The organism is Mycolicibacter acidiphilus (assembly GCF_018455725.1).
Taxonomy (GTDB): Bacteria; Actinomycetota; Actinomycetes; order Mycobacteriales; family Mycobacteriaceae; genus Mycobacterium; species Mycobacterium acidiphilum.
Genome location: NZ_JAHCLR010000015.1, coordinates 57,672 through 114,315 on the forward strand (window position 1 = coordinate 57,672; position 56,644 = coordinate 114,315).

Sequence of the window (56,644 nt, forward strand, 5' to 3'; positions counted from 1 at the left end):
CGTACTCCTGGCGGCTCAACTCCGGGTGGCGGTGCAGGTGCCGGCGCCAGGTGACCAGCTGATCGGCGTTGGCGGCCAGCCAGGACTCGGCACGCTCCGACGCAGAGGGCACGGCGGCTGAAGGCATTAACGCAGTATCCCACCAGCGGTCACGACTAAGCTCAACGGCTGTGACGGTACCGCTGACGACGCAGGCCGCACGGATGATCGCCGAACGCACCGGGATCGACGCGCATGACGTGGCGATCGTGCTCGGCTCCGGTTGGGCGCCGGCGGTCGAGGCGCTGGGCACCGTGGCCGCGACCCTGCCGATGGCCGACCTGCCCGGCTTCGCCGCCCCCACCGCAGCGGGCCACACGGGTGAGATGGTGTCGATTCCGATCGGCGAGCACCGGGTGCTGGTGCTGGTCGGACGGATCCACGCCTACGAGGGCCACGACCTGGCTGACGTCGTCCGCCCGGTGCGCACCGCGGTCGCCGCGGGCGCGAACACCGTGGTGCTGACCAATGCCGCCGGCGGCCTGCGTGACTCCTACGAGGTCGGGCAGCCGGTACTGATCAGCGACCACCTGAACCTGACCGGCCGCTCCCCGCTGGTGGGGGCGCATTTCGTCGACATGGTCGACGCCTACACGCCGGCGCTGCGGGCGCTGGCCAACCAGGTCGATCCGACGCTGGTGGAGGGCGTCTACGCCGGGATGCCGGGGCCGCAGTACGAGACGCCAGCCGAGATCCGGATGCTACGCACGCTCGGCGCCGACCTGGTGGGCATGTCCACCGTGCACGAGGCGATCGTAGCACGCGCGGCAGGCGCAGCGGTGCTGGGGGTGTCACTGGTGACGAACCTGGCCGCCGGCATCACCGGCGAACCGCTCAGCCACGCCGAGGTGCTGGCGACCGGCCGGGAGTCGGCGGCCCGGATGGGCGCCCTGCTGGCCGAGGTGGTGACCCGACTGTGACGGCCGCACTGTGACGGTGCAGCCGCTGCGGTTCGGCACGGCTGGGCTGCGCGGACCGGTGCGCGACGGGGTCGACGCGATGAACACCGCGACGGTGCTGCGCGCGACTTGGGCGGTGGCCGCGGTGCTGACCGCCCGCGGGCACGCCGGGGCGACGGTGGTGGTCGGCCGCGACGCTCGGCACGGCTCCGGGGAATTCGCCAGAGTGACCGCGGAAGTGTTTGCCGCCCAGGGCTTTCCGGTGTTGATGCTGCCGGAGCCGCTGCCCACCCCGATTGTGGCGTTCGCGGTGCGCGACGTGGGTGCTGCGGCCGGTGTGCAGATCACCGCGTCGCACAATCCGGCCGGTGACAACGGCTACAAGGTGTACTTCGACGGCGGGGTGCAGATCATCGCGCCGGTGGACGCCGAGATCGAAGCCGCGATGGCCGCCGCCCCGGACGTCGAGGCGATCCCCCGGCGCTCCGTAGACGCGGCCGGCGACGAGTTGGTGCGCCGCTACCTGGACCGGGTGACGACGGTGCGCCGACACCACGGCGGGCTGCGGGTGGCGCTGACCCCGCTGCACGGGGTGGGCGGGGCGACCGCCGTCGCCGCGCTGGGCGCCGCCGGTTTCACCGACGTCCACACCGTGGCAAGCCAATTCGAACCCGACCCGGACTTCCCCACCGTCACGTTCCCCAACCCGGAGGAGCCGGGCGCCACCGATGCGCTGCTGGCGCTGGCCGCCGACGTGCAGGCCGACATCGCGATCGCGCTGGACCCCGACGCCGACCGATGCGCGGTCGGGATTCCGACGCCCGACGGATGGCGGATGCTGACCGGCAACGAAACCGGTTGGCTGCTGGGCGATTACCTGCTGTCCCGGCTGCCGGCGGGGACCGCGGCGACCAGTGTGGTGGCCAGCACGGTGGTGTCGTCGCGGATGCTGGCGAGCATCGCCGCGCAGTACGGCGCCCACCATGTGGAGACGCTGACCGGGTTCAAGTGGCTGGCCCGCGCCGACATCGATATCCCGGGCGCGACCCTGGTCTACGCATACGAGGAGGCGATCGGCTACTGCGTGGACCCGGCGGCCGTGCGCGACAAGGACGGCATCAGCGCCGCGGTGTTGGCCTGCGACCTGGTGACGGCGCTGCGCGACGCCGGTGAGACGGTCCCGGGTGCGCTCGACTCGCTGGCCCGCCGGCACGGGGTGCACACCGGCGCAGCGGTGACCCGCCGGGTCGCCGATCCGGCCGAGGCCGCCGCGGTGCTGGCCCGGCTGCGAGCCGCGCCGCCGAACGAACTTGCCGGATTCGCCGTCACCGCAACCGATCTCGCACCGGCCACCGATGCGCTGGTCTTCACCGGAGAGCGGGACGGGGTCACGGTGCGCGTGGTGGTCCGGCCGTCGGGCACCGAGGCCAAGCTCAAGTGCTACCTCGAGGTCGTGCAGACCGGTGATCTCGACAGCGCCCGGATGGCGGGCGCGCACCTGTGCCGGCGGCTCGCCGACGCGGTGCAGGCCTGGTAGTCCTCGCTCAATGGCTGTGCGGGGCCATCGGTCCCGGGTCGATCGGCGTGTGGTCACCGGCGGCATAACTCGCGTGCAGCGCCCGCACCCAGTCGGCGAGCCGGCCGACCGACTCCGGCGCAGTGCGGGAGACCCCGAGCACCGGGCCGCCGTCGCGGGCCGCCGTCGCGTCAGCGAGCATCTGATCGACGTCGACCTCGACGTAGGGCGCCAGGTCGGTTTTGTTGACGACCAGCAGATCCGCCCGCCTGATACCCGGGCCGCCCTTGCGGGCGACGTCGCCGCCGCCGGCCACGTCGAGGACGAAGATCTGCGCGTCGACCAGTCCCGGGGAGAAGGTGGCCGTGAGGTTGTCGCCACCGCTTTCAACCAGCACCAGATCAAGCGGCGCGAATTCCTCCTCCAGGTCTTCGACGGCGTTGAGGTTCATCGAGATGTCGTCGCGGATCGCGGTGTGCGGACACGCGCCGGTCTCCACCGCACGGATCCGCTCGACCGGCAGCACACCCATCGAGCGCAACATCCGGGCATCCTCATCGGTGTAGATGTCGTTGGTGACCACGGCCAGCGCGAACTCGTCTCGCAGGCTGCGGCAGAGCAGCGCGATCAGCGAACTCTTCCCGGTGCCCACCGGTCCGGCCACCCCGAGCCGCAGCGCCCGGTGGGACCGCGGGTGGTGGTGGTCGTGCCTATGGTCGTGGTGGTGGTCATGGTGGTGCCCGTGACCGTGCTGGTGCTCATGATCGTGCTGGCTCATCGATCTCTCCTATCGAATCAATCCCAGGTCTACCAGCCCGGCGCCCAGATCGCGGCGCAGTGCCAGACTGTCGGCGGCCACGGCGCTGACCAGTGCGGCCGGGCCGGCCAGCGGGAGCAGCGCGGCACCCGACGAGAGCACCCTGGCGTCGGGCGGTCGCACCTGCCACGCCGGGTCGACGACCAGCACTGACCCCACCGCGCCCGCACCGGCCAGCACCGCAGCACCGTCATACCCCGGTGCGTCCGGGCCGACTGCCAGCTCCTGGCAATACAGCGTGTCGCCGTCACGACGAATCCTGCTGTGCAGGAACACATTCCCGCTCGTCTCGCCGCACCGGCCGAGCACCAGTTCCTCACGCATCAGCAACCGCGCCGACGGGTGCAGGTCGACGGCGATGTCCTGGCGGTGCCGGCAGCCGTGCGCGGCGATCAGCGGTTCGGCCAACCAGATCAGGGTGGCGCCGGCGGCCACCCGCACCTGGACCGTGTGACGCGACGTCGCACCGTCAGGGCCCGGCAGCAGCAGTGTCGGCGAAACGTCCTGCAGGACCAGGGTGCTGCCGACACCGACCTCGACGTCCAACCGGTACTCGTCGCCACCGATCGGCCCGGCGGCGCCGGCGGTCAGTGAGACCCGGGCCGCGCCGGGAACCGGCCAGGGGTCGGGTTCCTTCGGCCGGGTCAGCCGCAGCAGCACCGGCGCCTCGGCATGCAAGGTGCTGACGCAGCTGATCCTCGACCGCAACTCCGTTGCGACATGCGAGCGCGCTCGCATCCGGGTCGAGGAGTCAGGAGGCAAAGAGCCGCCCCTCCGTTCGGCGGTGCGCTTCCGCGGCGATGTCGAGCAACGGCGCGGCCGCAGCCGGCAGGTCCACCGGTTCGACGTCGGTGAGCGCCGCCGCCCGGTCGGCGAGTTCGTCGAGCAGGCCGGCGAGTCCGCCGAGCACCGCGTGCACGTCGAACGGGTCCACCGGCAGCAACCGCACCGCCGCGGTCGCCGGCCCGGTCACCGACTCGTGCAGCGCGGCCAGCGCCGCATCATGCGGCCCGACTCCGAACACGGTTGCCGCGGCGCCGAAGGCCAGCGCCTGGTGCGGTGCCCGGCCGAGGTGGTGCAGCCTCGGGTCGGGCCGCATCCGCGTCACCGTGCGCTGCAGTTGCCGTCCCAGCGTCCGGGACACCTCCCGGGTCGCCGGCGACGGTGTCCGTGCGTCGAATTCAGCGTCCAGCACGTCGATTCGCGCCCAGTCCTCTCTCGCGAGCGCGCTGCAGGTCGCCGCCGCGAACGCTCCCGCCACCAGACCCGTCGTCGTCGCCCGGCCCCGCAGGAAGCCATCCAGGTCGGCGACGCCGCACACCCGGCCGGCCGCGATACTCGCCTCCAGCCCGCCGGAGTGCGCGTAACCGCCGGCCGGGAACCGTCCATCGGCCAACAGCAGCAGTGCGGCGCGGCTCATGGTCAGTACAGGAAGTAACGCTGCGTCATGGGCAGTTCGCGGGCTGGTGCGTGATTCGCCATCTCACCGTCGATGCGGACCTCGAAGGTGTCGGGGTTGACTTCAATCTTCGGCAGCGCGTCGTTGAGCGGCATATCGGCCTTACCCAGGCCGCGAACGTCCTTGACCGGGACCAGTTTCCGGCTGACGTCAAGCCGGTCGGCCAGCCCGTCGTCGATCGCCGCCGGTGACACGAACGCGACGCTGGTCGCCGCGGCCGCCCGGGTTCCCACGTTGTAGCCCAGCCTCGGCAGCATCGGCTGCGGCGTCGGCACCGACGCGCTCGGGTCGCCCATCATCGCCACCGCGCACATCCCGCCCTTGAACACGAAATCCGGCTTCACCCCGAACAGCGGTGTCACCCACAGCGCGAAGTCGGCCATCTTCCCCGGCTCGATGGAGCCGACCTCGGCGTCGAGTCCGTGGATGATCGCCGGGCAGATCGTGTATTTCGCGATGTAGCGGCGGGCCCGGTCGTTGTCGGCACGCTCGTCGGCCGACAGCTTTCCGCGCAGGTTCTTCATGACGTGCGCGGTCTGCCAGGTCCGCAGGATGGTCTCACCGATCCGGCCCATCGCCTGCGCATCCGACGACATCGCCGAGATCGCCCCGATGTCGTGCAGGATGTCTTCGGCGGCAATGGTTCCCGGCCGCACCCGGCTCTCCGCGAACGCCAGCTCCTCGGGCACGTGCGGGTTGAGGTGGTGCGCGATCAGGATCATGTCGAGCTGCTCGTCGACGGTGTTGATCGTGTAGGGCCGGGTCGGATTGGTCGACGAGGGAAGCACATTCGGCTCACCTGCGATCCGGATGATGTCCGGTGCGTGCCCGCCGCCGGCGCCCTCGGTGTGGTAGGCGTGGAAAGTGCGGCCCGCCACGGTGCGGATCAACTGCTCGACGAAACCCGCCTCGTTGAGGGAGTCGCTGTGGATCGCCACCTGCACCCCGGCCCGGTCGGCCACCCGCAGTGCGGTGTCGATCACCGCCGGGCTGGCACCCCAGTCCTCGTGAACCTTGAAACCCGCTGCGCCACCGCGTAACTGCTCCCACAGCGCGTCCTCGGAGACAGTGCTGCCCCGGCCGAGGAAGGCGACGTTGACCGGCCACGGGTCGAACCCCTCGAACATCCGCTGCATCCACCAACTGCCCGGCGTCGCCAGGGTGGCCTTGGAGCCGTCGGTCGGGCCGCTGCCACCGCCGAGCAGCGTGGTGACACCGGCCTGCAGCGCCACCTCGCACATGGCCGGCGACAGCATGTGCACATGCGGGTCGATCGCGCCGGGGGTCATGATCAGCCCGGTGCCGTTGACCAGTTCGGTGGACGGGCCGACGATCAGGTCCGGGTGCACACCGTCCATCGTGTCGGGGTTGCCGCACTTGCCGATCCCGACGAAGCGGCCGTCGCGAATACCGACGTCCGCCTTGATGATCTGGGTGTGGTCGAAGACGACGACATTGGTGACGACGAGGTCGGGTGTGCCCTGCGCGCGGGTCCGGTGCGACTGGCCCTGCGACTCGCGCCCGGACTTCCCGCCGCCGAACACCACCTCGTCGCCGCCGACGCAGAGGTCGTCCTCGATCTCGATGAACAGATCGGTGTCGGCGAGCCGGACCTGGTCGCGCTTGGTCGGCCCGAGCAGCGCGTCGTAGCGTGCGCGGTCGATCTCAGCCACCGGCGGCATCCAACGGTCCGGCACACAGCCCCCGGAAGCCCGCAGCGATCCGGTCGCCGGCGTAGGGAACCAGTTCGACTTCGCGCACCACGCCCGGGTCGAATCGGACCATCCCGCCGGCGATGATGTCGAGGCGTTTGCCCCAGGCCGCGTCCCGGTCGAAGTCCAGCGCCGCATTGGCCTCCGCGAAGTGGAAATGCGATCCGACGGTGATCGGGCGGTCGCCGGTGTTGGCGACCCGCAGTGTGGTGACCGGCCGGCCCTCGTTGATGCGCACCGCGCCGGCGCCGTAGCGGACCTCCCCCGGCACCCCCGGGCGGGTGCTGCTGTCCGCGCCGGGATGGGTGACCGCGATCGTGCTGCCCTTACCGGAGCCGACCGGTTCGCTGACCCCGGTGCCCGGGCTGACCCGGCGGACGGTGCTCATGAGATCGGCTCGGGCACGCTGATCAGCTTGGTGCCGTCTGGGAAGGTCGCCTCGACGTGCACCTCGCCGAGCATCTCGGGCACGCCCTCCATCACGTCGTCGCGGGTCAGTACCTGCCGCCCGGCGTTCACGAGGTCGGCCTTCAGCCGGCCGTCCCGGGCACCCTCCAGCAGGAAATCGGCGATGATCGCCGTCGCCTCGGGAAGATTCAGTTTCAGACCACGACTGCGGCGACTGCGGGCCAGGTCCGCGGCGACGTGGATCATCAGTCGCTCCTGCTCCTTGAAGGTGAGCAGCATCGATACCACCTCTCCTACCGCGGACCCCCGTCTCCGAACACCCCATTACACACCGGAGGCGGCCCCGCAGAGGTCGCAACGCCCACTCGACGAGTCAGCGCGGCCCGAACTGCCGGTCCCCGGCGTCGCCGAGGCCCGGCACGATGTAGGCGTCCGCGTTCAGTCCCTCGTCGATCGCCGCGACGCACAGCCGCACCCCCGGATGCGCTTCCGCCAGTGCGGCCACTCCCTGCGGTGCCGCCACCACGCAGAGCACGGTGACGTCGGCCGCGCCGCGCTCGGTGAGCACCCCGATCGCGTGCACCATCGAGCCGCCGGTGGCCAGCATCGGGTCCAGCACCAGCACCGGCCGTCCGGACAGGTCCGCGGGCAGCGCCGCCAGGTAGGGCACCGGCCGGAAGCTCTGCTCGTCGCGCACCACCCCGACGAAGCCGACCGCCGCCTCCGGCAGCAGCGCCTGCGCCGCCTCGACCATGCCCAGCCCGGCCCGCAGCACCGGCACCAGCAGCGGCGGTGACGCCAGCCGCGCCCCGACCGTCTCGGCGAGCGGGGTGCGCACCGACACCGGTTCGCGGGCGGCATCGCGGGTGGCCTCGTACACCAGCATCCAGGTCAGTTCCCGCAGTGCCGTCCGGAAACCGCCGCCGTCGGTGCGCTCGTCGCGCAGCGCGGTCAGCCGGGCGGCGGCCAGCGGGTGGTCGAGCACGCGCACATCCACGCCCCCGACCCTACGGCCCCGCGGAGCCGGGCCCGGAGAACTCAGGCCCCGAAGAAGTTGAACGCGTCGAAGCCGGCGCCGACCAGGCCGAGCAGGCCCTCCCCGGGGATCGCCGCGCCGGTCAGGATCGCGTCCGGCCCCAGGATGTCGCTGACGTTCAGCGAGGTGGCCAGATCGTTCCACCCGGTGAGCAGCAGGTGGTCGACCTGGTTGATCAGGTCGTAGCCGGTGATCACCTGCAGCGTGTCGATGATGCCGGTGATCGTGCTGATGTCACCGGCGCTCAGCGTGCCGCCGCTGGCGGCGGCCGCCACATCCGCCCAGGGGGCGACCAGGCTCTGGATCAGCGCGTTCTGCACGCCGGCCAGCATCTGCAGCGGATCCATCTTCTCGAACAGCCCGGTGACGCTCGACGCGTCGGACAGCTCACCGAGCGGCGTCATCGCCCACGGCCCGCCGGCCACCCCGAACTCCTGCTGGAACGGACTGCCCGCGATGTTGGCGCCGGCGGCGATCTTGAACATCCCGTTCACCTCGGGGTCGCCGGCGTTGCCGTAGCCCCAGTCGATGAACAGCCGCGCCCACGGCGAGAAGAAATCGCCGAAGAACTGCCCGGCGGTGCCGCCGTTGAACATGAACTGCAGGATCGGCAGGTTCTCCGGGATCATGTAGAAGTTGGCGTCGCCGATCGTGCCGATGTTGACCGCGCTGGCGAGTTCGTCGGGGGTGTAGCTGGGGTAGAACCCGTGCACGGTCTCGATGCCGATCAGTGCGTTGATGACGGCCAGGATGTTGGTCGGATCCTGCGGGAAGTTCGCCCAGCCGTCGTATTCGCCGGTGTAGATGTCGGTCGGGATGTGGTCGGTGGGGGTCGGCGCGAGGCCCACCGGGATGTTGACGAACGGGACGTGCTGCGGGGTGGGCGTCAGGCTGAAGTGCCCGACGCCGTCGGGGAACTGGAAGCGATCCAGAATCCCGCCGATCGGGTTGTTCGGGTCGCCGATCAGCACCAGGTGCAGGTTGCCCAGCTGGTCCATGGTCGGATACCCGGCCTTGCCGGCGTTGTCGATCAGGTTGTTCGCCTCGATGGTGGCGATCGTGGCGCTCTGCGAGTAGCCGAACACCGTGACGTTGTCGCCGGCGGTGAGCTGCGGCAGGATCGCGCCGTTGAGGTTGGCGACGCCCTGGTCCAGCGACTGGCCGAAGTTCAGTGGCGGCTGCCCGGGGATGCAGACGAACGGGCAGAACTGCTCGGGGGTGGTCAGCCCCTGGAAGTGGTACCCGTCGAACGTCGGCTGGCCGGCGAACAGCGGCGACGACGGCTGCAGGTAGCGGTCGAGCACCGCACCCAGGTAACCGCCGACGGTCGGGTCGGGCTGGCCGGTGCCGCTCATCACCCAGCCCTCGTCGGCGAGCAGCCGGATCTGCGCCATCAGCTGCTCGGCGAACCGTTCCGCGCCGACCATGACGGCCGACGTCAGCGCCGACGTCACCCCGAGCACGACCGCGCAGAGCAGTGATAGGGCCGCAACCCCCAGGGGACGAAGCCGCACAGCGATCATCGGGACCTCCCACCCGCGACGTTGTGCATCCTCTCACACAACATTCAGCACTGTGACCTTAAACACATTTCAGTGGTTCAGCCAATACCCGCCACGCGGAATTCTCCGATTCCGCTCGGTAAAACAGGTGCGGGTTGGCCGAATCCGGGTCCGGGGGCCGTCGGACGCATCGTTATTCTGTGCGCCATGGCTGCTGACCTCGTCCCGATCCGCCTCTCGGTGACCGCCGGTGACCGCTACACCCTGTGGGCGCCCCGGTGGCGCGACTCCGGGGACGAGTGGGAGGCGTTCCTCGGCAAGGGGGACGACCTCTACGGCTTCGACACCGCGGCCGAACTGGCCGGGTTCGTGCGGACCAACAGCGACAACGACCTGGCCGACCACCCCGGCTGGGAGCGGCTGACCCAGGCCAACGCCCACAAGCTGAACCCCACGAAGGATCACCGGTTCGACCTGATCGCGGTCGAGGAACTGCTGACCGGCAAGCCCACCAAGAAGTCGGTGCAGGCGCTGGCGTCGGCGATGGAGATCGTGTCGTCGATCGGCACGGTCTGCGATCTGACCCCGGTGACGAAGTTCTTCAACGGCAACCCCAACCTGGGCACCCTGGCCGGCGGGGTGGAGAACTTCAGCGGTCGCGCCGGCCGCAAGCGGTGGACGGCGATCGCCGACGTCATCGGGCACAACTGGGACGGCGTGCTGGCCGCGATCGAGGGCGTGCTGGCCACCCCCGACGTCGACGCCGCCGCGGCGGCCCGGGCCGCCGACGAACTCGTCGAGCCCGCGCCGGAGGAGACGGAACCGGAGACCGCCGAGGACTCGGAGGCCTCAGAGAACACAGCGACCGCGTCGGCCGAGGCCGGCGACGACCACACCGCCGGCGACCGGCTGGTGCTCGGCGGCGACGCCGACTTCTGGAGCAAGGTCGGCATCGACCCGATCCGGATCATGACCGACAGCGGGACGTTCTTCACACTGCGCTGCTACCTGGGCGACCAGCCGGTCTTCCTGGGCCGCAACGGCCGGATCAGCGTGTTCGGCTCCGAGCGCGCCCTGGCCCGGTACCTGGCCGACGAGCACGACCACGACCTGTCCGACCTGAGCACCTACGACGACATCCGCACCGCCGCCACCGACGGGTCGCTGGCCATCGACATCACCGACGACAACGTCTACGTGCTGTCCGGGCTCGACGACGACCTGACCGACGGCCCCGACGCGGTGGATCGCGAACAGCTGGAGCTGGCGGTCGAGTTCTTGCAGGACGTCGGCACCTACGCCGAGGACGGCATCGTCGAGAAGACCCTGCAGTCCGACCAGCCGCTGGGCAAGCTGGTGGCCTACGTGCTCGACCCGGAGTCCAACTCCGAACCGCAGCGGCCGTTCGCGCCCGCCGTCAAGGGCTGGGAACAGCTTGAGCAGTTCGTGCAGTCGAGGTTGCGACGCGAATAATCCGCTCCGGACCGCGCTTCAACAATTCACTGCGATTACCGGACATTTGCGTGATTTCATTGCCGGGCAGACGTAACCCAGATAACATCTGGCCGGATAACATCTGGCCGGGCCGTGTGGGTTGCGCGCCCTCCACCTCGAAAGGACTACATATGCGTAAGGCAACGCAGCGAGCCGCAGCGGTCTCCGCGGCAGTAGTGGGGATCGCCCTCATCGGCACAGGATGCAGCGCTACCAAGGAGAAGGCCGACGAGGCGCTGAGCTCGGCCAGTTCGGTGGCATCGTCCGCCAGTTCGGTGATCTCCTCCGCGGTCAGCAAGCCGGAGGAGGGCGAAGCTGCCAGCTCCACCGAGATGACCGGTGCGGACGGCAAGGAGTACACCGTCGCCGGCCCGATCCTGGCCAAGCTCGACTCCCTGGACGCCACCGCCAAGCAGGACCTGGGTGAGCCGACCGGCAACGAGCAGAAGAACCCTGACGGCGGCGTCTACCAGCAGTTCGACGGCGGCGTGATCGTGCACACCACCCGGTCCTACGTGGTGTGGGGCAAGATCCGCGACAAGTGGAACGAGCTGGGCGGCTCGCAGGGCAAGCTCGGATACCCGACCAGCGACGAGACCACCGCTGCTGACGGCGTCAAGCAGACCACCTTCGAGCACGGCATCGTCACCTGGAAGCCGGGCGACGCCGAGGCCACGGTCGTCGAGCACTGATCTAAGGCCGAAAGCCGGGTAACCGCGGTGCGGTTGCCCGGCTTTCGACGTTTTCGCCACAACCCTTTCCCACGGCCGGGCACAGTTGTCCGGCCTTTCCTGGGCGAATGCCGACCAACTGTGCACGCTCGCGTTATGCCGGACGCTCCAGTTCCGCGTAACGCGGTTTGATCACCTCTTCAATGATCTCCACTCGCTGATCGAATCCGATGAACGCCGACTTCATCGCATTGACCGTGAACCGCCGCAGATCATTCCAGCCATAGCCGAACGTCTCGGCCAGCACCAGCATCTCCTTGCTCATCGAGGTGTTGCTCATCAGCCGATTGTCGGTGTTCACCGTCACCCGGAACCGGGCCCGGGACAGCAGATCGAACGGGTGCTCGGCGATGCTGCGCACAGCGCCGGTCTGCACGTTCGAACTGGGGCAGAGTTCCAGCGGAATCCGCTTGTCCCGCAGGATCGCCGCCAGCCGGCCCAACCGCAGGCTGCCGCCGTCCGGGTCCACTGCGATGTCGTCGGCGATGCGCACCCCGTGCCCGAGTCGGTCGGCGCCGCAGAACGCGACCGCCTCATGAATCGACGGCAGCCCGAACGCCTCACCGGCGTGAATGGTGAACCGGGCGTTGTTGTCACGCATGTACTCGAAGGCGTCCAGGTGCCGGCTGGGCGGGAACCCGGCCTCGGCGCCGGCGATGTCGAACCCCACCACCCCGAGGTCCCGGAACCGGATCGCCAGTTCGGCGATCTCCCGGGACAGCGCGGCGTGCCGCATCGCGGTGACCAGGCAGCGCACCACGATGGGCCGCCCGGCGGCGGCGGCCGCCCGCTCCCCGTCGGCGAACCCCGCCAGCACCGCCTCGACCACCTCGTCGAACGACAGTCCGCGTTCGATGTGCAGTTCCGGGGCGAACCGGACCTCGGCGTAGACCACCGAGTCGGCGGCCAGGTCTTCCACGCATTCGACGGCGACCCGGTGCAGCGCCTCGGGGGTCTGCATCACCGCGACGGTGTGGCTGAACGGCTCCAGGTAGCGCTCCAGCGACCCGCTGTGCGTCTGGGTGTGGAACCAGCGCGCCAGGGTGTCGGCGTCGGTGGCCGGCAGCCCGTCGTAGCCGATCTGCCCGGCGATGTCCAAGACGGTGGCCGGCCGCAGCCCGCCGTCCAGGTGATCGTGCAGCAGCGCCTTGGGTGCGCGGCGGATCTGCTCCAGGGTGATCGGGGTGCTCATCGGCCGATCCGCTCGATCACCAGCGGCCGGGTGGCCGGTGCCTCGGTGACGACGGCGTAGCCGCCGTCGAGTTCGGCCAGCGCCGGACCGAAGCGTGCCGGTGTGTCGGTGTAGAGGGTGAACAGCGGCTCCCCGGCGGTCACCGGTTCACCGGGTCGCCGGTGGATCCGCACCCCGGCCCCGGCCTGCACCGGTTCCCCGGGCCGGGACCTGCCCGCGCCCAACCGCCACGCCGTCATTGCCACCGCCATCGCGTCGATGTCCCCCATTGTGCCGCCCCGGGACGCGGTCACGGTCTCCGAACACGCGGCCACCGGCAGGCCGGCGGTCAGGTCACCGTCCTGCGCGGCGATCAGCGCGGCGAACCGGTCCATCGCGGTGCCGTCGCGCAGCGTGGCCGCCGGGTCGACGCCGTCGAGGCCGGCCAGCGCCAGCATCTCCGCCGCCAGGGTCAGGGTCAGCTCGACCACGTCGGCCGGCCCGCCGCCGGCTAGCACGGCCAGGGACTCCTCCACCTCCAGTGCGTTGCCGACGGTGCCGCCCAGCGGGCCGTTCATGTCGGTGAGCAGGGCGCGGGTCGGCACGCCGTGTGCCGCCCCGAGTTCGATCATGATCCGGGCCAGCTCACCGGCCTGCGCGGCGGACTTCATGAACGCCCCGGCGCCCACCTTCACATCGAGCATCAGGGCCCCGGCGCCCTCCGCCAGCTTCTTACTCATCACCGAGCTGGCGATCAGTGGCAGCGAGTCGACGGTGGCGGTGATGTCTCGCAGCGCATACAGCCGGGCGTCGGCCGGGGCCAGCGCGCCGGCCGCGAAGATCGCGGCGCCGACGTCGTCGAGCTGGGCCCGGATCCGCTCCCTGGACAGCGTCGCGGTGAACCCGGCGATCGACTCCAGCTTGTCCAGGGTGCCGCCGGTGTGGCCGAGTCCGCGCCCGGAGGCCTGCGGCACGGCAGCGCCGCACGCGGCGACGACCGCGACCAGCGGCAGCGTGATCTTGTCACCGACCCCGCCGGTGGAGTGCTTGTCCACGGTGGGGCGACCCAGATCCGCGAAGTCGTAGCACTCCCCGGAGGCGACCATCGCCGCCGTCCAGCGGGCCGTCTCCGCCGGGTCCATGCCGCGCAGGAAGATCGCCATCAGCAGCGCCGCCATCTGCTCCTCGGCGACGATCCCGGCGGTGTAGGCGTCGATCAGCCAGTCGATCGCGGCGTCGTCGAGCCGGCCCCCGTCGCGCTTGAGCCGGATCAGGGTCGGGGCGTCGAAGGCGGGCGTCACGGCAGCGCCTCCGGGCCGAAGGCGTCCGGCAGCAGCTCGCCCAGCGGGCGCGGACTCACCGGGTGGTCGATCAGCAGCTCCGGCCCGCCGTGTTCGAGCAGCACCTGCCGGCATCGGCCGCACGGCATCAGTGGGTTCCCAGTGCTGTCACAGCAACTCAGCGCGACCAGCCGGCCGCCCCCTGCGGCGTGCAGCGCGGACACCACCCCGCACTCCGCGCACAGGCCGAGCCCATATGAGACATTTTCCACATTGCAGCCGGTGAGCACCGCGCCGTCGGCGGTCAGCGCGGCCGCCCCCACCAGCAGCCGGGAATACGGCGCGTAACCGTGCTGAGCGACATCAATTGCCTTGCGCCGCAGCAGATTCCAATCAACATCGACGGGCACGTCAATCGCGCCCAGGTTGCTTCGAGCGCATCGCGCCACCCCGTCCGTCCGTCGTCAATCGTCGGAATCCACCCTAACTTCGCCGACCGCTACTCATCGGTAACCGCAATGTGGTCATTACGGACCTGTGGATGGGTTTAGAGTCCATTCGAGGGTTTTTTGTTCGACGGTAATCACAGCGATGGCGTTGGAGGCGCTGATGACGGCGACATCCGCCGATGCGACCGGATCGCCCGGGAAGCAGGCCGCACGGCCGCGACCCCGGCGACAGAGTCTGTACAAGGGCGATCCCGGGATGTGGGCGTTCGCCCTGCACCGGATCACCGGCGCGACGATTTTCTTCTTCCTGTTCGTGCATGTGCTCGACACCGCCCTGGTGCGGGTCAGCCCGGAGGCCTACACCGAGGTCATCGCGACCTACAAGACCCCGATCGTCGGGCTGATGGAACTCGGCCTGGTGGCCGCGGTGCTCTTCCACGGCCTCAACGGCGTCCGGGTCATCCTGATCGACTTCTGGTGGCTGGGCTGCAAGTACCAGCGGCAGATGTTCTGGGCGGTCGGCGCGATCTGGCTGGTCGTGATGGTCCCGGTCGTGGTTCGGATCGGCATGCACATGGCGGAACGTTTCGGGTGGATTGGACACGGTCTATGAGCACACCTGACCTGCAACTCGGCCGGGGCGACCGCGCGCCGATCATGGCCCCCGACCGCGACCGGCCGGCCAACCTGGGCAACCCGCGCTCGCCGCACCGGCACTCCGGGATGCCCAACTTCGAGAAGTACACCTGGCTGTTCATGCGGTTCTCCGGAGCCGTGCTGATCTTCCTGGTGCTCGGTCACCTGTTCATCATGCTGATGTGGCAGAACGGTGTGTACCGGATCGACTTCAACTACGTCGCGGAGCGCTGGCGCTCGCCGTTCTGGCAGATCTGGGATCTGACCCTGCTCTGGCTCGCGGAGCTGCACGGCGGCAACGGCCTGCGCACGATCATCGGGGACTACACCCGCAGCGACCGCAGCCGGTTCTGGCTGCTGAGCCTGCTGCTGATCTCGATGATCTTCACGCTCGGCATCGGCACGTACGTGCTGCTGAGCTTCGACGCAAACATCTCTTGACAGTCCAAATCTCGGTAGCGAACAGGTGATATCGCGGTGATTCAGGAACATCGATACGACGTGGTGATCGTCGGCGCCGGCGGTGCCGGGATGCGTGCCGCCGTCGAGGCTGCGCCGCGGGCACGCACCGCGGTGCTGACCAAGCTCTACCCCACCCGCAGCCACACCGGCGCGGCCCAGGGCGGCATGTGCGCCGCGCTGGCCAACGTCGAGGACGACAACTGGGAGTGGCACGCCTTCGACACCGTCAAGGGCGGCGACTACCTCGCCGACCAGGACGCGGTGGAGATCATGGCCAAGGAGGCCATCGACGCGGTGCTGGACCTGGAGAACATGGGCATGCCGTTCTCCCGGACGCCGGAGGGCCGCATCGACCAGCGGCGGTTCGGCGGCCACACCCGCGACCACGGCAAGGCCCCGGTGCGCCGGTCCTGCTACGCCGCGGACCGCACCGGCCACATGATCCTGCAGACGCTGTACCAAAACTGCGTCAAGCACGACGTCGAGTTCTTCAACGAGTTCTACGTCCTGGACCTCTGCCTCACCGACACGCCGACCGGCCCGGTCGCGACCGGCGTCGTCGCCTACGAGCTGGCCACCGGTGCGATCCACGTCTTCCACGCCAAGGCCATCGTGCTGGCCACCGGCGGGTCAGGCCGGATGTACAAGACCACCTCCAACGCCCACACCCTCACCGGTGACGGCATGGGCGTGGTGTTCCGCAAGGGCCTGCCGCTGGAGGACATGGAGTTCCACCAGTTCCACCCGACCGGCCTGGCCGGCCTGGGCATCCTGATCTCGGAGGCCGTGCGCGGCGAGGGCGGCCGGTTGCTCAACGCCGACGGCGAGCGGTTCATGGAGCGCTACGCCCCGACGATCGTCGACCTGGCCCCGCGTGACATCGTCGCCCGCTCGATGGTGCTCGAGGTGCTGGAGGGCCGCGGCGCCGGCCCGAACAAGGACTACGTCTACATCGACGTGCGTCACCTCGGCGCGGACGTGCTGGAGGCGAAGCTGCCCGACATCACCGAGTTCGCCCGCACCTACCTGGGCGTGGACCCGGTCAAGGAGCTGGTGCCGGTCTACCCGACCTGCCACTACGTGATGGGTGGTATCCCGACCACGATCACCGGGCAGGTGCTGCGCGACAACACCAACACGGTGCCGGGCCTGTACGCGGCCGGCGAATGCGCCTGCGTGTCGGTGCACGGCGCCAACCGGCTGGGCACCAACTCGCTGCTGGACATCAACGTGTTCGGTCGCCGGGCCGGGATCGCCGCCGCCGAGTACGCCAACAACCACGAGTTCGTGGAGATGCCGGAGAACCCCTCCGACATGGTGGTCAACTGGGTCGGCGCCATCCTCTCCGAGCACGGCAACGAGCGGGTCGCCGACATCCGCACCGCGCTGCAGCAGACGATGGACAACAACGCCGCCGTCTTCCGCACCGAGGACACCCTCAAGCAGGCGCTCAAGGACGTGCAGGCGCTCAAGGAGCGGTACTCGCGGATCACCGTGCACGACAAGGGCAAACGCTTCAACTCCGACCTGCTGGAGGCCATCGAGCTGGGCTTCCTGCTGGAACTCGCCGAGGTCACCGTCGTCGGCGCACTGAACCGTAAGGAGTCCCGCGGCGGGCACGCCCGCGAGGACTACCCGAACCGTGATGACGTCAACTACATGCGTCACACGATGGCCTACAAAGAGGGCCACGAACTGCTGAGCGACATCCGGCTGGACTGGAAGCCGGTCGTTCAGACCCGCTACGAGCCGAAGGAACGGAAGTACTGATGGCTGACTCGAACGACTCCGGGTGCTGCGGCTCGGACGGCGGATGCTGCTCGTCGGGCCCGTCCGGCCCGGTGCCGATCGCGCTGGTCGAAGGACCGCCCGCCGGTGACCCGCCACTGCCCCCGGTGCCCGAGGGCGCGCACATGGTCACCCTGCGCATCCAGCGCTACAACCCGGAGAACCCCGACCAGTACGCCGCGACCGACGGCTGGCAGAGCTTCCGGGTGCCGGCGCTGCCCACCGACCGGCTGCTGAACCTGCTGATCTACGTGAAGAGCTATCTGGACGGGACGCTGACGTTCCGCCGGTCCTGCGCCCACGGCGTGTGCGGCTCGGACGGCGTGCGGGTCAACGGCAACAACAAGCTGGCCTGCAAGATGCTGATGCGCGACATCCTGCCGAAGAAGCCGGGTGGCAAAGAACTGACCATCAACATCGAGCCGATGCGCGGCCTGCCGGTGGAAAAAGACCTCGTGGTCAACATGGAACCGTTCATGGACGCCTACAAGGCGATCAAGCCGTACCTGATCACCAGTGGCAACCCGCCCACCAAGGAGCGCATCCAGAGCCAGGAGGACCGGCTGCGCTACGACGACACCACCAAGTGCATCCTGTGCGGCATCTGCACCACCAGCTGCCCGGTGTACTGGAGCGAGGGCTCGTACTTCGGTCCGGCGGCGATCGTCAACGCGCACCGGTTCATCTTCGACTCGCGTGACGAGGGCGCCGCCGAGCGGTTGGACATCCTCAACGAGGTCGACGGGGTGTGGCGCTGCCGCACCACGTTCAACTGCACCGACGCGTGCCCGCGTGGCATCCAGATCACCAAGGCGATCCAGGAGGTGAAGCGGGCGCTGATGTTCGCCCGCTGATCCCCTTCTCGTTTTCCGTTGGCGCCGAGCGTGAACCCCGGTTCACGCTCGGCGTTCGGCGTTCCCCGGTCTTCACGTTGGGCTGAGCAATCAGCGAGATCTGGCCCGCAAGCCGATCTGTCACACGATCGCGGGCTGCCTCGTCTAACGGTTATGACCACAAAACCGCGCATCGAACCCTTGCCCCCGAAACGCACCAACCTGTTGGTGCGCGCTATGTACCGCTACGCCAAGCGCCGCTTCGGCGAGGTACCCGAGCCGTTCACCGTCACCGCACATCACCCGCGGCTGCTGGTGGCCAATGCCGTGCACGAAGGGCTGCTGCAATCCGCGTCGCGCAAGCTGCCGGCCGGCGTGCGCGACCTGGCGGTGTTCTGGACCGCCCGCACCATCGGCTGCTCCTGGTGTGTGGACTTCGGGTCGATGCTGCAACGCCTGGAAGGCATGGACATCGACCGCCTCCAGCGCATCGACGATTACGCCACCTCACCGCGTTTCAGCGACGACGAACGGGCCGCGATCGCCTACGCCGACGCGATGACCACAGACCCACACACCATCACCGACCAGCAGGTGGCCGACCTACGGCAAAGGTTCGGCGACGACGGCGTCATCGAGCTGACGTATCAGATCGGGATCGAGAACATGCGGGCCCGGATGTACTCGGCGCTGGGCATCACCGAGCAGGGCTTCAACTCCGAGGACGCCTGCCGGGTGCCGTGGGCGGCTGACGGCTGACTAGGCCCGCGGGCCCGGGGGTACCTTGCCGCAGGCTCAAGCGTCAGCGTGCGTCCCGCAGCGGAGTGCCGCGGAACTTGTCCGGGTTGGCGATGTCCCAAACGGCATAGACCAATCCGTCGCGCACCGTCATCGCGGTGATCCGCGGCATCAGCTCGGCAAACTCGTCGACCGCCGGCGCGCCAGCCGTGTAAGCGCCGAGTTCACCGTTGACCAGCGCCAGCTGCTGAGCACCCCACAGGGCCGGGCCGTACCGGCGCGCCAGACCGAACAGGAACCGGGCCACCTGCTGGGGGCCGTGAATGACCCGCGCCGCGGTCGGAGCCCGACGGTTGGAGTCGCCGGTGAACGTCACCTCGGGGTGCAGCAGTTCCACCACCGCGTCAAGGTCACCGGCAGCCATGGCCGCCATCAGGGTGCCGACCACTTCAGCGTGGCCCGGATCCGGTTGCGGCGCAGGATCAGCCCTGACGGCTTTGCGGGCCCGCGACGCGAGCTGTCGGGCGGCGGCCGCGGTGGTGCCCAGTGTTGCGGCCACGTCATCGAACGGCACCGCGAACCCGTCGTGCAGCACGAACGCCACCCGCTGATCCGGGGTCAGCCGGTCGAGCACCACCATGGCGGCGAACCGGGCATCTTCACCGGCCACCACCGCCGACAACGGATCGTCGTCGCCGAACCCGGTCACTACCGGCTCCGGAAGCCATTGCCCCACATAGGATTCCCGCCGCCGCGGGGCTGACCGCAGCCGGTCCAGACCGAGTCGGCTGACCACCGTCGTCAACCAGGCCCGCAGATCGGTGATCTGATCGCGTTCGGCGGCGTCGAAGCGCAGCCACGCCTCCTGCACGATGTCCTCTGCGTCGGCGAACATCCCGGTGAGCCGGTAGGCCACCGCCAGGAGGTGGGGCCGCAGCGCCTCGAAATCCTCCACTGCGGCGGTCATGCGGACCAGCCTAGGCGCGGAGGCCACTCAGTCCGGCGCCCCGGTGCCGGGCCGCAGCCCCAGCAGGAATAGGAAGACGCCGTGCCACAACAACGCCCGGCCCTTGTCGCCACTCAACATCGGCCGATGAGTAGACGCTGGCAACACCGCGAGACGGCGGAACGCGGCAATCGGCATGGCACTGGCCCTAAAGTCGCCAAGATGAGCCGCAAGCCATCGATCGACCCGGTCCGCTGGCAACCGCCACCGTCGCAGCCGCTGCCCGCACCGGATCCGGCCCCGCCGTTGACCGTCGTCGACATTCCTGGCACCGCACCCGAAGACGTCGTCGTCGACGCGTCGGGCACCGTGTACACCGGCGTCGAGGACGGGCGGATCATCGCGGTCGGCACCGATTCGGTGCCGCGGGTGGTCGCCGACACCGGCGGACGGCCGCTGGGACTGGCCTTCACCCGCGACGGCCGGCTGCTGATCTGCGACAGCCACCGCGGGCTGCTGCGCTGCGACGTCACCACCGGCTCGATCGAGACGCTGGTCGACCGGGTGGCCGGACGAGCGTTGACGTTCTGCTCGAACGCCGTCGAATCCTCCGACGGCACAATCTATTTCACCGAATCCACGAGTCGCTTCCACTACGAGCACTACAAGGCGTCGGTGGTCGAAGCACGCGGCAGCGGGTCGCTGATGCGGCGGGATCCCGACGGTCAGGTGAGTGTGCTCGCCTCGGGCCTGCACTTCGCCAACGGCGTCACGCTGACCGCCGACGAATCCGCGGTGGTGTTCGCCGAGTCCACCGGTTGCCGGCTGTCCAAGTACTGGCTGACCGGGCCGCACGCCGGCAGCGTCACCGACCTGGTCACCGGCCTGCCCGGCTATCCCGACAACATCTCCACCGGGCGCGACGGCCGCATCTGGGTGGCGCTGGTGTCCGATCGCAACGCGCTGAGCGAGTGGCTGAGCCCGCGCGCACCGGTGCTGCGCCGACTGCTGTGGCGACTACTCCCCTATGCGTGGCTGCCGAACCCGAAGTCGGTGGCGTGGGTGGCCGGGTTCGACGCCGACGACGGCCGGGTGCTGACCCAGTTCCGCACGGTCGACCCGCGCTTCGGGCTGGCCACCGGCGTGGTCGAGACCGACGGACGGCTATGGCTGGGCCGGATCGCCGGACCGGGGCTGGCCTACTTCCAGCTGTAAGCCCGCGTCCCGCTTCCCCGCGACCGTGCAGAGTTCACCGGCATTCCCCCAGGTGAGCCCGGTGAACTCTGCACGGTCGCGAGGGACGTCGGGTAACTTCTGACCCATCAGTAACAGCGTGGCTCCCCCGATTCCGTGCCGGTATTACCTACCCTCGACACACGATGTCTTTCCTACGCGCGACGTCAGCCCTGGTAGCGACTGGCTTCCTGGTGACCGGCACCCCGCTGGCCGCGGCCGAGCCGACCCCCGGCCTCAACGCGGGACCGGTCGGCTGCCCGTATCAGGTGTTCACCCCGCCGGCCGTCGACACCTCAGAGGTGCCCGAGGCCGGTGATCCGCCGCTGCCGCTGCCGGTCCCGACGACCCCGGTCGGCGGCGCGGCCCTGGCCGGCTGCGGCATCACCACCGCACCCGGCACACCACCGGTGCCCGGTGACGTCTCCGCCGAGGCCTGGCTGGTCGCCGACCTGGACAGCGGCGCGGTGATCGCCGCCCGCGACCCGCACGGCCGGCATCGGCCCGCCAGCATCATCAAGGTGCTGACCGCGATGACCTCACTCAACGAACTGGACCCGGGCCGCGTCGTCGCCGGCACCCAGGAGGACGCCAACGCCGAGGGCACCAAGGTGGGCGTCGCGCCCGGCGGGAACTACACCGTCAACCAGTTGCTGCACGGGCTGCTGATGGGCTCCGGCAACGATGCCGCGCACGCCCTGGCCGGCCAGTTGGGCGGCATGGACGTGGCACTGCACAAGATCAACACCCTGGCCCGGCAGCTCGGCGGCCGAGACACCCGGGTGGCCACCCCGTCCGGGCTGGACGGCCCCGGCATGAGCACGTCGGCCTACGACATCGGCCTGTTCTACCGGTACGCGTGGGCCAACCCGGCGTTCGCCGACATCGTCGCCACCCGCACCTTCGACTTCCCCGGCCACGGTGACGCTCCCGGCTACCTGCTGGAGAACGACAACCAGCTGCTGTCGAACTACCCGGGCGCACTCGGCGGCAAGACCGGCTACACCGACGACGCCGGCCAGACGTTCGTCGGCGCCGCGAACCGCGACGGGCGCCGGCTGGTGGCGGTGCTGCTGCACGGCACCCGCCAGCCGATCGCGCCCTGGCAGCAGGCCGCGCACCTGCTCGACTACGGCTACGCCACCCCGCCGGGCACCCAGATCGGGTCGCTGATCGAACCCGACCCCGCGCTGATCACGCCGCGTCAGGCCGCGGCCCAGGCGAACCCGCAGGCCATGTCGCTGGTGCCGCGCGACGACACGGTGCCGGTACGGGTCGGCGTCGGCATCATCGGGACGATCATCGTGTTCGCGCTCATCATGGGCGCGCGGGTGGTGAATCGCCGCCCGGGTCGCGGATCGACTTGGTGAAGGCGCTGCGGGTCTTCGGTTGGCTGACCGGTCTGCTGCTGATCGGGCTGGGCATCGCCCGGATGGCGTTCGGCCTGGACTCCATTCCCGACGGCCAGGAGGTCAACGCGACCGTCGACAGCGAGAGCCGGGCGGCCGGGGCGCTGCTGATCGGGTACGGCATCGGCTATCTGGAGGCGTTTCGACGGACCCCGATCCCGGCCGGGGCGGTGCGACTGCTCGCCGGGACCATGGCGCTGATCGGGGTGTCCCGGCTGATCTCGATGACCAACACCGGCATGCCGCACCCGGCGGCGACCGCGGCCTGCGTCGTCGAGTTCATCGCCGCCGGGCTGACCTACTGGTACGCCACCATGACCGAGCAGCAGGTCACCGGCGCCCGCTAGGCGGGCGATCCCCTACGGTGGACAGGATGGGCCGAATCGCCGAACTGCGCCGATTCCCGCCGCTGGCGCTGCTGGTCGGCGTCACGGCCGCCAGTGTCGGCATCATCTACGGCTACGACCTGTCCAACATCGCCGGGGCGCTGCTGTTCATCGAGGACGAGTTCGGGCTGACCGCCGGCCAGCAGGAGTTGGTGACGACGGCGACGGTGCTCGGCGAGATCGCCGGCGCGGTCGCCGCGGGCTGGCTGGCCAACGCGATCGGGCGCAAGAGGTCGATGCTGGCGGTGGCGGTCTGCTACGCGGTGTTCGCGCTGCTGGGAGCGGTGTCGACGTCGGTGGGCATGCTGACGGTGGCGCGTCTGCTGCTGGGCGTAACCATCGGGGTGTCGGTGGTGGTGGTGCCGGTGTTCGTGGCGGAGTCGGCACCGGCGCGGGCCCGCGGCGCCCTGCTGGTCAGCTACGGCGTGGCCACGGTCATCGGGATCATCGCCGGGTACCTGATCGCGTATCTGCTTGCCGGCCAGGGTAATTGGCGGGCGATGCTGGGCCTGGCGGCGGTGCCGGCTGTGCTGGTCACGCTGCTGCTGGCGCGCATCCCCGACACCGCACGCTGGTACGTGCTCAAGGGACGCCTGGATGACGCCCGCCGCACGCTGCGACTGGTGGAACCGGACGTCGACGCCGATGCGGAACTGGCCGAGATCAGCCGGACGTTGCGCGAGGAGCGCCACGGCGGTGTCGGTGTGCTGCGTGAGATGCTGCGTCCGCCGTATCTGCGGGCGACGCTGTTCGTGGTGGCGCTCGGCTTCTTCATCCAGATCACCGGCATCAACGCGATCGTCTACTACAGCCCGCGACTGTTCGAGATGATGGGTTTCACCGGTGATTTCGCACTGCTGGTGCTGCCCGCCCTGATCCAGGTCGCCGCACTGGCCGCGATGGTGGTGTCGCTGCTGCTGATCGACCGGGTGGGCCGGCGACCGATCCTGCTGTCCGGGATCGCGGCGATGGTCGCCGCCAATGCGCTGCTGATCGCGGTGTTCGCCGCCGGCGACGTGTTCGGTGGGGCGTTGGCCGCGCTGAAATTCGGTGGCGTGCTGCTGTTCACGGTCGGCTACACGTTCGGGTTCGGCTCGCTGGTGTGGGTGTACGCCGGGGAGGCGCTACCCGCCCGACTGCGTTCGATGGGCTCCTCGGCGATGCTCACCTCCGATCTGGTGGCCAATGCCGTTGTCGCCGCGGTGTTCCTGACGATGCTCACCGCCCTGGGCGGTGCCGGCACGTTCGCGGTGTTCGGCGCGCTGGCGGTGCTCAGCTTCGGGTTCGTCTACCGCTACGCCCCGGAGACCAAGGGCCGCCAACTGGAGGACATCCGGCACTTCTGGGAGAACGACGGCCACTGGCCCGAGGACACGGCGCCCGCGGAGCCGTCATGCCGCTGATCGCCGCCGAGGCGGTGGTGCTCGACGGCCGGGTCGCCCGGCCCGGCTGGGTGGCCGTCGACGGCGCCCGGATCACCGACTGCGGCGACGGCGCCCCACCGCAGCCCGCCGACAGTGACTTCCCGGCGGGCACGGTGGTGCCGGGCTTCGTCGACATACACGCGCACGGCGGTGGCGGGGCCTCCTACGCCGACGACCCGGTGCGCGCCGCGGAGTTGCACCGCGTCCACGGCACCACCGGCGGGCTGGCCAGCCTGGTCAGCGCCGCACCGGAGGTGCTGCTGGCGCAGGTGCGCGCCCTGGCCGACGCCACCCACGCCGGGGTGTTGGACGGCATCCACCTGGAGGGGCCGTGGCTGAGTGGATCGCAGTGCGGCGCACACGATCCCGCGGTGCTGCGCGACCCCGATCCGGGCGAGATCGACGCGCTGCTGACCGCGGGCGGCGGGACGATCCGGATGGTGACCCTGGCACCGGAACGGCCCGGTGGGATCGCGGCGATCCGCCGGCTCGTCGACGCCGGAGTGATTGTGGCCGTGGGCCATACCGACGCCGACTATGCGGTGACCCGGGCGGCGGTCGACGCCGGGGCGACGGTCGCAACGCATCTGTTCAACGCGATGCGGGGCCTGCATCACCGTGAGCCCGGCCCGGTGCTGGCACTGCTCGACGATCCGCGGGTGACGCTGGAGCTCATCGCCGACGGCGTGCATCTGCATCCGGCGCTGGTCCGCCACGTCATCGACACCGCCGGGCCGGATCGGGTCGCGCTGGTCACCGACGCGATGGCCGCCGCCGGGGCCGGCGACGGCGGGTACCGGCTGGGCGGCCTGGACGTCGACGTGACCGGCGGGGTGGCGCGGGTGCGCGGCACGCAGACGATCGCCGGCAGCACCGCGACCATGGACGCACTGTTCCGTGCGGTGCTCACCGGCCCCGCCGACCCCACCGACGATGCCGCGCTGCTGGCCGCCGTCCAGCTGACCGCGACCACCCCGGCGCGGGCCGTCGGGATCTCCCGCGCCGGTGCGATCGCCGCCGGTCGCGACGCCGACCTGGTGGTGCTCGACCGCGAGCTGCGGGTCCATGCGGTGCTGCGCGGCGGGGCGTGGCTGGGCGGCTGATTGTCGGCTACCCGGGTCGGACCTCGTCCACTAGGCTGGCGACGGTGAGCGAACCGACCGTCACCGATGTCCCCGACCAGCACCGCTACGAGATCAGCGTCGACGGCGTGCGCGCCGGTATCGCGTCCTACACCGACATCGGCGACCAGCGGGACTTCCACCACACCGAGATCGACAAGGCGTTCGGCGGCCAGGGTCTGGGCACCAAGCTGATCGCGGCCGCGCTGGCCGACACCCAGGCCGCCGGCAAGCGGATCCTGCCGACCTGCTCGTTCGTCGTCGACTACGTCGCCAAGCACCCGGAGTACGCCGACTAGATCGTCAGCGCCAGGCTCTCAACGGGCAGTTGTCCTGATGAGCTGCACGTCAGCGGCCCAGTGCGGCAGAATGCTGACTTGGAGGTGACGGACGTGCACGACCTTGTCGAGTCGAAACGGCATGACATCCGTCTCTTGTGCCGTGAAATGTCAGTGCGTCGGCTGGACGTTTTTGGTTCTGCGGCGGGAGGCACCTTCGATGCCGCCACGAGCGACGTCGACATTCTCGTTGAATTCGATCCGGTTCTGGACGTCGACCACTTCGACCGCTATTTCACCCTCAAGGAACGATTGGAAGCGCTTTTCGACCGGCCCGTCGACCTCGTGACGGCAGCCAGCCTGCGAAACCCGTACTTCCGCCAGCGGGTCATGGCCACCCGGGAACCGCTGTATGCAGCCTGACTGGCGAAAATACCTCTGGGATGCACAGCGCGCCGTCGAACTCCTCACTGAATTCCGTACCGGGAAGACGTTTGTCGATTACCAGGCGGACGCCATGTTCCGCTCTGCCGTTGAACGGCAGTTGGAAATCGTCGGCGAGGCACTCATACCGGCGCAACTCAGCATCCCTCAGCGGACCTAGATCGTCTGGCGGTAGCCGAAGTACTCGTGGTCCTCGTTGTAGCCGCCGTACCCGCTGCCGACCTCACTGAAGTGGGTGACGAACTCGATTCCCTTGAGCCACTTCACCATTTTGAAGCCGTGCTGCAGTTCGTTGCGCAGCCGCAGCGGCGCCCCATGCCCGTAGTCCAGCGGCTCGTCGTTCATGTTGTAGGCCAGCATCGTCAGGTGGTGGCTCATCTGCAGAATGTCGTGGGCGTCGTAGTAGATGCCGCCGTCGGCACCCGGCGCCAGTGAATAGAAGATCACCCACTTGGCCGTCGGCAGCGGTTTGACGATGTCGAGGATCGTCTGCATCGACACCCCGCCCCACTTCGCCACGCCCGACCAGCCCTGAATGCAGAAGTGCTGGGTGATCTGCTCGTGGTAGGGCAGCGCTTTGAGCTCGTCGAGGGTGAACGACACCGGGTGCTCGACGAGTCCGTACACGTTCAGCCGCCAGTCCTTGAAGTCGCCCGCGTAGAGCTCCTTGTATTCGACGGTCTCGGGGTAGGTGCCGTTGTGCCAGAAGTACGGCGAGATGTGCTTCTCCTCGAAGGCGCCGGGCTCGGGGTCGGCGAACTCGAACAGCCGCTGCACCGGACCGATCAGCGCGTAGCCGACCCGCTGCACCACCCGCGGATGCCGAAACGTGAACGGAGTGGCCGCAACCCAGGCGATCGTCGTCACCACCAGCGCGACGCAGAACACCCCGAAGCCGACCAGGGACGTGTCGTCGCGGGAGGCGAACATGTGGTTGAGGTTGCGTACCGCGTCGGTGGCGAACACCAGCGTGACGTGCACCAGGATGAAGAACAGGAAATAGACCAGGATCAGGAAGTGCAGTGAGCGGGCCAACTGGATGCTCAGGTACTTGCTGATGTGGGTGAGCCGCATCGACACCGCGGGCCCCATCCCCAGCCCGGTCAGCAGGGCGCCGGGCGCGGCGACGAACACGGTGAAGAAGTACGCCAGCAACTGCAGGCTGTTGTAGGTCACCCAGCCGTTGTCGTCGGGCCAGTTCAGTGAGAGGTATTTGATACCGACGGTCACCGCGTTGGGGAACACGTCCCAGCTCTGCGGCACCAGATGCCGCCAGTGCCCGGTCTTGAACAGCAGGAAGTAGAACACCGCGCCGTTGGTCACCCACAGCACGTCGGCGCCGAGATGCCACCACCGGGCCAGCCCGATCGTGTGCCGCAACCCGGGCAGGCCGAATTGGCGCGGCAGGCCGACGGAGTCGTCCTTGGCGGTCCACAGCGGGTTGTCCGGCACCGGTTTGGCGATCCGGAGCCATTCGTCCTTGTTCGGGGTGGCGTTGCGGCTGACGTACAGCCGCGGGTGGTCGCAGAGGATCTGGATGCCGGACCGGATGATGAACATCATCAGGAACAGGTTGAAGAAGTGCTGCCAGCCGACCCAGGCCGGGATGCCGGGCTTACTGCCGGGCGGGATCTCACTGCCCGGGTACCGGTCCATGAAATGCTGAATACCCGGAATTTGCGCCAAGAATTTTGCGACGGCCACCGCGGCGACCAGTCCGACGAATCCGATTGGGATCATCCAGAGCAGGTTGAACCATTTATCCCGGCCGATCCGCAACCGCGGTGCGATCGCGCGTTTGTCTTCCAGCCCGCCGGCCCAGGAATCCGGTTCGACGACGTCGCCGGCCTTTTTCAGCTCGGCTCGATGGTTGACGGTGACGGCTCCGCCGCCCTGGGGATCCGGTTCGTCCGCTGCCATGTCGCCCGCCGCCCTCCCGTAGCTGTAAAACTAATCGAGATACGTTATATTAGCCCGCCAACCGGCTGAAGTCACCCCCGACCTCGGCGGAAGCGACGATCAGGACCAATCGCAGACATCCCTCACCCGAGGGTGGCACACCTGCGACGGAAGGTCCATAGTGTGACGTGGGTCACGGCGTACGGCGACGTGTGAACGGAATCAACCGGCGGGCGTGGCGGTTGAGGTGATCGTTACCCGTGCAATCCCGGCAACTCGCCGGAAAAGCAGCCAGGCGGCGATCACAATTCTGCGGAGAATTTCTCCGTCGCCCACGGCATTGCAGGCGGCATCAGGAGGAGTGTGTTCAATTCATGAAATTCGGCCGGTTTTTCGTTCCGTGCGCGGGATACGGCGATGACCCGCGATAGCGCCGGCCGGCGCTGGGAGATGACGACACCGTATACCGGTGGGCTGATCCACGACCTCGCCGCCGACGAGGACACCGACACCGCCGGACTCCTGGCCTTCGACGACCTGCCGGAGTCGGCGGCAGCCCTGGTGGTCAAACGCGGCCCGAACGCCGGCACCCGGTTCCCGCTGGACCGGCCGGTCACCGTCGTCGGCCGGCACCCCAACAGCGACATCTACCTGGAAGACGACACGGTCAGCCGGCGGCACGTCGAATTCCACTGCGCCGACGACGGATTCCGCGTGGTCGACACCGCCAGCCTCAACGGGACCTACGTCAATCGGCAGCCGATCCAGTCGGCGGCACTGGCCCACGGCGACGAGATTCAGATCGGCAATTTCCGACTGGTGTTCCTGGTCCGGCCGCTGCCGGGCTGATCAATCGGCGGTGGCCGCCCACGCGGTGGCGAACAGCACCAGCCGGGCGGTGATGTAGGCGAACACCAGCAGCCCCAGCACCGGGCCGAACACCACCCCGGCCGGGCCGTCGACCACCGACTGCAGATAGGCCGACCCGACCTGCTTGAACACCTCATAGCCCACGGCGGCGATCGCCCCGGCGCGCACCGCGACGGGCAGGTCGATCGGTTCGCGCGGCAGGCGGGCGATCATCGCGGTGAACATCAGCCACGACACACCTACCGCCAGCAGCAGCGACAGCGTCCGCAGCACCGCCCCGGTCAGCGGGAAGTCCGGAATCCCCAGCCAATGCAGGGTTTTCGCCATCACCTTCGGATCCGCCAGTGCCGTCAGCGCGATCGTCGCGAGCATCGCCACGAACGCGAAGACCATCGCCGCCAGGTCGGAGAGCTTGCCGTGCACGAAGTCCGGCTTCTCGCACCGGTTCTCCCCCATCTGGGTGAGCGCCTCACGCAGGTTCTCCATCCAGCTCAGCCCCACCCAGGCGGCGACGCCCAGACCGATGAACCCGACCGAGGCGCGCGAACCGATCGCGGAATCCATCAGCTTGATGACGTCGTCGCCGAATTCGCCGGGGATGGAGTGCTTGATCCGGTACTCGATCCCCTCGAGCACCGCCGGCCGACGCGACAGCAGGAACCCGCCGACGCCGAACCCGATCATCAGCAGTGGGAACAGCGCGAAGATCGTGTAGTAGCTCATCCCGGCCGCGTAGAAGTTGCCGTTGCGGTCCTCGTAGTGGTCGTTGGCCCGCAGCACGTGATCCAGCCAGCCGTAGCGCTCCCGCAGCCGGGCGAGGACGCTCGGCTTGGCCTGCTCGGTCACGTGGCATCCATCATCGCGGCGGCAGGAACCCGACCCGGTCGTACACCCGCGCAATGGTCGCCGACGCCCGGGCCCGGGCCCGCTGCGCGCCGGCCGCCAGCACTGCCTCCAGTTCTGCCGGGTCGGCCAGGAACTCGTCGACCCGGGCCTTGATCGGGGTGACGTATTCGATGACCGCGTCGGCGGTCTCCTTCTTCAGGTCGCCGTAACCCCGCCCGGCGTAGCCGTCGACCAGCTTCTCGACGGCGACACCGGTGACCGCGGACTGGATCGTCAGCAGGTTCGACACCCCCGGCTTGGTCTCCGGGTCGAAGCGGATCTCCCGGTCGGAGTCGGTGACCGCCGAGCGGATCTTCTTGGCGCTGCGAGCCGGGTCGTCGAGCAGGCTGATCAGCCCGGCGTCGGTCGCCGCGGACTTGCTCATCTTCGCGGTCGGGTCGGCCAGGTCGTAGATCTTGGCGGTGCCCTTGACGATCATCGGCTCGGGCACGGTGAAGGTGTCCGGGAAGCGGCCGTTGAACCGCTGCGCGAGGTCGCGGGCCAGCTCCAGGTGCTGGCGCTGGTCCTCGCCGACCGGCACCGTGTCGGCGTCGTAGAGCAGGATGTCGGCGGCCATCAGCACCGGGTAGGTGAACAGCCCGACCGTGGTGGAGTCGGCCCCCTGCTTGTGCGACTTGTCCTTGAACTGCGTCATCCGCGACGCCTGCCCGAACCCGGTGAAACAGCTCAGCACCCAGGCGAGTTCGGCGTGCGCGGGGACGTGGGACTGCACGAAGATCGCGCTGCGGGCCGGGTCGATGCCGAGCGCCAGGTACTGCGCGGCGGTGACCAGGGTGCTGTGACGCAACGCGGCGGGGTCCCAGCCGGGGATGGTGATCGCGTGCATGTCCACGATGCAGAAGAACGCCTCGTGGTCGTCCTGCAGCGTCGCCCAGTGCGCGATCGCCCCAAGCGCGTTGCCAAGGTGCAGGGAACCCGAGGTGGGCTGCACGCCGGAGAGGACGACGGGGCGGGGCGCGGAGCTGGTCATGATCCGTCGATCCTGTCACGCCCGGACGCCGACGGGCGCACGTGGTAACAGAGCGATCGCTCTGTTACGGTGTCCGCCATGCCCCGGCCCCGCGTGCACGACCCCGACCGGCTGCTCGACGCCGTCGAGGCGCTGGCGGCGCAGGCCGGCCCGGCCGCGGTGACCGTCCGGGCGGTCAGCGCGGCCAGCGGCGTCTCCAACGGCGCGGTCTACCACGGCTTCGGCTCGCGAGCCGGGCTGATCGCGGCCGCCTGGCTGCGGGCGGCGCGGGGTTTCCTCGCCGTGCAGGCCGAGGCGGTGGCCGCCGCACCGGGGCCCGCCGACGCCGTCGTCGCCGCCGCCGACGCCCCGGTGGCGTTCGCCGAACGCAACCCGGCCGCCTCCCGGCTGCTGCAGACACTGCACCGTGACGCACTGCTGGACGCCGACCTGCCGCCGGAGTTGGCCGCCGGTCTGCACGCCGTCGACGCCGAGCTGATCGCGGTGCTGATCCGGCTGGCCCGTGCGCTGTGGGACCGCCGCGACGCCGCCGCCGTCGACACCGTCACCACCTGCATCGTCGACCTGCCCACCGCGATCGTGCTGAGCCGCAACCGGCTGGGCAGCCCGATCGCCCGGGCACATCTGCACGCCGCGGTCCGGGCCGTCCTGGCCCTCGGACCACCTGAGCACCACCCCTTGAAAGGAACAACCCCGTGAACCTGACCTTTGACGAGAAGATCGCCGTCCTCGACCTGGGCGACAACGAGAACCGGTTCTCGCCGGAGTTTCTCGACGAGATCAACGCCAAGCTCGACGAAGTGCTGACCTCCGACGCCCAGGGGCTGGTGACCACCGCCGGCGGCAAGTTTTACTCCAACGGCCTCGACCTGGACTGGCTGATGGCCAACGGCGACCGCACCGACTGGTACGTCGGCCGGGTGCACGCCCTGTTCGCCCGGGTGCTGACGCTGCCGATCCCGACGGCGTGCGCGGTGGTCGGGCATGCATTCGGCGCCGCCGCGATGCTGGCGATGGCCCACGACTTCCGGGTGATGCGCGCCGACCGCGGCTTCTTCTGCTTCCCCGAGGTCGACATCCTCATCCCGTTCACCCCGGGGATGGCGGCGCTGATCCAGGCCAAGCTCACCCCGCAGACGGCGGTGGCCTCGATGACCACCGGCCGCCGCTTCGGCGGGGTGGATGCCGCCGCGGTCGGGATCGTCGACGTCACCGCCGGCGAGGGCGAGGTCACCCCGGCCGCGGTCGGGTTGCTGCGGCCGCTGGCCGGTAAGGATCGCGGCACGCTGGGCGCGATCAAGGCGACGATGTTCGGTGGCGCCGTCGCGGCGTTGACCGCGGGCTGATTTCGGCGCGATCCTGCCCGCTCAGCGACGATTACCGCGCCGAAATCGCCATGGTGTGACAATCGACCGGTGATCAATGCCCCGCGCACCCGGCAAGACCTGTGCCCGGGTGCGCTGCGGCCGTGGCCGGCCGACGACGGCCTCCTGGTGCGGTTGCGACTGATCGGCGGAGCGCTGCCGGGCGCGGCGCTGGCCCGACTGCTGGCAGTCAGCGCGGAGTTCGGCGACGGCGACGTCCACCTGACCACGCGGGCGAACCTGCAGTTGCGCGGCCTGCCGGGGTGCGACGGGCAGCTGACGCCGGCGGCGCTGGCCGCACTGGAGTCGACCGGGCTGCTGCCGTCGCGCAGCCATGAGCTGGTCCGCAACATCCTGGTGTCCCCGCAGACCGGGTACGCCGGCGGCCGGGCCGACCTGCGCGGTGTCGCCGCCGACCTGGACACGTTGCTGTGCGCCACGCCGCGGCTGGCCGGGCTGCCGGGCCGGTTCCTGTTCGTCCTCGACGACGGGCGCGGCGACCTGCTCGACCGCCGCGCCGACGCCGGCCTGGTGGCGCTGTCCGACGCTGACGCCCAGCTGCGGATCGGCGAGGCCTGGGGCCCGGTGCTGGGGCTCGCCGAGGCGGCTGCCGCGCTGGCCGGTCTGGCGACGGCGTTTCAGGCCGCGCGCGGCGACGGCCCGGACGCGCCGTGGCACATCCGCGAACTGCCCACCCCGCTGGCACCGGCCGCCCCCGCAGACCGGCGCGTCCCGACGCCGGCGGGTCCGCTACCGTACGGCCCGGTACCCGGCGGCACCCATCGGCACGTGCCGGACGGGCTGATCACCCCGCAGGTCGGACGCTCCCTGCTGGGCGCCGCCGAGCTCGTCGTCACGCCGTGGCACGGCATCTTCGTCCCCGACCCGTAGGAGTCAGCCCCGTGAAACGGCCCACCCGCCGCTACCCCTACCTCGACACCGGCCCCGGCATCTACGCCGAATCGTTCGCGATGATCCGCCGGGAGTCCGACCTGTCGCACATCCCGGCGTCCGCGGAGCGGCTCGCGGTGCGGATGATCCACGGTGCCGGGCAGACCGACATCGCCCCGGATCTGCTGATCCACCCGGACGCGGTGCCGGCCGGGCGGGCCGCGCTGGACGCCGGAGCGCCGATCCTCTGCGACTCGCGGATGGTGGCGGTCGGGGTGACCGCCGGGCGGCTGCCGGCCGGCAACGAGGTGCACTGCTACCTGCGCGACGAGCGAGTCCCCGGCCTGGCCGCGGAGTGGGCAACCACCCGGTCCGCGGCGGCGGTGTCACTGTGGGAGCCGATGCTCGACGGTGCGGTCGTCGCGATCGGCAACGCCCCCACCGCACTGTTCCACCTGCTGGAGCTGATCCTGGACGGCGGGCCGCGCCCGGCGGTGATCGTCGGCTGCCCGGTCGGGTTCATCGGCGCCGCCGAATCCAAGGAGGCCCTCGCGGCACTGGCGGCCGACCACGGCGTCGACATCCCGTTCGTGACGGTGCGGGGCCGGCGCGGCGGTTCGGCGATCACCTCCTCGGCGCTGAACGCGCTGGCATCGGACGCCGAGTGACCGGCCGGTTCTACGGGGTCGGGCTGGGTCCCGGCGATCCCGAGCTGATCACCCGCAAGGCGGCCCGGATCATCGGCGCGGCCGACGTGATCGCCTACCACGCGGGGGTCAACAAGGACTCGTATGCGCGGACGATCGCCGCCGAGCTGATCCCGGCCGGTGCGATCGAGGAGGAACTGCGCTACCCGGTCACCACCGGGGTCACCGACCACCCCGGCGGGTACACCGGGGCACTCGCCGACTTCTACGAGGAATCGGCCACCCGGCTCGCGGCGCATCTAGCGGCCGGCCGTGATGTGGCGCTGCTGGCCGAGGGCGATCCGCTGTTCTACGGCTCGTTCATGTACATGCACGACCGGCTCTCCGAGCGGTTCGAGACCGAGGTGATTCCCGGCATCCCGGCGTTCACCGCGGCCACCGCCGCCACCGGGCTGCCGCTGGTGCGTCAGACCGACGTGCTGACCGTCCTGCCGGGCACCCTGCCCGAACACGAACTGGCGATGCGGCTGGCCGACACCGACGGCGCGATCATCATGAAACTCGGCCGCACCTTCCCCGCGGTGCGTCGCGCCCTGGTCGCGGCCGGTCGGCTGGAGCACGCCGTCTACGTGGAGCGGGCCAGCCATCCGCAGCAGCGCTGGCTGCCGGTCGCCCAGATGGACGAGGCTGACGATTCCAAGGTGCCGTATCTGTCGCTGATCGTCGTCGACGGCGACTCCCGCAACGGGAAGCGGTCCCGGACGAAGACGGCGACTCCAGCGGTTACCGAATCATCCTGTGCTGCAGCCGAATTGCTGGTGATCGGCCTGGGCCCCGGCCCGGATGGCTGGTTGACCCCGGAGGCCGCCGCCGCCCTGGCCGACGTCGACCACGTGGTCGGCTACGGCCCGTACGTGTCCCGGGTGCCGCAGCGCGAAGGGCTGCAACGGCATTCCTCCGGCAACACCGTCGAGGTGGACCGGGCCGCGTTCGCCCTGGGCCTGGCGGCGCGCGGTGAGAAGGTGGCGGTGGTCTCCGGCGGGGACGCCGGGGTGTTCGGGATGGCCTCCGCGGTGTTCGAAGCGGCGGCCGACCCGAAGTACCGCGACGTGGCCGTGCGGGTGCTGCCGGGGGTGTCGGCGGTGCAGGCGGTGGCGGCCCGCGCCGGCGCCCCGATCGGCGCGGACTTCGCGGTGGTCAGCCTGTCGGACCGGCTCAAACCGTGGTCGGTGATCGAGGCCCGACTGGCCGCGATCGCGCAGGCCGATCTGGTGCTGGCCGTGTACAACCCGGCGTCGAAGGCCCGGCCCGATCAGATCGCGGTGGCACGGAAGGTGCTGCTGGAGCACCGATCCCCGCAGACCGTGGTGGTCGTCGGCCGGGACGTCGGCCGGGCCGAGGAATCGCTGACGGTCACCACGCTCGGCGACCTGGACACCGACGCGATCGACATGAAATGCCTGCTGCTGGTGGGGGCGTCGTCGACGAGGGTCACCGAATCGGGGCGGGTGTGGACGCCACGGTGGGTGAAGTGACACCGGTCCGGTTCGTCGGCGCCGGGCCGGGGGCGGCGGATCTGCTGACGGTGCGCGCCACCCGGCTGCTGGCGGAGGCCGACCTGGTGCTCTACCCCGGCACCTACCTGGATCCGGCAGTGCTCGAACACTGCTCGCCCGCAGCGGAACTCGTCGACACGCAGGGGCTTGATCTCGATCAGATCGTGGACCGGCTGGTCGCCGGGCAGGCCGCCGGGCTGACGGTGGTGCGGCTGGTCTCCGGGGATCCGTCGCTGTACAGCGCCGTCTCCGAGCAGACCCGGCGGCTAGACGCTGCCGGGGTGGCGTGGGACGTGGTGCCCGGGGTGCCGGCCTACGCCGCCGCGGCGGCGCTGCTGGGTTCCGAGCTGACCGTGCCACTGGTGGCGCAGTCGGTGGTGCTGACCCGAGTGCAGGCCCGCTCCACCGCGATGCCCGAATCGGAGTCGCTGGCCGCGTTCGCCGCGACCGGCGCCACCCTGGTGCTGCACCTGGCGATCACCCGCATCGGTGAGGTGATGACCGAGTTGGCGCCGCGATACGGCACGGACTGCCCGGTGGCCGTCGTCTATCGGGCGTCGCAACCCGATCAGCTGGTGCTGCGCGGCACCGTCGCCGACATCGCGGACGCCGTGCAGGCGGCGGGCCTGCGGCAGGCGGCGGTGATCCTGGTCGGGCGGGCGCTGGCGCTGCGGCCCGATCCGTGCGCCGGGGAGAGCCATCTCTACGACCCGGCCCGGGTCAGGGGCGTGCCCCCGGAACGGTGAAGGCCCACTGGGTGACCGCCCGCGCCGGCGTCCAGCCGGTGAACGTCCCCAGCGGGGCGGCGTGTTCGACGTGGATGCGGGTCAGCTCCCCGCCGTGCTCGGTGTAGGCCTGTGCCAGCACCGCCTCGGTTTGCAGCGTGACGCCGTGGGCGACCAGTCTTCCGCCCGGTTTCAGCGCCTGCAGGCAGGCATCGAGGGTTCCGGGTGTGGTCAGGCCACCGCCGATGAACACCGCATCCGGGGCCGGCAGATCGGTCAGCGCCGTCGGGGCGTGGCCGGTCACAACCTGTAGCGCCGGCACCCCCAGGTTGGCGGCGTTGCGGGTGATCCGTTGCGCACGTTCGGGATTGCCCTCCACGGCGATCGCCCGGCAGGACGGGTGGGCCCGCAGCCATTCGATACCGACCGATCCGGCGCCGGCGCCGACATCCCAGAGCAGCTGGCCGGGGACCGGGGTGAGCCGGGCCAGGGCGGCCGCCCGCAGATCGCGTTTGGTCAGCTGGCCGTCGTGCTCGAAGGCCTGATCAGGTAAGCCGGGCACCCAGCCTGTGGCCAGCGGCCCGGCCAGCTCCAGGGCGACGATGTTCAGCCGGGGTGCGGGCCCTTCAAAGGTCGGGTAGGTCGCGGCCGTGCCGTCCCACCGGGTTTCGTCGTCGCCACCGAGATCGCCGAGCACGCTCATCGCGCTGGCGCCGTAGCCGCGCTCGACCAGCAGCACCGCCAGCAGCGCGGGCGTCGTCTCATCGGCGGAGAGCACCAGCACCCGTCGGCCCGGGGCCAGCTCGCGCAGCACCGCGTGTACGTCGCCGGCCCGGACGACCGCCGTCGTCTCCGCCGGCCAGCCCAGCCGGGCCCGGGCCAGGCTCACCGATGAGACCGCCGGCAGCACCGTCACAGCGTCGGCACCCAGCAGGTCGATCAGCGTGGCACCCACCCCGGACAGCAGCGGGTCCCCCGACGCCAGCGCCACCACGGTGCGGCCGGTGAGTTCGGCGAGCAGCGCGGGCAGTCCGGCCCGCAGCGGCGACGGCCAGGGGTGGCGCTCCTGGCCGGGTGCATCGGGCAGCAGTGCGAGTTGGCGGGCGCCGCCGAGCACCGCGTCGGCGGCCAGGACGGTGCTGCGGATCGTTTCGGACAGCCCGGCGAAACCATCGGCGCCGATCCCGACGACGACGACGCGACCTGCGGTGGCTGACACAGCGGCGATGGTAGAGCAACGCAGACTGCCTATAGTCCAGATGTGACCGGGGCCGATGGCGTTGACCGCTTCACGCCGGTCAGCGATCCGCACCCGACCGACCCTGGATGACGACGAGGTCTGGGCACACGTCCCCGTCCTGTCGCGCAGCCCCGCGTAGTTCCGGGAAGCACTGGCTGCACGCTGTGCACTGAAATCCTGGCATCCCCAGGTGGTGCGCTACGAGGGCACTATGCGCCGAGACGACGGGACGATCCGCGACTCGGTGCTGTTCTCGATCACCGCCGAGGACTGGCCCGAGGTGCGTCGGCGGCTGACCGAACGGGTGCCGCCGCGCTAGCGCCGTCGGCCCGACGTCGAGATGGCACATACGGTCGTGAACCGTGCGGACTCACAACCGCCAGTGCAATCTCGTCGCGACGCACGCCGGCACGATCGACGGTGTTACGGTAGCGGCGCGAATTGCCGGGGAAGTCGGTGCGAATCCGACACAGGCCCGCTACGGTGTTCCGCGACGCATCCGGTGCGGGTGGGTCTCGGTCAGTCCGAATGCCGGCTTCGCGTCACACACGAGCGGAGCCTCCATGCAGCAGCTGTACCCGTTCCCGGCGGTCCTCGGCGGCGACCCGGACGCCCCGGGCGGCCTCGATGACATGGCGCTGGCGCTGATCCTGTCCACGATCTCCCCCGGCATCGGCGGCGTGCTGATCCGCGGCGAGAAGGGCACCGCGAAATCCACCCTGGTGCGGGCGCTGGCCCAGGTGCTCCCCGCCATCGACGTGATCGCCGGCGACCGGTTCTCCTCGGACCCGACCGAACCCGATCCACTCTCCCCCGACGGGCCGTTTCCCGTCGGCGTCGCCGTCGAGACCCGGCCGGTGCGCCTAGTGGAGTTGCCGGTCGGCGCCACCGAGGACCGGGTGGTCGGCTCGATCCACCTGGAGCGGGCGCTGGGTGCGGGCGCGGTGGAGTTCGATCCCGGCCTGCTGGCCCGCGCGCATCGCGGCATCCTCTACGTCGACGAGGTCAACCTGCTCGCCGACCACCTGGTGGATCTGCTGCTGGACGCCGCGGCGATGGGCCGGCTCACCGTCGAACGTGACAGCGTGTCGGTCACCCATGCAGCGCAGTTCGTGATCGTCGGGACGATGAATCCCGAGGAGGGTGAGCTGCGTCCGCAACTGCTGGACCGGTTCGGGCTGACCGTCGAGGTGGCCGCACCGCGCGATCCGGCGCTGCGGGCCGAGGCGGTGCGCCGGCGGCTGGCGTTCGACGCCGACCCGGCTGCGTTCTGTGCCCGCTACGCACCGGCCGAGGAGGCGTTGCGCGCCCGGATTCACGTTGCCCAGCAGCAGCTTTCGTCGGTCGAACTGACCGACGCGGCGCTGGTCAAGATCGGTGAGATCTGCGCGGCGTTCGACGTCGACGGGCTGCGCGGCGACATCGTCTGTGCGCGTACCGCTATCGCACATGCGGCGTGGGCCGGCCGGGATGCGGTCACACTGGAGGACCTGCGGGTGGCGGCCCGGCTCGCGCTGCCGCACCGCCGTCGTCGCAAGCCGTTCGACGCCCCCGGCCTGGACGAGTCCGAACTGGATGACCTGCTGCCGCCGGAAGAGCCGGAACCCGAGCCCGACGGCCCGCCCCCGGACGGCGGCGGCGAGGCGGCTCCGGATCCGGCCGGTGACGCGGCGCAGGGGCCGCGTTCGGGCGCGGGATCCACCTCGACGGTGGGTGCCGACTCCCCTTACCGGGCACGTCTTTTCACCGTCAATGGAATCGGTGAGGGCCGCTCCGGACGGCGCAGCCGGGCCCGCACCAGTTCGGGCCGGCGCACCGGTGCCGCCCCGCTCGGCGCCGCCGGCGGCAGTCTGCACCTGCTGGAGACGCTGCGCGCGGCCGCGCCGCACCAGGTCTCCCGCGGCCGCGATCGGGGCCGGATGCTGTTGGCCCCCGGCGACCTTCGCCGCGCCATCCGGCACGGCCGGGAGGCGAACCTGGTGGTGTTCGTCGTCGACACGTCCGGATCGATGGCTGCCCGGGAACGGATGCGCCACGTCAAGACCGCGATCCTGTCGCTGCTGCTCGACGCCTATCGCCGTCGGGACCGGGTCGCGGTGGTGACGTTCCGGGACACCGGCGCCCAGGTGGCACTGCCGGCGACCGGGTCGGTGGAGATCGCCGCGGTGCGCCTCGACGAGGTGCCGGCCGGTGGGCGGACCCCGCTGGCGGAGGGGCTGACCGAGGCCGCTGAGCTGATCCGCCGGGAGCGGCTGCGCGACCCGGCCTGCCGCCCACTGCTGGTGGTGCTCACCGACGGTCGGGCCACCGCCGGTCCCGACCCGGTGCAGCGGTCCCACCAGGCAGCGATCCACCTTGCCGGGCAAGATGTTTCGGCGGTCGTGGTGGACTGCGAGAACGGAGGGATGCGACTCGGTTTGGCCCGTCCGCTGGCCGAGCACCTGCGTGCCGAATACGTACTGTTACCCGAGGTGAACGCCGAAGCGCTCACCGAGATCGTGAACGGAGCCGCCTGATGCCGCAGGGAGTACCGCTGACGGTGCCCGACGACAATCTGACCACCAAGCAGCGCCGCAACCGGCCGCTGCTGATGGTGAACACCGGTGACGGCAAGGGCAAGTCGACCGCCGCGTTCGGCATGGCGCTGCGCGGCTGGAACCAGGGCTTCAAGGTCGGGGTGTTCCAGTTCGTGAAGTCGGCGAAGTGGCGGGTCGGCGAGCAGGCGGTGCTGGAACGGCTCGGCGAACTGCATTCCCAGACCGGCGAGGGTGGACCCGTCGAGTGGCACAAGATGGGTTCGGGCTGGTCCTGGAGTCGCAAGGCGGGAACCGCCGACGACCACGCCGCCGACGCCGCCGCCGGCTGGGCCGAGGTGAAACGCCGACTGGCCGAGCAGACCCACGATTTCTACGTCCTCGACGAGTTCACCTACCCGATCAGCTGGGGCTGGGTGGACGTCGACGACGTGGTGGAGACCTTCGCCAACCGGCCGGGCCACCAGCATGTCGTCGTCACCGGCCGGCGCGCCCACCCGAAGCTGGTTGAGGCAGCGGACCTGGTCACCGAGATGACCAAGATCAAGCACCCGATGGACGCCGGGCAGAAGGGTCAGCGCGGCATCGAATGGTGATGCTCCCGCGGATCATCGTGGCCGCGCCCGCATCCGGGCACGGCAAGACCACGGTGGCCGTCGGGCTGATGGCGGCGCTGGCCGCACGGGGTCTTGCGGTCAGCGGCCACAAGGTCGGTCCCGACTACATCGACCCCGGCTATCACGCGCTGGCCACCGGCCGGCCCGCCCGCAACCTCGACCCCTATCTGGTTGGGGAACACCGGGTTACGCCCCTGCTGCTGCACGGCGCCGCCGGCGCGGACGTCGCGGTGATCGAAGGGGTGATGGGCCTTTTCGACGGCCGCCTCGGCGCCGACGGGGAGGCCTCCACCGCGCACGTCGCCGCACTGACCGGCTCACCGGTGCTGCTGGTGGTCGACATCTCACACGCTTCCCGGACACATGCGGCCGTCGTCGACGGGCTGACCCGGTTCGACCCGGCGGTGCGGGTGGCCGGAGTGATCCTCAACAAGGCCGCCAGTGCTCGGCACGCCGACGAGGTCACCGACGCCATGGCGGCGACGGGTGTTCCGGTGCTCGGCGTGCTGCCCCGCGACGCCGGGGTGACAACACCGTCGCGGCACCTGGGGTTGGTGCCGGCGCCCGAACGCGATGAATCCGCCGGCGTGCTGTCCCAGCTGGCCGGGATCGTCGCCGAGCGCATCGACCTCGATACGGTGCTTCAGATCGCCGGGCGCGCACCGGAGTTGGCCGGACCGGCGTGGGATCCGTCCGCCGAGGTACAGCCGGTATCGCAGCGTCGGCCGGTGGTTGCCGTGGCCGGTGGGCGAGCATTCAGCTTCGGCTACACCGAGACGTTCGAGTTGCTGCGGGCCGCCGGCTGCGAAGTGGTGTTCTTCGACCCGCTGCACGACGCCGCGCTGCCGGTCGGGACCGCCGGAATCTACCTGGGCGGCGGGTTCCCGGAGGTGTACGCCGCCGAACTGTCCACCAACACGGCGCTGGTTTCCGCGCTGCGGACAGCGATCACCGCCGGAGTCCCGACGGTTGCGGAATGCGCTGGGCTGGCGTACTTGTGCCGGAGTCTGGACGACGTCCCCGGGATCGGAGCGGTTCCGGGAGCCGCGGCGATGACACCACGACTGACGTTGGGCTACCGAACAGGGGTCGGCACCGTCGACACCCTGCTGACGCAAATCGGCGATCGAGTGCGTGGCCACGAGTTTCACCGCACCGCAGTCGTTTTCGACGACGGCGCTGCCATCCCGGCCTGGCGGCTGCCGGCCGGTCCGGACGGGTTCGCCGGGCCGAGCCTGCACGCCTCCTACCTGCACACCCACTGGGCCGGCGAGCCGCAGTTGGCGCAGCGGTTCGCCGACGCCGCGCACGCGTACCGGGCGCCCGTCGCAAAGGATCTGCGTCATCACGGCGACGTCGAAACCGGGCCCGATCTGGTTGATTTCGCGGTCAACGTCTACGCCGGCCCACGCCCGGACTGGCTCGATGCCGCGCTGCACACCGCACTGGACGACGCCGTCGCCTACCCGAATCCCGGTGCTGCCCGCGCCGCACTGGCCCGCCGGCACGGCCGGCCCGTCGCCGAGGTGCTGCCGACCGCCGGCGCATCGGAGGCGTTCGATCTGGTGGCGCGGCTGCGCGCCTGGCGACGGCCGACCGTGGTGCATCCGCAGTACACCGGACCGCACACCGCCCTGGAGGCCGCCGGATACGCCGTCAGCACCGTCATCTGCAGGGCCGCTGACGGTTTCGCGCTGCACCCCGATGCGGTGCCCGACGACGCCGACCTGGTCGTCGTCGGCAACCCCACCAACCCGACCGGGGTGCTGCATCCGGCCGACGCGGTCCGCCGATTGCTGCGACCAGGCCGCGTGGTGCTGGTCGACGAAGCATTCCTCGACGCGATCCCCGGCGAACCGGAAAGCCTTGCCGGCTCAGCGGATCCGGGGCTGCTGGTATCGCGCAGCCTGACCAAGCACTGGTCGATCCCCGGCATCCGGGCCGGCTATCTGGTCGGCGATCCTGAACTGATCGCCGCGGCGGCGCGGTTGCAGATTCCCTGGTCGGTCTCGGCACCGGCGCTGGCGGCGATGCTGGCCTGCACCGATGAGCGGGCGCTGATCGAAAGTGAGCACCGGGCGGTCGACTTGGCGGGGTGGCGGACCCTACTGACCAACGCCCTCACCGCCCGCGGGATGCCGTTCGTCGCCGGGCAGGGACCGTTCGTACTGGCGCAGGTCGGCGTCGGGGTGCATGCGGCTCTGCGGGACAACGGCATTGCGGTGCGCCGCGCCGACACCTTCCCCGGCCTGGACGACACCTGGGTGCGGATCGCGGTCCGTCCGCCGGGGCTGACCGAACGGCTGATCGCCGCCCTGGACGCCGTGTGAAGCCCGGCGCGGCGCGCGCCCTGGGTCTGCTGCTCGGATACGCCGCCGATCGGGCGTTCGCCGATCCGCGCCGATTCCACCCGGTCGCCGGATTCGGATCACTGGCACAGGGTTTGGAGCATCGGATCTACCGGGACAGCCGGGCTTCCGGTGTCGTGCAGGTGCTGCTGCTGGTCGGTGGTGCCACCGGGGCAGCCTACGCCGCCGAGCGGTCCGCACGCGGACCGCTGACCCGTGCCGCGCTGACCGCACTGGTCACCTGGGCGGTGCTCGGTGGCCGGTCGCTGGAACGCGAAGCGGATGCAGTGTCGGGCCTGCTGGAGACCGGCGACCTGGACACCGCTCGGTTGCGGGTGCGCAACCTGGTCGGCCGCGACACCACCGCGCTCGACGCCGATGAGATCGCGCGCGCCGTGGTCGAATCCGTCGCCGAGAACACCTCCGACGCGGTGGTGGCGTCGCTGGTGTGGGGTGCGGTGGCCGGTGTTCCCGGGTTGGTGGCGCACCGCACGGCGAACACCCTGGACGCGATGATCGGGCATCGCAGCGAGCGTTACGAGCGCTTCGGCTGGGCCGCTGCCCGCTTCGACGACCTGCTCGGTCTGCCCGCGTCCCGGTTGAGCGGGGTGCTGGCCGCAGCGCTGGGGCCGGATCCGGTTGGCGCGCTTGCGGCCTGGCGGCGCGACGCCCGCGCGCACCCCAGCCCGAACGCCGGGGTGGTGGAGGCCGCGTTCGCCGGGGCACTGGGGGTGCAACTCGGCGGGGTCAACACCTACTACGGGAGCCGGCGCGAGGAACGCGCGCTGATGGGACGCGGGCGGGCGCCGACACCGGCCGACATTCCACGGACGAACCGGCTGGCGCGCCGGGTGGGTCTCGGTGCCGCGCTCACCGCGGCGGCGTGGTGTCTGTTCACACCGATCATTCGATCCACAGAGTTGGCTCGCCTCCAGGCTTTCCGCAGACGTCGACGGCAGGGTCGGCTTTAACGTCGCCCCATGCCTCCCCAATCCTGGGCGACGCTGATCGTCGGCAGCCTCGCGATGATCGGCGTCATCGTCACCTGGCAGCAGAAGAATCGGGCCGACCGGCGCAGCGAATGGTGGCGACGAACGTCCTGGGCGTTCGAGCAGACGTTCAGTGGCGGCGACAGGAAGGCTGAGCTCGGCTGGGCCATTCTGGATGTCATGACCCGGTCTAAGCTGGTCACCGTCGATGACAACGACATCGTTCAGGTGATCAGCGAGCACGCGGCCGTGGACGATGTCGATGAGGAGGACGGCGATGCCCACCGACGAGACACGTGACGCCACCGAACGCCGCGAATCGGCATCCTCCCTGAGGGTTCGCATTGCCGCTGCTCACACCGCGGTGTCTGCCAGCAAGGTCACCGGCCGGCCGGTCGACCCGAGGGTTCAGGCGCTCGTCGACGCCCACCCGCGCCCGCCTCGCTTCGTCAAATCCAGATGGCGCCGTGTACTCGACCGATGCCGCGCGCGTTGACCGCGACTGGCTCTGGGCTGAGCTGACCGAGTACACCTACTGGGCCAAGTACCGCACCAGGGAGATGTTCGACCGCCAGCTCGATCATGCCTGGCGCATCGTCGGCGCCTACCGGCCCGACGGCGCGATGATCGGGTTCTGCCGGGCGTTCTCCGACGGTGCTGCGATGGCCTACCTGGCGGATGTGTACGTCGCACGCGATCAGCGCGGTCGGGGTATCGGCCACGGGCTGGTGCGGGTGATGATCGATGACGGACCCGGCCGGGACTTTCGGTGGATGCTGCACACCGGCGATGCTCACGGACTCTATGAGGCGTTCGGCTTCGCCGCTGCCGACACGACGTTCCTGGAGCGACGGCCGCGACTGCCACACGTTCGCGACTGACCACCGACATGAGCCGGGGTTACCCCCAGTTCGGGTTTCATCCACAGGCCGGAGGTCCGGTGGGCCCTGGTACGCCGATGTTGTCAGCGGTCGTTTTTAGCGTCGGGGTATGGCAACAGCCAGCGGCGCAACACAGGCCCGGGAGCGCATCAGTGCAGCTCTCACTGCAGTCGACGCTGCTTATGCCGTGTTGCGGGCGACGTCATCGGATCTGGTGGGCAACGACTTTCGGGTCGACGTGGCCGACCGCCTGGAAACCCAGCAGCGGATCAACCGCGGGCTGATGTACCGCTACTTCGGAGAACTCGCCGACCCACCCGACGGTCCGGGTGCCACCGACAGGGTCCGCACCGCTCTGTGGCGGCGGTCGCGGGTCGCCCCACGACGAGGATCAGTAGCCCGGCTCAGCGGTGGGCAACCAGGTGGGCCGCGCGGTCCTCCTCATCCGGCCGAACACAACCGGCACCGGTGGATTTCAGCTGCCAGCGGACGGTGTTCCCGTCGGGGTCGATCACTTCACCCCCGGCAAGTGCGCAATCGATCAACTGACGGACCCGTTGCTCATCGGCGGGGTCGGCGGCGAACAGCACCCGCAGCACGACCTCGTCACCGGCACCGGCACCGACACCGCGGACCTGATTGCTGACGTGGTGTGGTGCGAGCGGGCACGGCGGCGGGTGGTCCCAACCGCCGCACAGCACGTTGGCGATCGCACCGCCGGGGCCGTTCGGGCTGCCGCCGGCCTGCATCACAACGACCGCGTCGTGCGCGTAGGCGATCACGTGGACAGTCTGCCCCAGCCCGCTCCAGCCCCAGGTGTGGCGAGCATTACCGTCGTCCAGCTTGTCTGTGACTGGTTTACACAGATACGTTGGCCGGAACCCGCAGACACAGAGAACCGGGAGGGACCGGCGGTATGAGCGCGATCGCGGCGGCAGTCATCTTCGTCTGGTTGGGCATGGTGGCGGCGATCTCGTTCCTGGAAGCCCCGCTGAAGTTCAACGCGCCGGGCATCACCATCCAGCTGGGACTGGGGATCGGCCGTCTGGTGTTCCGGGCGCTCAACGCCGTCGAGATCGTGCTGGCCGCCGTCGTCCTGGCGACCGTGCTGCCGGGCGGCGCCGATCGGCCCGGAGCGGTGCCGCTGGCGGCGATCGGGGTCGCGGTGGTGGTACTGGCCGTCCAGACCCTGGCCGTGCGGCCGCGGCTGCGCCGCCGCGCCGACGCCGTGCTGGCCGCCACAGCCGAACCGGCCGGCGGAATGATCGAGCGCTCCCACGCGCACTACGTGTACGCGGCCCTGGAGGTGGTGAAAGTGATCGCGCTGCTGACCGCCGGTGTCGGTTTGCAGATCGCGATCGCCGCCGGCTGACGCGGCGACGTCAACCGCGGTCGCGCGGACAGACCGGCTGCCTGACCCCGACCGTTCCCCCGGTGGCGCAGTGTTGCTGCCGCCAATCATCGATCGCCTGCTGCGCCGCGTGGTCGAGGTAGCTGGTCTGGACGTCGACGGTGACCGACGCCCCTGTCGGGACGCCAGCCAGCACCCGGGTCAGGGCGGGCACCGACAGAAACGTGCAGGCCCCCGACACCCGGACGGTCCAGGCGTCGTCGTCGTGGGAGACGGCGTCGACCTCGGCGCGAATCACCCGCCAGCCGGTGAACGCGATGGCCAGCAGCAGGCCGATCAGCACCCCGTCGAGCAGGTTTCCGAAGACCACACCCAGCACGGTCACCAGGTAGACGGTGAAATCCCGATTGCGCCGGGCGGTTTCGATGTGCGCGAGGTTCAGCAGCTGAACGCCGATGACGACCAGCAGACCCGCCAGCGCGGCGGTGGGGATCCGCTGCACCAGCGCCGCGAACGGCAGTGCGAACAGCAGAATCCAGATCGCGTGCAGGATCGCCGAGGCGCGGGTTCGGGCGCCGGCGTCGATGTTGGCGGAGCTGCGGACCATCACCCCGGCGATCGGCAGCCCGCCGAGCGCACCGCAGACGATATTGCCGACGCCCTGCGCAACCAGTTCGCGGTCGAAATCGGTGCGCGGCCCGGCGTTCATCCGGTCCACCGCCGCCGCGGTGAGCAGGCTCTGCACACTCGCGATCAGTGCGACGGTGACGACGCCGGCCGCGAAGCCGCCCCACCCGCCGGTGGGCAGGGTCGGCAGGTGCACCGCATCGGCCAGCGACCCGTCGAACGTGACCCGGTCGACGTCGAACGGCAGCACCACCGACAGCACGGTCACGCCGACGATTCCCACCAGCGGCCCGGGCAGGTGCGACAGCGGTGCGGGGACGCGCTGCCAGGCGATCAGGACACCGATCGTCACGACGCCCAGGATGAGCTCCTGCCCCTGCACCCCGACGAGTTGGCCGGGCAGCCCGACGATGTTGCGCCACGCCGAACTCTTGGACTCCCCGCCCAGCAGCACATGCAGTTGCTGCAGCGCGATCGTGATCCCGATGCCGGCCAGCATCGCGTGCACCACCACCGGTGCGATCGCCAGCGCGGCGCGCGCCACCCGGGTCAGGCCCAGCAGTAGCTGCAGCATCCCCGCCGCCGCCGTCATCGCGCAGGTCACCGCCCAGCCGAACTGGTCGACCAGACCGGCGACGACCACCGTCATCGCGGCCGACGGACCGCTCACCAGCAGCGGCGATCCGCCCAGTACGCCCACCACCAGCCCGGAGACGACGGCGGCGGTCAGCCCGGCGAGCGCCGGTGCACCGGAGGCCATCGCGATGCCCAGCGACAGCGGCAGCGCCACCAGGAACACCACCAGCGACGCCGGCAGGTCATGACGGCAGATCGAGCGCAGCGCGTAGTGCATCGGTCGCTCCCCTGCTCGCTCCGCGGCTGTCTTGGATATACGTCGAAAGGCCCTAGCGCAGACCGTATTCGGCGGAGGTTACGTCTCAGTCCTCCGACGTTGCGGATGTGTGAACATCTGCGCCGAAGTCACCGAGCACCCACCCGAGCACCTGCTCGACGTCGTGCACGACCTGCAGCCCGGGCGGCGGCGCCGGTCGACGCACGATGACGACCGGCACACCGAGTTCCTCGGCGGCAACCAGCTTCGGCCAGGTGTACTCCCCGCCGGAGTCCTTGGTGACCAGCACGTCGGCGCGGTGCGCCCGCAGCAGCGCGATCTCCCCGGCGAGTTCGTACGGTCCCCGGTCGGCCCGGATCTGCCAGGCCACCGGCAGTTCGATCGCCGGCGGATCGACGACTCGGGCCAGCACCGCCGAATCACGCAGCGCCGGCAGGTAACTCGCCAGCTGTTGGCGCCCGATGGTCAGCAGCGGCCGCTCCCCCAGTTCGGCGGCGAGTTCGGCTGCCTGACCGTGGGTGTCCACCCAGCGCCACGACGGCCGGGCCCGTTCGGCCCACCCGGGACGTTCCAGACGCAGCAGCGGCCGGCCGGCCGCCCGACACGCTGCGACGGCGTTGGCCGACATGGTCGTGGCGAACGGGTGGGTGGCGTCGACGACGGCGTCGTAGCCCGCCAATGCCGCACGCAACCCGTCGATTCCGCCGAACCCGCCGACCCGCACCGCCCCGGCCGGCAACCGGGGGTCGGCGACCCGACCGGCCAGCGACGTCGTCACGTCGACGCCGGCGGTCACCAGTCGCGCGGCCAATCCCCGGGCTTCGGCGGTGCCGCCGAGCAGCAGCACCCGCGTCACGGCGCCCCCGGCGGCAGGAACGGCAGACCCGGCGGCGGGCCGTCATGCACCAGATCGAGCAGCGCGTCGACGTCGAGGTGCGCTTCGATCAGGTCGGCGATCAGGTCGATGCGGCGTTCCCGGGCGGCCGCGAAGGAAACGGTTGACGGTGCCAGGTCCAGGGTTTCGCGCAGGAACGCCGCACGCAGCGCGTCACCCTCCAGTGCGCCGTGCCACATGGTGCCGAAGACGTGACCGGCCCGCGCCCCGCCGAGGAACTCCTCGGCCGCGTCGCCGCGGGTGATCCGGCCGTGGTGGATCTCGTAGCCGGTCGCCGGTACCCCCAGTCCGATGCCGGTCGGCAGCCGCAGGACTTTGCTTGCCCCGAACCGGGTTTCGACGTCGAGCAGCCCCAGCCCGTCTACCTCCGCCGGTGTGCCCTCGATCCCGTCGGGGTCGCGCACCGCCGTACCCAGCATCTGAAAGCCACCGCACACCCCGAACACCGGCTTACCGGCCGCGGCATGTTCAAGGATCGCCCGATCCAGTCCGCGCGAGCGCAGCCAGGCCAGGTCGGCGATCGTGGCGCGGGTGCCGGGCAGTACCACCAGGTCGGCGTCGGCGATGCCGCGCGGGTCAGCCACGAACACCACGTCCAGATCGGGCTCCAGGCCGAGCGCGTCGACGTCGGTGAAGTTGGAGACCCGCGGCAGTCGGATCACCGCCACCCGCCTGGCACCGGTGCGCGGTGATCGGCGCCCCTCCAGGTCCAGCGAGTCCTCGGAGTCCAGCCACAGGTCCGGGTGCCAGGGCAGATTGCCGAAAACCCGCCGCCCGGTGAGTCGTTCGAGATCGCGCAGCCCGGGTTCGAGCAGCGTCTCCTGGCCGCGGAATTTGTTGACGATGAAGCCGACCACCAGCGCCTGGTCCTGCGGCGACATCAGCGCGACGGTGCCGAAGAACGCCGCGAACACCCCGCCGCGGTCCACGTCACCGACGACGAAGGTCGGCAGCCCGGCGTGGACCGCCAGACCCATGTTGGTGAAATCCCCAGCGCGCAGGTTGATCTCGGTGGGGCTGCCCGCACCCTCGGCGACGATCACGTCGTAGCGTGCGGCGAGGTCGTCGTAGGCGGCGTGCGCCGTCGTCGCCAGCGCGCTGCGCCGGGTCTCCCAGGACGAGGCCGCGATCTCCCCCGCCGGGCGTCCCATCAGCACCACATGGCTGAGCCAGTCGCTGCCGGGTTTGAGCAGCACCGGGTTCATCGCCGGCTCCGGCGTCACCCCGGCGGCCAGTGCCTGAATCCACTGCGCCCGCCCGATCTCGGCCCCGTCACCGTCGGCGCCGGCGACCACCATCGAGTTGTTGGACATGTTCTGCGCCTTGTACGGTGCGACCGCCACGCCGCGGCGCACCAGGGCCCGGCACAGGCCGGTGGCCACCACCGTCTTGCCGGCGTCGCTGGTGGTCCCGGCGACCAGCAGCCCGCCCATCAGCTGCGCCGCACCAGGAAGACGTCCATCACCCAGCCGGCCTCGGCCCGAGCCGCGGCCCGGGCGGCGCCGATCTCACCGGCTACATCGGCGACCCGGCCGGTGACCAGGCGCTCCCCGGCGGCACCCAGGTTGGCACCCCACCAGATCGTCCAGTCGTCCAGCCCGGACAGGTCGACCTCAGCCGGGTTGAGCATCGCGACGATGTTGCGCTGCCCGGCGGCGACGGTCTCGGCGAGCCGGCGACCGGTGGTGATGTGCACCGGGGCGCCCACCTCGTGCAGCACGATGCGGTGCCGGGCGGCCAGCAGCTGCGGGGCGCTGATACCGGGCAGCACATCGAAATCCAGGTGCACCCCAAGGGCTTTGACCTGCTCGACGATGCGGATCGTCGAGTCGTACAGCGCCGGGTCGCCCCAGACCAGGAACGCTGCGGTGCCGCCGCGCTCGCGCAGCACCGCGGCGTAGCGGGCGGCGCGCTCGGCGTGCCAGTCGGCGACGGCGGTCGCATAGCCGGCGGCGGTCAGCCCCGGGGACCGGTCGCGTTCCGGGTCGGGGATCGCGATGATCGGCACCGTCGGCGCGTAGGCGTCGACGACGGCCCGGCGCAGCGTGAGCCGGCCGCTGTCGGCGCCGTGGTCGGCGGCCAGCACGTAGTCACAGCCGGCCAGCGCTTCGGCGACCTCCGGCGTCACCTGCCGCGGCCCCATGCCGATGCCGAGAATCCGAACTCTCACCGATCCTCCAAGTCCCCTTCGACTTCCAGGTAGGCCTGCGCCAGCGCGGCCAGCGTGGCCGGATCCGGCTCGGCCCACAGCCCGCGATCGGCGGCCTCCTGCAAGCGTTCCACGATGCCGTGCAGCGCCCACGGATTCGACTTGTCCAGGAACTCCCGGGTGGTCGGATCCAGCACGTACTCCTGCGCCAGTTTCTCGTACATCCAGTCGTGCACCACCCCGGCGGTGGCGTCGAATCCGAACAGGTAGTCGACGGTCGCGGCCAGTTCGAACGCCCCCTTGTAGCCGTGCCGGCGCATCGCCGAGATCCAGCGCGGGTTGACCACCCGGGCCCGGAACACCCGGGCGGTCTCCTCGGCCAGCGTGCGGGTGCGCACGGCGTCCGGGGACGTCGAATCCCCCACGTACGCCTTCGGGTCGGTGCCGGTCAGGGCCCGCACGGTGGCGATCATGCCGCCGTGGTAGACGAAATAGTCGTCGCTGTCGGCGATATCGTGCTCGCGGGTGTCAATGTTCTTGGCGGCCACCTTGATCCGCCGGTAGTTGACCCGCATGTCGTCGGCGGCCGGCGCGCCGCCCAACCCGCGCCCGTAGGCGAAACCGCCCCAGGTGGTGTATACCTCGGCGAGGTCCTTGTCATCACGCCAGGTTCCGGACTCGATGACCTGCAGGATGCCGGCGCCGTAGGAGCCGGGCGCCGACCCGAAGATCCGAGTGGTGGCCCGGCGCATATCACCGTGCTCCGCGAGGTCGGCGCGGGCGTGAGCGGCCACGAAATTGTCCGCGTCGGGTTCGTCGAGCGCCGCCACCATGCCGACGGCGTCGTCGAGCATCTCCACCACGTGCGGGAAGGCGTCCCGGAAGAAACCCGAGATGCGCACGGTCACATCGATTCTGGGCCGGCCGAGTTCCGCCAGTGAGATCAACTCCAGGCGCGACACCCGCCGGGACGCCTCATCCCACTCGGGGCGGACCCCGAGCAGCGCCAGCACCTCGGCGACGTCGTCGCCGGAGGTCCGCATCGCCGAGGTCCCCCACACCGACAGGCCCACCGACTCCGGGTAGCCGCCGGTCTCGTCCAGGTAGCGCTGGATCAGTGAGTCGGCCATCGCCTGGCCGGTCTGCCAGGCCAGCCGGGACGGCACCGCACGCGGGTCGACGGTGTAGAAGTTGCGTCCGGTGGGCAGCACGTTGACCAGGCCGCGCAGCGGCGAACCGGACGGACCGGGCCGCACGAACCGGCCGTCGAGTGCGGCGATCACCGAGTCCAGTTCGCCGACGGTGCCTCCCAGTCGCGGAACCACCTCGGCGGCAGCGAATTCCAGCACCCGGCGCACCTCCGGGTCGTCATGCAACCCGGCTGCGGCGGCCGCATCCCAGCCGGCCGCCTCCATCGCCTCGACCAGCGCCCGCGCCTGCTGCTCGATCTCGTCCACCGCCACCGAAGCAGCGTCTTCCTTCAGTCCCAGCGCCGCCCGCAGGCCCGGCACCGCGTGGTCGATCCCGCCCCATACCTGCGCGGCGCGCAGGATCGCCAGCACCAGGTTCACCCGCGCCACACCGACCGGCGCCCCGCCGAGCACGTGCAGGCCGTCGCGGATCTGGGCGTCCTTGATCTCGCAGAGCCAGCCGTCGACGTGCAGCAGGAAGTCGTCGAATTCCTCGTCTTCGGGTCGCTCGTCCAGGCCGAGGTCGCGGTGCATCTCCGCGGCGCGCATCAGGTTCCAGATCTCGCCGCGGATCGCCGGCAGCTTGCCGGGGTCCATCGAGGCGATGTTGCCGTACTCGTCGAGCAGCTGCTCCAGCCGGGCGATGTCGCCGTAGGACTCGGCACGGGCCATCGGCGGGATCAGGTGGTCGACGATGGTGGCGTGCGCCCGGCGTTTGGCCTGCGCGCCCTCCCCCGGGTCGTTGACCAGGAACGGGTAGATCAGCGGCAGGTCGGCGATCATGGCGTCGGTGGCGCAGGCCGCCGACAGCGCGGCGGTCTTACCGGGCAGCCATTCCATCGAGCCGTGCTTGCCCAGGTGCACCACCGCGTGCGCCCCGAAACCGTGTGCCAGCCAACGGTAGGCGGCCAGGTAGTGGTGGCTCGGCGGCAGGTCCGGGTCGTGGTAGATCGCCACCGGGTTCTCCCCGAACCCGCGGGGCGGCTGGATCATCAGCACCACGTTGCCGGATCGCAACGCCGCCAGCACGATCTCGCCGGCGTCGTTGACGAACAGCTTCCCCGGCGCCGGGCCCCACGCTTCGGTCATCGCATCACGCAGTTCGGCGGGGAGTTCGGCGGTCCAGTCCCGATAGTCCTGCGCACTCACACTCACCTGGGCGTCGGTCAGCTGCGCCGCCGACAGCCAGTCCTCGTCCTGACCGCCGGCTTCGATCAGGGTGTGGATCAACCGATCCCCGGCCTCGGTCTCGTCGGCCACCCCGAGCACCCCGAAGCCGTCGCCGACGTCGTAGCCCTCGGCGGCCAGCCGGTGCAGCAGGCGCACCGCCGACACCGGGGTGTCCAGGCCGACGGCGTTGCCGACCCGGGAATGCTTGGTGGGATAGGCCGACAGCACCAGCGCCAGCTTCTTGTCCGCGTTCGGAATGCGGCGCAGCCGGGCATGATTCGCCACCACTCCGGCCACCCGGCGGCAGCGTTCGGTGTCGGCGGCATAGTGCGGCAGGCCGTCGTCGTCGATCTCCTTGAACGAGAACGGAACCGTGATGATCCGGCCGTCGAACTCCGGGATCGCGATCTGGGTGGCCGAGTCCAGCGGGGTGACGCCGTCATCGTTGGCCTCCCACTCGGCCCGCGAGGACGCCAGGCACAGTCCCTGGAACACCGGGATGTCCAGCGCCGCGATCCGCTCGATGTCCCAGGCGCCGTCGTCGTCGCCGGCGGAGACCGTCGCGGTGGCGTTGATCGCCCCGCCGGCGGCCAGCATGCAGACCACCACCGCGTCCAGCTCCGACAGGGCCGCGAACAGCTCGGCGCCGGCGTTGCGCAGCGACGCCGCGAAGATCGGCCGTCCGACCGCGTACCCGGTGGCGTCGATCGCGTCGGCCAGCGTGTGCGCGAAACCGGAGTTGCCGGCCACCTCGTGCGCCCGGTAGTAGAGCACCCCGACCCGCACCCGCTCCGCCGCCCCCACGACGTCAGCCCGATCAGCCCAGCCCCATTCCGGGATCACCGTCGGCTCGTCGAAGCCCTCCCCGGTCAGCAGCACCGTGTCGCCGAGGAACGCGTGCAACTGCGCGAGGTTGGCCGGCCCACCCTCGGCGAGGTAGGCGTGCGCGGCGGCGGCCAGCCCGATCGGCACCGTCGAGCACTCCATCAGCTCCGCGTTGGGGGTGCGTTCACCGCCGAGTACCACCAGCGGTCGCCCGGTCGCCCGCAGCACTTTGAGCTCGTCGACGATTTCGGCCGATGAGCCGAGCACCCGCAGCACGATCACGTCGGCGCCGGCGACCACCGGCGCGATGTCGTGCCGGGACGGGTTGCCCAGGGCGTAGTCCGCGCCGCTGGCACGTGCCGAGAGCAGGTCGGTGTCGGATGTGGAGAGCAGAGCTATACGCCGCATGGTGGGGTCCTCCCCGGGGTTCTCGCCCCGCATAGTCGGATGCCCCGCGGCCAGTATCTGGCTATCGGGTGCATGACCCACACAGTGGCGGAACCGCCCCGGATTCCCACCGGGTTCCTGATGCCACGAGACGGCGGCCAGCGTAACGCAGGCCGCCGCGCGACTTCCATGCAACAATGTCGCCGGTAAGGCGATGACGACGCAGGAATCCGGTGGAAATCCGGAGCGGTCCCGCCACTGTGATCGGGGAGTGACCCTCAGCAGCCACGGCTCATCCGAGCCGGAAGGCGAGGCGAACGGTGATCCGAGAGCCAGGAGACTCGCGTCATCGCATCCTGCGGACCGGGGCGGTGCACCCCGAGGAAGCTGATGTCGGCCTATGTCAGCACCCAGACCAGGTGCCCTGCGGACCGTCGCCGCGCTGATCGCCGCGGTGACGCTCACCGCGACCGGTTGCGCCCCCGACCGGCCGGCCATCGCGGGTCCCCGCGCCGGCTGCATCACCGACTTCGACCCGGCGGTCGACTACTTCCCGGACAAGTCGACGGTGCTCGACGCCGTCAACTTCCGCCTCGACTACCACCGCAGCTACCAGGTCCTCACCGTCGAACAGCCCTACCCGGGCGGCCGGCCGGTCTCCTACGTCCTGGTGCGCTGCGGCGCCCCCGCACCGGAACTCACCGGTGATCTGGCGCGGGCCCAACAGATCAGCACCCCGGTCACCGGCCTGTTCTCGACGTCGACGACACATCTGGGCATGCTCGCCGAACTGGACCGCACCGACGTCGTCACCGGGGTGGGCAACCCCGCCCTGGTCGTCAACCCGGCGATCCGGGACCGCCGAACCGTCGGCTTCGCCCCGGGCGGCCGGTTGAACGTCGAGGCGGTGCTCGGCGCCGCCCCGGACGTGCTGGTGACCGGCGGCCTCGACGACCCGGGGTACCCCCGGCTGCGCGACGCGGGCATCGGGGTGGTCGCCGACGCGGAATGGCTGGAGCCCAGCCCGCTGGGCCGGGCCGAATGGGTGAAGGTGTTCGCCGCGCTGACCGGCACCGAACGCCGCGCCGCACAGGTCTACGACGGTGTCCGGACCGCCTACCGTCGGCTCGCCGACGGCGCCGCCGGGACCGCGCCGGCCGACGTGCTGCCCGGCAGCATGCACCAGGGCATCTGGTCGATGCCGACCGGCAGCGGCTACGCCGGGCGGCTGATCGCCGACGCCGGCGGTGCCTATCCCTGGGCGGCGGCGGCCGGCCCGGAGTGGCTGAAGCTGAACTTCGAATCGGTGTATGCCCGCGCCGGGCGGGCCCCGCTGTGGCTGGTCACCGACGATTGGCGGACGCTGCCCGACGCGGTGGCCGCCGACCCCCGCTACGCCGAACTGGCCGCGCTGCGCGACGGCGGGGTGTGGTCGGCGACCCGCACGCTCGGCCCGGGTGGCGGCAACGACTACTGGGAGCGGGGCACGGCCCGGCCGGACCTGATCCTGGCCGACCTGATCGCGATCCTGCACCCGGACGCCGCCCGCGATCACCGGTTCGAGTTCTACCGGCAGGTGGCGGCGTGACGCGCCGGGCGCCGGTGGCGCTGCTCGCGCTGGCCGCTGCGGTGGTGGTGCTGACCCTGCTCGGCCTGGCGGTCGGGCCGGTGCGGGTGCCGCTGGCCGACACGATCCGGGTGCTGGTCGGGGCCACACCGTCGGACGGGCGCTGGCAGGTGATCATCTCCGCGGTGCGGCTGCCGCGGGTGCTGACCGCGATCCTCTGCGGCGCCGCACTCGGGGTCGCCGGCCTGCAGATGCAGACGCTGTTCCGCAACACCCTGGCCGACCCGTACGTGCTGGGGGTCAGCAGTGGAGCCGGCCTGGGGGTGGCGCTGGTGGTGTTGGCCGGCGGCACTGCGGGCGCGGGCTTCACCGCCGGCGTCGGCGACGCGAGCCGGGCCGGGATGGCGGTGGCCGCGGCCACCGGGGCCGCGGCGGTGCTGGCCCTGGTGCTGGCGCTGTCCCGCTGGACCCGGTCGGTTGCGACCCTGCTGCTGGTCGGCGTGATGGTCGGCGCCGCCACCAGCGCCGTCGTCGGTGTGCTGCTGGTCTACGCCGACCCGCAGCGGGTGCAGCAGTACCTGATGTGGGGGCTGGGCAGTTTCGCCGGCACCGGCTGGGCCGATCTGCGGCTGCTGGGGCCGCTGACCGCGGTGGGGCTGGCGGCGGCGGTGCTGACGGTCCGGGAGCTCAACGCGCTGCTGCTCGGGGAGGGCTACGCGATCACGATGGGCGTCAACGTGCGCCGGGCCCGGCTGGTCACGGTCGCCTCCGCCGCGCTGCTGGCCGGGGTGACGACGGCGTTCTGCGGACCGGTGGCGTTCCTGGGGCTGGTGGTGCCGCATCTGGCCCGGATCGTCGTCGGCACCTCCGATCACCGGGTGGTGCTGCCGTCGGTGGTGCTGCTCGGGGCGGCGCTGGCGCTGGGCTGCGGGATCGTCAGCCAGGTGCCGGGCAGCGACCTGGTGGTGCCGCTGAACGCGGT

56 protein-coding genes, 1 pseudogene and 2 riboswitches (2 of these 59 only partly in view) are annotated in these 56,644 nt (G+C 70.5%); of the genes and pseudogenes, 34 read left to right on the forward strand and 23 right to left on the reverse strand.

Annotation, left to right across the window (positions count from 1 at the left end; all coding sequences use genetic code 11):
• Window positions 1–112 carry the 5' portion of a M20 family metallopeptidase gene (locus KIH27_RS09770; RefSeq protein ID WP_372451339.1) on the reverse strand. The gene continues 1,067 nt to the left of window position 1, outside the view, so the window shows 112 of its 1,179 coding nt (coding positions 1–112); its start codon is at window positions 110–112; its stop codon lies off the left edge, out of view.
• 58 nt (window positions 113–170) lie between these two features.
• Between KIH27_RS09770 and KIH27_RS09775 the strand changes: the two genes are divergently transcribed.
• Window positions 171–959: a purine-nucleoside phosphorylase gene (locus KIH27_RS09775; RefSeq protein ID WP_214092752.1), complete on the forward strand. Its 789-nt coding sequence runs from the start codon at window positions 171–173 to the stop codon at window positions 957–959.
• A 10-nt stretch (window positions 960–969) separates the two neighbouring features.
• Window positions 970–2,475: a phospho-sugar mutase gene (locus tag KIH27_RS09780; protein ID WP_307856831.1), complete on the forward strand. Its 1,506-nt coding sequence runs from the start codon at window positions 970–972 to the stop codon at window positions 2,473–2,475.
• Between the two features lie 7 nt (window positions 2,476–2,482).
• Here KIH27_RS09780 and ureG read toward each other — a convergent pair whose 3' ends face one another.
• The 8 genes from ureG to KIH27_RS09820 all read right to left on the reverse strand — a co-directional run bounded on the left by ureG (window position 2,483) and on the right by KIH27_RS09820 (window position 9,409).
• Window positions 2,483–3,232, reverse strand: a complete 750-nt coding sequence (gene ureG, locus KIH27_RS09785; RefSeq protein ID WP_214092753.1) for an urease accessory protein UreG — start codon at window positions 3,230–3,232, stop codon at window positions 2,483–2,485.
• A 9-nt stretch (window positions 3,233–3,241) separates the two neighbouring features.
• On the reverse strand, window positions 3,242–4,033 hold the full coding sequence (locus KIH27_RS09790) for an urease accessory protein UreD (protein ID WP_214092754.1): 792 nt from the start codon (window positions 4,031–4,033) through the stop codon (window positions 3,242–3,244).
• Window positions 4,023–4,691 (reverse strand): urease accessory protein UreF, encoded by a 669-nt coding sequence (locus KIH27_RS09795; RefSeq protein ID WP_214092755.1) that lies wholly within the window; start codon window positions 4,689–4,691, stop codon window positions 4,023–4,025. Before KIH27_RS09795 ends, KIH27_RS09790 begins: the two co-directional genes overlap by 11 nt.
• 2 nt (window positions 4,692–4,693) lie before the next feature.
• A complete protein-coding gene (locus tag KIH27_RS09800; RefSeq protein WP_214092756.1) occupies window positions 4,694–6,403 on the reverse strand; it encodes an urease subunit alpha in 1,710 nt (569 codons plus the stop codon).
• Window positions 6,396–6,830, reverse strand: coding sequence for an urease subunit beta (locus KIH27_RS09805; RefSeq protein WP_214092757.1), 435 nt, complete (start codon window positions 6,828–6,830; stop codon window positions 6,396–6,398). The genes KIH27_RS09800 and KIH27_RS09805 overlap by 8 nt, the downstream gene beginning before the upstream one ends.
• The gene (locus KIH27_RS09810) at window positions 6,827–7,129 is read right to left on the reverse strand and encodes an urease subunit gamma (protein WP_214092758.1); all 303 of its coding nucleotides are present in this window, start codon (window positions 7,127–7,129) and stop codon (window positions 6,827–6,829) included. Before KIH27_RS09810 ends, KIH27_RS09805 begins: the two co-directional genes overlap by 4 nt.
• 94 nt (window positions 7,130–7,223) lie before the next feature.
• Window positions 7,224–7,847 (reverse strand): uracil phosphoribosyltransferase, encoded by a 624-nt coding sequence (upp, locus tag KIH27_RS09815; RefSeq protein ID WP_214092759.1) that lies wholly within the window; start codon window positions 7,845–7,847, stop codon window positions 7,224–7,226.
• A 41-nt stretch (window positions 7,848–7,888) separates the two neighbouring features.
• Window positions 7,889–9,409: a PE-PPE domain-containing protein gene (locus KIH27_RS09820; RefSeq protein ID WP_250149869.1), complete on the reverse strand. Its 1,521-nt coding sequence runs from the start codon at window positions 9,407–9,409 to the stop codon at window positions 7,889–7,891.
• 186 nt (window positions 9,410–9,595) lie between these two features.
• Between KIH27_RS09820 and satS the strand changes: the two genes are divergently transcribed.
• On the forward strand, window positions 9,596–10,861 hold the full coding sequence (gene satS, locus KIH27_RS09825; RefSeq protein WP_214092760.1) for a protein export chaperone SatS: 1,266 nt from the start codon (window positions 9,596–9,598) through the stop codon (window positions 10,859–10,861).
• A gap of 152 nt (window positions 10,862–11,013) precedes the next feature.
• The gene (locus KIH27_RS09830) at window positions 11,014–11,574 is read left to right on the forward strand and encodes an LGFP repeat-containing protein (protein WP_214092761.1); all 561 of its coding nucleotides are present in this window, start codon (window positions 11,014–11,016) and stop codon (window positions 11,572–11,574) included.
• 133 nt (window positions 11,575–11,707) lie between these two features.
• On the opposite strand, the gene KIH27_RS09835 is transcribed toward KIH27_RS09830, so the two are convergent.
• Genes KIH27_RS09835 through KIH27_RS09845 form a run of 3 tightly spaced genes read right to left on the reverse strand, consistent with a single transcriptional unit; the run spans window position 11,708 to window position 14,474 of the window.
• Window positions 11,708–12,805, reverse strand: coding sequence for an adenosine deaminase (locus KIH27_RS09835; RefSeq protein ID WP_214092762.1), 1,098 nt, complete (start codon window positions 12,803–12,805; stop codon window positions 11,708–11,710).
• The gene (locus tag KIH27_RS09840) at window positions 12,802–14,085 is read right to left on the reverse strand and encodes a thymidine phosphorylase (RefSeq protein ID WP_307856832.1); all 1,284 of its coding nucleotides are present in this window, start codon (window positions 14,083–14,085) and stop codon (window positions 12,802–12,804) included. Before KIH27_RS09840 ends, KIH27_RS09835 begins: the two co-directional genes overlap by 4 nt.
• Window positions 14,082–14,474: a cytidine deaminase gene (locus KIH27_RS09845; protein ID WP_214092764.1), complete on the reverse strand. Its 393-nt coding sequence runs from the start codon at window positions 14,472–14,474 to the stop codon at window positions 14,082–14,084. The genes KIH27_RS09840 and KIH27_RS09845 overlap by 4 nt, the downstream gene beginning before the upstream one ends.
• Before the next feature lie 199 nt (window positions 14,475–14,673).
• Between KIH27_RS09845 and sdhC the strand changes: the two genes are divergently transcribed.
• From sdhC to KIH27_RS09870, 5 genes and pseudogenes are all read left to right on the forward strand, one after another.
• Entirely contained in the window at window positions 14,674–15,126 is a 453-nt protein-coding gene (gene sdhC, locus KIH27_RS09850; RefSeq protein WP_284144710.1) for a succinate dehydrogenase, cytochrome b556 subunit, read from the forward strand.
• Window positions 15,123–15,590, forward strand: coding sequence for a succinate dehydrogenase hydrophobic membrane anchor subunit (locus KIH27_RS09855; RefSeq protein WP_214092765.1), 468 nt, complete (start codon window positions 15,123–15,125; stop codon window positions 15,588–15,590). Before sdhC ends, KIH27_RS09855 begins: the two co-directional genes overlap by 4 nt.
• A 36-nt stretch (window positions 15,591–15,626) precedes the next feature.
• Window positions 15,627–17,381, forward strand: coding sequence for a succinate dehydrogenase flavoprotein subunit (sdhA, locus tag KIH27_RS09860; RefSeq protein ID WP_214092766.1), 1,755 nt, complete (start codon window positions 15,627–15,629; stop codon window positions 17,379–17,381).
• A 77-nt stretch (window positions 17,382–17,458) separates the two neighbouring features.
• A complete protein-coding gene (locus KIH27_RS09865) occupies window positions 17,459–18,253 on the forward strand; it encodes a succinate dehydrogenase iron-sulfur subunit (RefSeq protein ID WP_214092809.1) in 795 nt (264 codons plus the stop codon).
• Between the two features lie 120 nt (window positions 18,254–18,373).
• A pseudogene (locus KIH27_RS09870) lies at window positions 18,374–18,991 on the forward strand (carboxymuconolactone decarboxylase family protein); the annotation flags it as partial.
• Between the two features lie 43 nt (window positions 18,992–19,034).
• Here the strand turns inward: KIH27_RS09870 and KIH27_RS09875 are convergent.
• Complete coding sequence (locus KIH27_RS09875; RefSeq protein ID WP_214092768.1) at window positions 19,035–19,937, reverse strand: sigma-70 family RNA polymerase sigma factor; 903 nt, start codon at window positions 19,935–19,937, stop codon at window positions 19,035–19,037.
• A 201-nt stretch (window positions 19,938–20,138) separates the two neighbouring features.
• Here KIH27_RS09875 and KIH27_RS09880 point away from each other — a divergent pair, with 201 nt between their 5' ends.
• From KIH27_RS09880 to KIH27_RS09915, 8 genes are all read left to right on the forward strand, one after another.
• On the forward strand, window positions 20,139–21,131 hold the full coding sequence (locus tag KIH27_RS09880) for an SMP-30/gluconolactonase/LRE family protein (protein WP_214092769.1): 993 nt from the start codon (window positions 20,139–20,141) through the stop codon (window positions 21,129–21,131).
• 164 nt (window positions 21,132–21,295) lie between these two features.
• Window positions 21,296–22,519, forward strand: coding sequence for a D-alanyl-D-alanine carboxypeptidase family protein (locus tag KIH27_RS09885; RefSeq protein ID WP_214092770.1), 1,224 nt, complete (start codon window positions 21,296–21,298; stop codon window positions 22,517–22,519).
• Window positions 22,516–22,905, forward strand: a complete 390-nt coding sequence (locus KIH27_RS09890; protein ID WP_214092771.1) for a DUF4345 domain-containing protein — start codon at window positions 22,516–22,518, stop codon at window positions 22,903–22,905. The genes KIH27_RS09885 and KIH27_RS09890 overlap by 4 nt, the downstream gene beginning before the upstream one ends.
• Before the next feature lie 26 nt (window positions 22,906–22,931).
• Complete coding sequence (locus KIH27_RS09895) at window positions 22,932–24,347, forward strand: sugar porter family MFS transporter (protein ID WP_214092772.1); 1,416 nt, start codon at window positions 22,932–22,934, stop codon at window positions 24,345–24,347.
• Window positions 24,338–25,471, forward strand: a complete 1,134-nt coding sequence (gene nagA, locus KIH27_RS09900; RefSeq protein WP_214092773.1) for an N-acetylglucosamine-6-phosphate deacetylase — start codon at window positions 24,338–24,340, stop codon at window positions 25,469–25,471. The genes KIH27_RS09895 and nagA overlap by 10 nt, the downstream gene beginning before the upstream one ends.
• 44 nt (window positions 25,472–25,515) lie before the next feature.
• A complete protein-coding gene (locus KIH27_RS09905) occupies window positions 25,516–25,788 on the forward strand; it encodes a GNAT family N-acetyltransferase (protein WP_214092774.1) in 273 nt (90 codons plus the stop codon).
• A gap of 84 nt (window positions 25,789–25,872) precedes the next feature.
• Window positions 25,873–26,190 carry a nucleotidyltransferase family protein gene (locus tag KIH27_RS09910; RefSeq protein WP_307856838.1) on the forward strand — a complete coding sequence of 106 codons (318 nt, stop codon included), beginning with the start codon at window positions 25,873–25,875 and terminating at the stop codon, window positions 26,188–26,190.
• Window positions 26,180–26,371 (forward strand): HepT-like ribonuclease domain-containing protein, encoded by a 192-nt coding sequence (locus KIH27_RS09915; RefSeq protein WP_214092775.1) that lies wholly within the window; start codon window positions 26,180–26,182, stop codon window positions 26,369–26,371. The genes KIH27_RS09910 and KIH27_RS09915 overlap by 11 nt, the downstream gene beginning before the upstream one ends.
• Here KIH27_RS09915 and KIH27_RS09920 read toward each other — a convergent pair.
• Window positions 26,368–28,131: a molybdopterin-dependent oxidoreductase gene (locus KIH27_RS09920; protein WP_214092776.1), complete on the reverse strand. Its 1,764-nt coding sequence runs from the start codon at window positions 28,129–28,131 to the stop codon at window positions 26,368–26,370. The genes KIH27_RS09915 and KIH27_RS09920 overlap by 4 nt on opposite strands.
• 396 nt (window positions 28,132–28,527) lie before the next feature.
• Here KIH27_RS09920 and KIH27_RS09925 point away from each other — a divergent pair, with 396 nt between their 5' ends.
• Window positions 28,528–28,959, forward strand: coding sequence for an FHA domain-containing protein (locus tag KIH27_RS09925; RefSeq protein WP_214092777.1), 432 nt, complete (start codon window positions 28,528–28,530; stop codon window positions 28,957–28,959).
• On the opposite strand, the gene yhjD is transcribed toward KIH27_RS09925, so the two are convergent.
• Together yhjD and trpS are read right to left on the reverse strand one after the other, a co-directional pair.
• A complete protein-coding gene (yhjD, locus tag KIH27_RS09930) occupies window positions 28,960–29,826 on the reverse strand; it encodes an inner membrane protein YhjD (protein ID WP_214092778.1) in 867 nt (288 codons plus the stop codon).
• A gap of 10 nt (window positions 29,827–29,836) precedes the next feature.
• Window positions 29,837–30,856 carry a tryptophan--tRNA ligase gene (gene trpS, locus KIH27_RS09935; RefSeq protein ID WP_214092779.1) on the reverse strand — a complete coding sequence of 340 codons (1,020 nt, stop codon included), beginning with the start codon at window positions 30,854–30,856 and terminating at the stop codon, window positions 29,837–29,839.
• 78 nt (window positions 30,857–30,934) lie between these two features.
• Between trpS and KIH27_RS09940 the strand changes: the two genes are divergently transcribed.
• The 6 genes from KIH27_RS09940 to cobM all read left to right on the forward strand — a co-directional run bounded on the left by KIH27_RS09940 (window position 30,935) and on the right by cobM (window position 36,060).
• Window positions 30,935–31,555, forward strand: a complete 621-nt coding sequence (locus KIH27_RS09940) for a TetR family transcriptional regulator (RefSeq protein WP_214092780.1) — start codon at window positions 30,935–30,937, stop codon at window positions 31,553–31,555.
• On the forward strand, window positions 31,552–32,202 hold the full coding sequence (locus tag KIH27_RS09945) for an enoyl-CoA hydratase-related protein (RefSeq protein ID WP_214092781.1): 651 nt from the start codon (window positions 31,552–31,554) through the stop codon (window positions 32,200–32,202). Before KIH27_RS09940 ends, KIH27_RS09945 begins: the two co-directional genes overlap by 4 nt.
• A gap of 69 nt (window positions 32,203–32,271) precedes the next feature.
• Window positions 32,272–33,111: a ferredoxin-like domain-containing protein gene (locus tag KIH27_RS09950; RefSeq protein ID WP_214092782.1), complete on the forward strand. Its 840-nt coding sequence runs from the start codon at window positions 32,272–32,274 to the stop codon at window positions 33,109–33,111.
• An 80-nt stretch (window positions 33,112–33,191) separates the two neighbouring features.
• Window positions 33,192–33,779, forward strand: a complete 588-nt coding sequence (locus tag KIH27_RS09955) for a precorrin-8X methylmutase (RefSeq protein WP_250149894.1) — start codon at window positions 33,192–33,194, stop codon at window positions 33,777–33,779.
• Window positions 33,776–35,293, forward strand: a complete 1,518-nt coding sequence (cobJ, locus tag KIH27_RS09960) for a precorrin-3B C(17)-methyltransferase (RefSeq protein WP_214092784.1) — start codon at window positions 33,776–33,778, stop codon at window positions 35,291–35,293. The genes KIH27_RS09955 and cobJ overlap by 4 nt, the downstream gene beginning before the upstream one ends.
• Complete coding sequence (gene cobM / locus KIH27_RS09965; protein WP_372451340.1) at window positions 35,290–36,060, forward strand: precorrin-4 C(11)-methyltransferase; 771 nt, start codon at window positions 35,290–35,292, stop codon at window positions 36,058–36,060. The genes cobJ and cobM overlap by 4 nt, the downstream gene beginning before the upstream one ends.
• On the opposite strand, the gene cbiE is transcribed toward cobM, so the two are convergent.
• Window positions 36,035–37,267, reverse strand: a complete 1,233-nt coding sequence (gene cbiE / locus KIH27_RS09970) for a precorrin-6y C5,15-methyltransferase (decarboxylating) subunit CbiE (RefSeq protein ID WP_372451342.1) — start codon at window positions 37,265–37,267, stop codon at window positions 36,035–36,037. The genes cobM and cbiE overlap by 26 nt on opposite strands.
• A gap of 202 nt (window positions 37,268–37,469) precedes the next feature.
• Between cbiE and KIH27_RS22975 the strand changes: the two genes are divergently transcribed.
• The 7 genes from KIH27_RS22975 (at window position 37,470) to KIH27_RS10000 (ending at window position 44,648) form a co-directional block, all read left to right on the forward strand.
• Window positions 37,470–37,598 carry a hypothetical protein gene (locus tag KIH27_RS22975; RefSeq protein ID WP_284144711.1) on the forward strand — a complete coding sequence of 43 codons (129 nt, stop codon included), beginning with the start codon at window positions 37,470–37,472 and terminating at the stop codon, window positions 37,596–37,598.
• Between the two features lie 244 nt (window positions 37,599–37,842).
• Window positions 37,843–39,795, forward strand: coding sequence for a VWA domain-containing protein (locus KIH27_RS09975; protein ID WP_214092787.1), 1,953 nt, complete (start codon window positions 37,843–37,845; stop codon window positions 39,793–39,795).
• Complete coding sequence (gene cobO / locus KIH27_RS09980; RefSeq protein ID WP_214092788.1) at window positions 39,795–40,409, forward strand: cob(I)yrinic acid a,c-diamide adenosyltransferase; 615 nt, start codon at window positions 39,795–39,797, stop codon at window positions 40,407–40,409. The genes KIH27_RS09975 and cobO overlap by 1 nt, the downstream gene beginning before the upstream one ends.
• Window positions 40,403–42,760, forward strand: coding sequence for a bifunctional hydrogenobyrinic acid a,c-diamide synthase/histidinol phosphate aminotransferase CobBC (cobBC, locus tag KIH27_RS09985; RefSeq protein ID WP_214092789.1), 2,358 nt, complete (start codon window positions 40,403–40,405; stop codon window positions 42,758–42,760). Before cobO ends, cobBC begins: the two co-directional genes overlap by 7 nt.
• Window positions 42,757–43,749: a cobalamin biosynthesis protein gene (locus tag KIH27_RS09990; protein ID WP_214092790.1), complete on the forward strand. Its 993-nt coding sequence runs from the start codon at window positions 42,757–42,759 to the stop codon at window positions 43,747–43,749. The genes cobBC and KIH27_RS09990 overlap by 4 nt, the downstream gene beginning before the upstream one ends.
• A gap of 9 nt (window positions 43,750–43,758) precedes the next feature.
• Window positions 43,759–44,067: a hypothetical protein gene (locus KIH27_RS09995; protein ID WP_214092791.1), complete on the forward strand. Its 309-nt coding sequence runs from the start codon at window positions 43,759–43,761 to the stop codon at window positions 44,065–44,067.
• A gap of 167 nt (window positions 44,068–44,234) precedes the next feature.
• A complete protein-coding gene (locus KIH27_RS10000) occupies window positions 44,235–44,648 on the forward strand; it encodes a GNAT family N-acetyltransferase (RefSeq protein WP_214092792.1) in 414 nt (137 codons plus the stop codon).
• A gap of 404 nt (window positions 44,649–45,052) precedes the next feature.
• On the opposite strand, the gene KIH27_RS10005 is transcribed toward KIH27_RS10000, so the two are convergent.
• Complete coding sequence (locus KIH27_RS10005) at window positions 45,053–45,430, reverse strand: hypothetical protein (RefSeq protein WP_307856835.1); 378 nt, start codon at window positions 45,428–45,430, stop codon at window positions 45,053–45,055.
• A 134-nt stretch (window positions 45,431–45,564) separates the two neighbouring features.
• Here KIH27_RS10005 and KIH27_RS10010 point away from each other — a divergent pair, with 134 nt between their 5' ends.
• Window positions 45,565–46,020 (forward strand): hypothetical protein, encoded by a 456-nt coding sequence (locus KIH27_RS10010; protein ID WP_214092793.1) that lies wholly within the window; start codon window positions 45,565–45,567, stop codon window positions 46,018–46,020.
• Between the two features lie 10 nt (window positions 46,021–46,030).
• Here KIH27_RS10010 and KIH27_RS10015 read toward each other — a convergent pair whose 3' ends face one another.
• From KIH27_RS10015 to cobN, 5 genes are all read right to left on the reverse strand, one after another.
• On the reverse strand, window positions 46,031–47,479 hold the full coding sequence (locus KIH27_RS10015) for a SulP family inorganic anion transporter (protein WP_214092794.1): 1,449 nt from the start codon (window positions 47,477–47,479) through the stop codon (window positions 46,031–46,033).
• A gap of 85 nt (window positions 47,480–47,564) precedes the next feature.
• The gene (locus KIH27_RS10020; RefSeq protein WP_214092795.1) at window positions 47,565–48,335 is read right to left on the reverse strand and encodes a cobalt-precorrin-6A reductase; all 771 of its coding nucleotides are present in this window, start codon (window positions 48,333–48,335) and stop codon (window positions 47,565–47,567) included.
• On the reverse strand, window positions 48,332–49,807 hold the full coding sequence (locus tag KIH27_RS10025) for a cobyric acid synthase (RefSeq protein ID WP_214092796.1): 1,476 nt from the start codon (window positions 49,805–49,807) through the stop codon (window positions 48,332–48,334). The genes KIH27_RS10020 and KIH27_RS10025 overlap by 4 nt, the downstream gene beginning before the upstream one ends.
• Window positions 49,807–50,544, reverse strand: a complete 738-nt coding sequence (cobF, locus tag KIH27_RS10030; RefSeq protein ID WP_214092797.1) for a precorrin-6A synthase (deacetylating) — start codon at window positions 50,542–50,544, stop codon at window positions 49,807–49,809. The genes KIH27_RS10025 and cobF overlap by 1 nt, the downstream gene beginning before the upstream one ends.
• Complete coding sequence (cobN, locus tag KIH27_RS10035; protein WP_214092798.1) at window positions 50,541–54,116, reverse strand: cobaltochelatase subunit CobN; 3,576 nt, start codon at window positions 54,114–54,116, stop codon at window positions 50,541–50,543. The genes cobF and cobN overlap by 4 nt, the downstream gene beginning before the upstream one ends.
• A gap of 31 nt (window positions 54,117–54,147) precedes the next feature.
• A riboswitch (cobalamin riboswitch) is annotated at window positions 54,148–54,291 on the reverse strand.
• Window positions 54,276–54,458: riboswitch (cobalamin riboswitch) on the forward strand. Its footprint overlaps the riboswitch before it by 16 nt.
• 37 nt (window positions 54,459–54,495) lie before the next feature.
• On the opposite strand from cobN, the gene KIH27_RS10040 reads away from it, so the two are divergent.
• Entirely contained in the window at window positions 54,496–55,683 is a 1,188-nt protein-coding gene (locus tag KIH27_RS10040; protein WP_214092799.1) for an ABC transporter substrate-binding protein, read from the forward strand.
• On the forward strand, window positions 55,680–56,644 hold the 5' portion of the coding sequence (locus tag KIH27_RS10045) for a FecCD family ABC transporter permease (protein WP_214092800.1). Its footprint extends 76 nt past the window's final position; 965 of the gene's 1,041 nt are visible here — the first part of the coding sequence; it begins with the start codon at window positions 55,680–55,682; its stop codon lies beyond the right edge, outside the window. Before KIH27_RS10040 ends, KIH27_RS10045 begins: the two co-directional genes overlap by 4 nt.

Excerpts from the sequence above, each read along its gene's own strand:
- KIH27_RS09995 (WP_214092791.1), top strand. The coding sequence starts at position 43,759 with ATGCCTCCCCAATCCTGGGCGACGCTGATCGTCGGCAGCCTCGCGATG.
- cobBC (WP_214092789.1), top strand. The coding sequence starts at position 40,403 with ATGGTGATGCTCCCGCGGATCATCGTGGCCGCGCCCGCATCCGGGCAC.
- KIH27_RS10040 (WP_214092799.1), top strand. The coding sequence starts at position 54,496 with ATGTCAGCACCCAGACCAGGTGCCCTGCGGACCGTCGCCGCGCTGATC.
- KIH27_RS09925 (WP_214092777.1), top strand. The coding sequence starts at position 28,528 with ATGACCCGCGATAGCGCCGGCCGGCGCTGGGAGATGACGACACCGTAT.
- KIH27_RS09855 (WP_214092765.1), top strand. The coding sequence starts at position 15,123 with ATGAGCACACCTGACCTGCAACTCGGCCGGGGCGACCGCGCGCCGATC.
- KIH27_RS09915 (WP_214092775.1), top strand. The coding sequence starts at position 26,180 with ATGCAGCCTGACTGGCGAAAATACCTCTGGGATGCACAGCGCGCCGTC.
- KIH27_RS10025 (WP_214092796.1), bottom strand. The coding sequence starts at position 49,807 with ATGGGCGGGCTGCTGGTCGCCGGGACCACCAGCGACGCCGGCAAGACG.
- KIH27_RS09885 (WP_214092770.1), top strand. The coding sequence starts at position 21,296 with ATGTCTTTCCTACGCGCGACGTCAGCCCTGGTAGCGACTGGCTTCCTG.
- cobN (WP_214092798.1), bottom strand. The coding sequence starts at position 54,116 with ATGCGGCGTATAGCTCTGCTCTCCACATCCGACACCGACCTGCTCTCG.
- KIH27_RS09940 (WP_214092780.1), top strand. The coding sequence starts at position 30,935 with ATGCCCCGGCCCCGCGTGCACGACCCCGACCGGCTGCTCGACGCCGTC.
- KIH27_RS09830 (WP_214092761.1), top strand. The coding sequence starts at position 11,014 with ATGCGTAAGGCAACGCAGCGAGCCGCAGCGGTCTCCGCGGCAGTAGTG.
- KIH27_RS09955 (WP_250149894.1), top strand. The coding sequence starts at position 33,192 with ATGATCCGCCGGGAGTCCGACCTGTCGCACATCCCGGCGTCCGCGGAG.
- KIH27_RS09835 (WP_214092762.1), bottom strand. The coding sequence starts at position 12,805 with ATGAGCACCCCGATCACCCTGGAGCAGATCCGCCGCGCACCCAAGGCG.
- KIH27_RS09810 (WP_214092758.1), bottom strand. The coding sequence starts at position 7,129 with ATGCTGCTCACCTTCAAGGAGCAGGAGCGACTGATGATCCACGTCGCC.
- cobO (WP_214092788.1), top strand. The coding sequence starts at position 39,795 with ATGCCGCAGGGAGTACCGCTGACGGTGCCCGACGACAATCTGACCACC.
- KIH27_RS10015 (WP_214092794.1), bottom strand. The coding sequence starts at position 47,479 with ATGCACTACGCGCTGCGCTCGATCTGCCGTCATGACCTGCCGGCGTCG.
- satS (WP_214092760.1), top strand. The coding sequence starts at position 9,596 with ATGGCTGCTGACCTCGTCCCGATCCGCCTCTCGGTGACCGCCGGTGAC.
- KIH27_RS10010 (WP_214092793.1), top strand. The coding sequence starts at position 45,565 with ATGAGCGCGATCGCGGCGGCAGTCATCTTCGTCTGGTTGGGCATGGTG.
- KIH27_RS09820 (WP_250149869.1), bottom strand. The coding sequence starts at position 9,409 with ATGATCGCTGTGCGGCTTCGTCCCCTGGGGGTTGCGGCCCTATCACTG.
- trpS (WP_214092779.1), bottom strand. The coding sequence starts at position 30,856 with ATGACCAGCTCCGCGCCCCGCCCCGTCGTCCTCTCCGGCGTGCAGCCC.
- KIH27_RS09880 (WP_214092769.1), top strand. The coding sequence starts at position 20,139 with ATGAGCCGCAAGCCATCGATCGACCCGGTCCGCTGGCAACCGCCACCG.
- KIH27_RS09895 (WP_214092772.1), top strand. The coding sequence starts at position 22,932 with ATGGGCCGAATCGCCGAACTGCGCCGATTCCCGCCGCTGGCGCTGCTG.
- sdhC (WP_284144710.1), top strand. The coding sequence starts at position 14,674 with ATGACGGCGACATCCGCCGATGCGACCGGATCGCCCGGGAAGCAGGCC.
- nagA (WP_214092773.1), top strand. The coding sequence starts at position 24,338 with ATGCCGCTGATCGCCGCCGAGGCGGTGGTGCTCGACGGCCGGGTCGCC.
- ureG (WP_214092753.1), bottom strand. The coding sequence starts at position 3,232 with ATGAGCCAGCACGATCATGAGCACCAGCACGGTCACGGGCACCACCAT.
- KIH27_RS09975 (WP_214092787.1), top strand. The coding sequence starts at position 37,843 with ATGCAGCAGCTGTACCCGTTCCCGGCGGTCCTCGGCGGCGACCCGGAC.
- KIH27_RS09805 (WP_214092757.1), bottom strand. The coding sequence starts at position 6,830 with ATGAGCACCGTCCGCCGGGTCAGCCCGGGCACCGGGGTCAGCGAACCG.
- KIH27_RS09920 (WP_214092776.1), bottom strand. The coding sequence starts at position 28,131 with ATGGCAGCGGACGAACCGGATCCCCAGGGCGGCGGAGCCGTCACCGTC.
- KIH27_RS09795 (WP_214092755.1), bottom strand. The coding sequence starts at position 4,691 with ATGAGCCGCGCCGCACTGCTGCTGTTGGCCGATGGACGGTTCCCGGCC.
- KIH27_RS09875 (WP_214092768.1), bottom strand. The coding sequence starts at position 19,937 with ATGACCGCCGCAGTGGAGGATTTCGAGGCGCTGCGGCCCCACCTCCTG.